Origin of the sequence: Roseovarius sp. THAF8 (genome assembly GCF_009363735.1) — a bacterium.
Taxonomy (GTDB): Bacteria; Pseudomonadota; Alphaproteobacteria; order Rhodobacterales; family Rhodobacteraceae; genus Roseovarius.
On the sequence record NZ_CP045410.1, the window covers coordinates 3,104,776 to 3,161,045 of the forward strand.

General features: G+C 64.4%; 53 protein-coding genes and 1 tRNA gene (1 of these 54 running past the window's edge). 37 read left to right on the plus strand and 17 right to left on the minus strand.

Annotated elements, in window-relative coordinates:
* Positions 1-356 precede the first annotated feature (356 nt).
* A complete protein-coding gene (locus FIU85_RS15170) occupies positions 357-2,045 on the minus strand; it encodes an acyl-CoA dehydrogenase family protein (protein WP_152497499.1) in 1,689 nt (562 codons plus the stop codon).
* Between the two features lie 198 nt (positions 2,046-2,243).
* On the opposite strand from FIU85_RS15170, the gene FIU85_RS15175 reads away from it, so the two are divergent.
* From FIU85_RS15175 to FIU85_RS15185, 3 genes are all read left to right on the plus strand, one after another.
* On the plus strand, positions 2,244-3,017 hold the full coding sequence (locus tag FIU85_RS15175; protein ID WP_152497500.1) for a sulfite exporter TauE/SafE family protein: 774 nt from the start codon (positions 2,244-2,246) through the stop codon (positions 3,015-3,017).
* Positions 3,018-3,336: 319 nt separating this feature from the next.
* Positions 3,337-5,736 (plus strand): phenylalanine--tRNA ligase subunit beta, encoded by a 2,400-nt coding sequence (pheT, locus tag FIU85_RS15180; RefSeq protein WP_152497501.1) that lies wholly within the window; start codon positions 3,337-3,339, stop codon positions 5,734-5,736.
* 138 nt (positions 5,737-5,874) lie between these two features.
* Complete coding sequence (locus FIU85_RS15185; RefSeq protein ID WP_152493617.1) at positions 5,875-6,321, plus strand: YtoQ family protein; 447 nt, start codon at positions 5,875-5,877, stop codon at positions 6,319-6,321.
* 34 nt (positions 6,322-6,355) lie between these two features.
* On the opposite strand, the gene FIU85_RS15190 is transcribed toward FIU85_RS15185, so the two are convergent.
* Positions 6,356-6,535, minus strand: coding sequence for a hypothetical protein (locus FIU85_RS15190; protein ID WP_152497502.1), 180 nt, complete (start codon positions 6,533-6,535; stop codon positions 6,356-6,358).
* A gap of 208 nt (positions 6,536-6,743) precedes the next feature.
* Between FIU85_RS15190 and FIU85_RS15195 the strand changes: the two genes are divergently transcribed.
* On the plus strand, positions 6,744-7,412 hold the full coding sequence (locus FIU85_RS15195; RefSeq protein ID WP_152493615.1) for a MarC family protein: 669 nt from the start codon (positions 6,744-6,746) through the stop codon (positions 7,410-7,412).
* 266 nt (positions 7,413-7,678) lie between these two features.
* On the opposite strand, the gene FIU85_RS15200 is transcribed toward FIU85_RS15195, so the two are convergent.
* A complete protein-coding gene (locus FIU85_RS15200; RefSeq protein WP_152497503.1) occupies positions 7,679-9,277 on the minus strand; it encodes a phosphoenolpyruvate carboxykinase in 1,599 nt (532 codons plus the stop codon).
* A gap of 398 nt (positions 9,278-9,675) precedes the next feature.
* Between FIU85_RS15200 and FIU85_RS15205 the strand changes: the two genes are divergently transcribed.
* From FIU85_RS15205 to FIU85_RS15235, 7 genes are read left to right on the plus strand one after another with little or no spacing between them, the layout of a single operon-like run.
* A complete protein-coding gene (locus FIU85_RS15205; protein WP_152493613.1) occupies positions 9,676-10,377 on the plus strand; it encodes a response regulator transcription factor in 702 nt (233 codons plus the stop codon).
* Positions 10,378-10,388: 11 nt separating this feature from the next.
* Positions 10,389-12,107 carry a sensor histidine kinase gene (locus FIU85_RS15210; RefSeq protein WP_152493612.1) on the plus strand — a complete coding sequence of 573 codons (1,719 nt, stop codon included), beginning with the start codon at positions 10,389-10,391 and terminating at the stop codon, positions 12,105-12,107.
* Between the two features lie 27 nt (positions 12,108-12,134).
* On the plus strand, positions 12,135-12,575 hold the full coding sequence (locus FIU85_RS15215; protein WP_152497504.1) for an HPr kinase/phosphorylase: 441 nt from the start codon (positions 12,135-12,137) through the stop codon (positions 12,573-12,575).
* 13 nt (positions 12,576-12,588) lie between these two features.
* Complete coding sequence (gene rapZ / locus FIU85_RS15220; protein WP_152497505.1) at positions 12,589-13,524, plus strand: RNase adapter RapZ; 936 nt, start codon at positions 12,589-12,591, stop codon at positions 13,522-13,524.
* A complete protein-coding gene (locus FIU85_RS15225) occupies positions 13,521-13,904 on the plus strand; it encodes a PTS sugar transporter subunit IIA (RefSeq protein WP_057794244.1) in 384 nt (127 codons plus the stop codon). The genes rapZ and FIU85_RS15225 overlap by 4 nt, the downstream gene beginning before the upstream one ends.
* 32 nt (positions 13,905-13,936) lie before the next feature.
* Positions 13,937-14,215 (plus strand): HPr family phosphocarrier protein, encoded by a 279-nt coding sequence (locus FIU85_RS15230; RefSeq protein WP_103762485.1) that lies wholly within the window; start codon positions 13,937-13,939, stop codon positions 14,213-14,215.
* A 34-nt stretch (positions 14,216-14,249) separates the two neighbouring features.
* On the plus strand, positions 14,250-15,131 hold the full coding sequence (locus FIU85_RS15235; RefSeq protein ID WP_152497506.1) for a lysophospholipid acyltransferase family protein: 882 nt from the start codon (positions 14,250-14,252) through the stop codon (positions 15,129-15,131).
* Positions 15,132-15,265: 134 nt separating this feature from the next.
* On the opposite strand, the gene FIU85_RS15240 is transcribed toward FIU85_RS15235, so the two are convergent.
* Positions 15,266-16,141 carry a 3-hydroxybutyryl-CoA dehydrogenase gene (locus FIU85_RS15240; protein WP_152497507.1) on the minus strand — a complete coding sequence of 292 codons (876 nt, stop codon included), beginning with the start codon at positions 16,139-16,141 and terminating at the stop codon, positions 15,266-15,268.
* A gap of 157 nt (positions 16,142-16,298) precedes the next feature.
* Here FIU85_RS15240 and FIU85_RS15245 point away from each other — a divergent pair, with 157 nt between their 5' ends.
* On the plus strand, positions 16,299-17,135 hold the full coding sequence (locus FIU85_RS15245; RefSeq protein ID WP_152497508.1) for a DUF6473 family protein: 837 nt from the start codon (positions 16,299-16,301) through the stop codon (positions 17,133-17,135).
* Positions 17,136-17,238: 103 nt separating this feature from the next.
* On the opposite strand, the gene FIU85_RS15250 is transcribed toward FIU85_RS15245, so the two are convergent.
* The 7 genes from FIU85_RS15250 to FIU85_RS15280 all read right to left on the minus strand — a co-directional run bounded on the left by FIU85_RS15250 (position 17,239) and on the right by FIU85_RS15280 (position 22,481).
* Positions 17,239-18,168, minus strand: coding sequence for an electron transfer flavoprotein subunit alpha/FixB family protein (locus tag FIU85_RS15250; RefSeq protein WP_152493607.1), 930 nt, complete (start codon positions 18,166-18,168; stop codon positions 17,239-17,241).
* The gene (locus FIU85_RS15255; protein ID WP_057794230.1) at positions 18,168-18,926 is read right to left on the minus strand and encodes an electron transfer flavoprotein subunit beta/FixA family protein; all 759 of its coding nucleotides are present in this window, start codon (positions 18,924-18,926) and stop codon (positions 18,168-18,170) included. The genes FIU85_RS15250 and FIU85_RS15255 overlap by 1 nt, the downstream gene beginning before the upstream one ends.
* A gap of 176 nt (positions 18,927-19,102) precedes the next feature.
* The gene (locus tag FIU85_RS15260) at positions 19,103-19,906 is read right to left on the minus strand and encodes a hypothetical protein (protein WP_152497509.1); all 804 of its coding nucleotides are present in this window, start codon (positions 19,904-19,906) and stop codon (positions 19,103-19,105) included.
* Positions 19,907-20,006: 100 nt separating this feature from the next.
* Entirely contained in the window at positions 20,007-20,579 is a 573-nt protein-coding gene (locus FIU85_RS15265; RefSeq protein WP_152494559.1) for a cob(I)yrinic acid a,c-diamide adenosyltransferase, read from the minus strand.
* 2 nt (positions 20,580-20,581) lie between these two features.
* Positions 20,582-20,794, minus strand: coding sequence for a twin transmembrane helix small protein (locus tag FIU85_RS15270; protein ID WP_152493605.1), 213 nt, complete (start codon positions 20,792-20,794; stop codon positions 20,582-20,584).
* Positions 20,795-20,903: 109 nt separating this feature from the next.
* Positions 20,904-21,734 carry an SDR family NAD(P)-dependent oxidoreductase gene (locus FIU85_RS15275; RefSeq protein WP_152497510.1) on the minus strand — a complete coding sequence of 277 codons (831 nt, stop codon included), beginning with the start codon at positions 21,732-21,734 and terminating at the stop codon, positions 20,904-20,906.
* 51 nt (positions 21,735-21,785) lie between these two features.
* Entirely contained in the window at positions 21,786-22,481 is a 696-nt protein-coding gene (locus FIU85_RS15280) for an SH3 domain-containing protein (RefSeq protein WP_152497511.1), read from the minus strand.
* Positions 22,482-22,626: 145 nt separating this feature from the next.
* On the opposite strand from FIU85_RS15280, the gene parC reads away from it, so the two are divergent.
* Positions 22,627-24,945 carry a DNA topoisomerase IV subunit A gene (parC, locus tag FIU85_RS15285; protein WP_152497512.1) on the plus strand — a complete coding sequence of 773 codons (2,319 nt, stop codon included), beginning with the start codon at positions 22,627-22,629 and terminating at the stop codon, positions 24,943-24,945.
* A gap of 66 nt (positions 24,946-25,011) precedes the next feature.
* Positions 25,012-25,470 carry a YHS domain-containing (seleno)protein gene (locus FIU85_RS15290; RefSeq protein ID WP_152497513.1) on the plus strand — a complete coding sequence of 153 codons (459 nt, stop codon included), beginning with the start codon at positions 25,012-25,014 and terminating at the stop codon, positions 25,468-25,470.
* A 107-nt stretch (positions 25,471-25,577) separates the two neighbouring features.
* Here FIU85_RS15290 and FIU85_RS15295 read toward each other — a convergent pair whose 3' ends face one another.
* Complete coding sequence (locus FIU85_RS15295) at positions 25,578-26,960, minus strand: cytochrome P450 (RefSeq protein WP_152497514.1); 1,383 nt, start codon at positions 26,958-26,960, stop codon at positions 25,578-25,580.
* Between the two features lie 153 nt (positions 26,961-27,113).
* Between FIU85_RS15295 and FIU85_RS15300 the strand changes: the two genes are divergently transcribed.
* From FIU85_RS15300 to rplA, 13 genes are all read left to right on the plus strand, one after another.
* Positions 27,114-27,782 carry a hypothetical protein gene (locus FIU85_RS15300; protein ID WP_152493598.1) on the plus strand — a complete coding sequence of 223 codons (669 nt, stop codon included), beginning with the start codon at positions 27,114-27,116 and terminating at the stop codon, positions 27,780-27,782.
* Positions 27,783-27,941: 159 nt separating this feature from the next.
* A complete protein-coding gene (gene tuf, locus FIU85_RS15305; RefSeq protein WP_152497515.1) occupies positions 27,942-29,117 on the plus strand; it encodes an elongation factor Tu in 1,176 nt (391 codons plus the stop codon).
* 131 nt (positions 29,118-29,248) lie between these two features.
* Positions 29,249-29,905, plus strand: a complete 657-nt coding sequence (locus FIU85_RS15310; protein ID WP_152497516.1) for a CatB-related O-acetyltransferase — start codon at positions 29,249-29,251, stop codon at positions 29,903-29,905.
* A gap of 244 nt (positions 29,906-30,149) precedes the next feature.
* Positions 30,150-31,004 (plus strand): MaoC family dehydratase N-terminal domain-containing protein, encoded by an 855-nt coding sequence (locus tag FIU85_RS15315; protein ID WP_254703063.1) that lies wholly within the window; start codon positions 30,150-30,152, stop codon positions 31,002-31,004.
* Entirely contained in the window at positions 31,001-32,239 is a 1,239-nt protein-coding gene (locus FIU85_RS15320; RefSeq protein ID WP_152497517.1) for a CoA transferase, read from the plus strand. The genes FIU85_RS15315 and FIU85_RS15320 overlap by 4 nt, the downstream gene beginning before the upstream one ends.
* Before the next feature lie 91 nt (positions 32,240-32,330).
* Positions 32,331-32,406: transfer RNA gene (locus FIU85_RS15325), tRNA-Trp, on the plus strand.
* Positions 32,407-32,584: 178 nt separating this feature from the next.
* Complete coding sequence (locus FIU85_RS15330; RefSeq protein ID WP_172978894.1) at positions 32,585-33,586, plus strand: PleD family two-component system response regulator; 1,002 nt, start codon at positions 32,585-32,587, stop codon at positions 33,584-33,586.
* A gap of 287 nt (positions 33,587-33,873) precedes the next feature.
* Positions 33,874-34,722, plus strand: coding sequence for a hypothetical protein (locus FIU85_RS15335; RefSeq protein WP_152497519.1), 849 nt, complete (start codon positions 33,874-33,876; stop codon positions 34,720-34,722).
* A 129-nt stretch (positions 34,723-34,851) separates the two neighbouring features.
* Positions 34,852-35,049: a preprotein translocase subunit SecE gene (gene secE, locus FIU85_RS15340; RefSeq protein WP_152493593.1), complete on the plus strand. Its 198-nt coding sequence runs from the start codon at positions 34,852-34,854 to the stop codon at positions 35,047-35,049.
* A gap of 191 nt (positions 35,050-35,240) precedes the next feature.
* Positions 35,241-35,774, plus strand: a complete 534-nt coding sequence (gene nusG, locus FIU85_RS15345; RefSeq protein WP_152473758.1) for a transcription termination/antitermination protein NusG — start codon at positions 35,241-35,243, stop codon at positions 35,772-35,774.
* 103 nt (positions 35,775-35,877) lie between these two features.
* Positions 35,878-37,353, plus strand: coding sequence for a tetratricopeptide repeat protein (locus FIU85_RS15350; RefSeq protein WP_152497520.1), 1,476 nt, complete (start codon positions 35,878-35,880; stop codon positions 37,351-37,353).
* Between the two features lie 187 nt (positions 37,354-37,540).
* On the plus strand, positions 37,541-37,966 hold the full coding sequence (gene rplK / locus FIU85_RS15355) for a 50S ribosomal protein L11 (RefSeq protein WP_152493591.1): 426 nt from the start codon (positions 37,541-37,543) through the stop codon (positions 37,964-37,966).
* Position 37,967: 1 nt separating this feature from the next.
* On the plus strand, positions 37,968-38,666 hold the full coding sequence (gene rplA / locus FIU85_RS15360; protein WP_152493590.1) for a 50S ribosomal protein L1: 699 nt from the start codon (positions 37,968-37,970) through the stop codon (positions 38,664-38,666).
* Positions 38,667-38,744: 78 nt separating this feature from the next.
* Here rplA and FIU85_RS15365 read toward each other — a convergent pair whose 3' ends face one another.
* Positions 38,745-39,473, minus strand: coding sequence for an NAD(P)H-dependent oxidoreductase (locus tag FIU85_RS15365; protein WP_152497521.1), 729 nt, complete (start codon positions 39,471-39,473; stop codon positions 38,745-38,747).
* Positions 39,474-39,912: 439 nt separating this feature from the next.
* On the opposite strand from FIU85_RS15365, the gene rplJ reads away from it, so the two are divergent.
* The 7 genes from rplJ (at position 39,913) to FIU85_RS22530 (ending at position 52,076) form a co-directional block, all read left to right on the plus strand.
* Positions 39,913-40,431: a 50S ribosomal protein L10 gene (rplJ, locus tag FIU85_RS15370; RefSeq protein ID WP_152473763.1), complete on the plus strand. Its 519-nt coding sequence runs from the start codon at positions 39,913-39,915 to the stop codon at positions 40,429-40,431.
* A 73-nt stretch (positions 40,432-40,504) separates the two neighbouring features.
* Complete coding sequence (rplL, locus tag FIU85_RS15375; protein WP_057796840.1) at positions 40,505-40,885, plus strand: 50S ribosomal protein L7/L12; 381 nt, start codon at positions 40,505-40,507, stop codon at positions 40,883-40,885.
* A gap of 326 nt (positions 40,886-41,211) precedes the next feature.
* A complete protein-coding gene (gene rpoB / locus FIU85_RS15380; RefSeq protein WP_152497522.1) occupies positions 41,212-45,378 on the plus strand; it encodes a DNA-directed RNA polymerase subunit beta in 4,167 nt (1,388 codons plus the stop codon).
* Positions 45,379-45,470: 92 nt separating this feature from the next.
* Entirely contained in the window at positions 45,471-49,712 is a 4,242-nt protein-coding gene (rpoC, locus tag FIU85_RS15385) for a DNA-directed RNA polymerase subunit beta' (RefSeq protein WP_152497523.1), read from the plus strand.
* A gap of 127 nt (positions 49,713-49,839) precedes the next feature.
* Entirely contained in the window at positions 49,840-51,273 is a 1,434-nt protein-coding gene (locus FIU85_RS15390) for an amidase (RefSeq protein WP_172978895.1), read from the plus strand.
* Positions 51,270-51,767, plus strand: a complete 498-nt coding sequence (locus FIU85_RS15395) for a L,D-transpeptidase (protein ID WP_152497525.1) — start codon at positions 51,270-51,272, stop codon at positions 51,765-51,767. The genes FIU85_RS15390 and FIU85_RS15395 overlap by 4 nt, the downstream gene beginning before the upstream one ends.
* 180 nt (positions 51,768-51,947) lie before the next feature.
* The gene (locus FIU85_RS22530; RefSeq protein WP_302849151.1) at positions 51,948-52,076 is read left to right on the plus strand and encodes a hypothetical protein; all 129 of its coding nucleotides are present in this window, start codon (positions 51,948-51,950) and stop codon (positions 52,074-52,076) included.
* Here the strand turns inward: FIU85_RS22530 and FIU85_RS22070 are convergent.
* The 3 genes from FIU85_RS22070 to FIU85_RS15405 form a co-directional block, all read right to left on the minus strand.
* A complete protein-coding gene (locus tag FIU85_RS22070; RefSeq protein WP_172978896.1) occupies positions 52,073-52,213 on the minus strand; it encodes a hypothetical protein in 141 nt (46 codons plus the stop codon). The two genes, FIU85_RS22530 and FIU85_RS22070, sit on opposite strands and share 4 nt — an antisense overlap.
* A gap of 50 nt (positions 52,214-52,263) precedes the next feature.
* Entirely contained in the window at positions 52,264-52,653 is a 390-nt protein-coding gene (locus tag FIU85_RS15400; RefSeq protein WP_152493584.1) for a phospholipid-binding protein, read from the minus strand.
* Between the two features lie 68 nt (positions 52,654-52,721).
* Positions 52,722-53,375, minus strand: coding sequence for a YggS family pyridoxal phosphate-dependent enzyme (locus FIU85_RS15405; protein WP_152497526.1), 654 nt, complete (start codon positions 53,373-53,375; stop codon positions 52,722-52,724).
* A 173-nt stretch (positions 53,376-53,548) separates the two neighbouring features.
* Here FIU85_RS15405 and FIU85_RS15410 point away from each other — a divergent pair, with 173 nt between their 5' ends.
* Positions 53,549-54,037 carry a DUF3576 domain-containing protein gene (locus FIU85_RS15410; protein ID WP_152497527.1) on the plus strand — a complete coding sequence of 163 codons (489 nt, stop codon included), beginning with the start codon at positions 53,549-53,551 and terminating at the stop codon, positions 54,035-54,037.
* Positions 54,038-54,060: 23 nt separating this feature from the next.
* On the opposite strand, the gene FIU85_RS15415 is transcribed toward FIU85_RS15410, so the two are convergent.
* Positions 54,061-55,308 carry a glycosyltransferase gene (locus FIU85_RS15415; RefSeq protein WP_152497528.1) on the minus strand — a complete coding sequence of 416 codons (1,248 nt, stop codon included), beginning with the start codon at positions 55,306-55,308 and terminating at the stop codon, positions 54,061-54,063.
* Between FIU85_RS15415 and FIU85_RS22075 the strand changes: the two genes are divergently transcribed.
* Both FIU85_RS22075 and leuS read left to right on the plus strand, forming a co-directional pair.
* Positions 55,261-55,425, plus strand: coding sequence for a hypothetical protein (locus FIU85_RS22075; RefSeq protein WP_172977969.1), 165 nt, complete (start codon positions 55,261-55,263; stop codon positions 55,423-55,425). The two genes, FIU85_RS15415 and FIU85_RS22075, sit on opposite strands and share 48 nt — an antisense overlap.
* An 83-nt stretch (positions 55,426-55,508) precedes the next feature.
* Positions 55,509-56,270, plus strand: partial view of a leucine--tRNA ligase gene (leuS, locus tag FIU85_RS15420; protein WP_152497529.1) — the 5' portion only. Its footprint extends 1,791 nt past the window's final position; only the first 762 of its 2,553 coding nucleotides appear in the window; the start codon lies at positions 55,509-55,511; its stop codon lies off the right edge, out of view.

The following is a 56,270-nucleotide window of genomic DNA, read 5'->3' on the forward strand; positions in this document are numbered from 1 at the left end:
TACGAAGAAAATGGGGTTGAACTGGAGACGGACGATTTGATCCCGTGAGGGGCGTGAGTTGGGGGACCGGCCTGAGCGTTGCGTCGGCGGGTGTGCCAGGCATGGCAAGGGCGTTTGGGTGAAACGGGTGGGGGGCGGCGCGGCGTGGGTTTTCACCCACCCTACGCAGGCTTGCGCGGGTGTCGGTCGAGGAGCCGTCTTGCAATCACCTGTGCCTGGATCTCGCGTGCCGGCGCGGCAGACCGTCCACTGGACGGTCTGTGACATCGTCAGCCGAGGAGCCGTCTTGCAATCACCTGTGCCTGGATCTCGCGTGCCGGCGAGGCAGACCGTCCACCGGACGGTCTGCGAAAACATCAGCCGAGCAATCTTCGTGCAATCACCTGTGCTTGAATCTCGCCGGCACCCTCGAAGATGTTGAGGATGCGGGCGTCGCAGAGCACGCGGCTGACGGGGTACTCCAGCGCGAAGCCGTTGCCGCCGTGGATCTGAAGCGCGTTGTCGGCGGCGGCCCAGGCGACGCGGGCGCCCAAGAGCTTGGCCATGCCGGCCTCGACATCGCAGCGGCGGCCCTCGTCCTTCTCAAAGGCCGAATAGTACGTCAGCTGGCGGGCGACCATGATTTCCACGGCCATCATCGCCAGCTTGTTGGCGACGCGGGGAAATTCGATCAGTTCCTTGCCGAACTGCTTGCGCTCCTGGGCGTATTGCATCCCGAGATCCAGCGCGTTCTGCGCCACGCCGATGGCGCGCGCGGCGGTCTGGATGCGGGCGGACTCGAAGGTCTCCATCAGCTGCTTGAAGCCCTTGCCTTCTTCGCCGCCCAGAAGGTTCTCGCCCTTCACCCTGAAGTCGTCGAAATTGACCGTGTATTCCTTCATGCCGCGATAGCCCAGCACCTCGATCTCGCCGCCCGAGATGCCGGGATCCTTGAACGGCTCTTCATCCGTGCCGGGGGTCTTTTCGGCGAGGAACATGCTGAGGCCCTTGTAGTCGTCGGTGCCCTGCACGCTGCGGGCCAGCACGGTCATGAAGTGGGTGCGGGCGGCGTGGGTGATCCAGGTCTTGTTGCCGTTGAGGATCCAGTCGCCGTTGTCGTCCTGTTTCGCGCGAGTCTTGAGCGATCCGAGGTCCGAGCCGGTATTGGGTTCGGTGAAGACGGCCGTGGGCAGGATCTCGCCCGAGGCGAGGCCGGGGAGCCACTTTTCCTTCTGCTCGGGCGTGCCGCCGGCGATGATCAGTTCGGCGGCGATTTCCGAGCGGGTGCCCAGCGAGCCGACGCCGATATAGCCGCGGCTGAGTTCCTCGGAGACGACGCACATCGAGGCTTTCGACAGGCCAAGGCCGCCGAAGTCCTCGGGGATGGTCAGGCCGAAGACGCCCATTTCCGCGAGTTCCTCGATGATCTCCATCGGGATCAGTTCGTCCTTGAGGTGCCATTCATGCGCCTCGGGCAGAATCTTGTCGACGGCGTAGCGGCGGAACTGCTCCCGGATCATCTCGAGCTCTTCGTCGAGGCCGGTGGCGCCGACGGTGATCTCGGCGGCGCGTTCCTGCATCAGTTCGACAAGGCGGATGCGGGCGGCCTGGGTGTTGCCGGACTGCGTGAGCGTCTGGACCTCGGGAGTCGTCAGGACGCGCATGTCGTCCTGGCTGAGGCCGATGTCCTGCAGGCGCAGAACCTCGCCCTGGTTCATCGGGATGCCGCCGCGGATCTGGTTGAGGTACTCGCCGAAGGCGATCTGGTGAATGAGTTGCTCGACCTCGCCAAATTTTCCCTCGTCCTGCAGGCGGGTCGCCCAGCCCTGCATCTGGCGCAGGGATTCGACGTAGGTGGCGAGCCAGGCGAGGCCGTGGCTGGCGGTCTGGTGTTGTTCCACGGCGCGGGAAGACACGCGGCCCTCGACCGTGACGAGGTCGCGCAGGGCGTCCCTGGCCTTGTCGAGGATCTGTTCGGCCGGGGCCACAGCCTTGCCGGTCAGCTCCAGCAGGTCCTTCAGGAGGATCTCGGTCGAAAGGTCAACGTCCTGTCCGTCATGCGCCATGGGGTAGCTCCTTCGGTTTTCGCCGCACCGGCATAGCCATTTCGCAGGTGCAGCGCAACTATTATGCTCACGCGGCGTGCAATTTGGTCGAATATTGCGCTGTCGTGTCGCGGGGTGCGGTGGGTCCGCATGGATTTCCGGCAGTCATGGCGGTGATTTAGGCCGTGCGCGCCCTGGGAAAAGTGGTACGAGAGGCGCATGGATGCGTTGCTCGGCCCTGACTGGTTGATGGTGATGGCGTTCGCCTGGGGCGTGGCCGTGCTGGGCGGACTGGTCAAGGGCGTGGTGGGATTCGCCATGCCGATGGTGGTGATCTCGGGGCTGAGCACGGTGATGCCGCCCGAGGTGGCGCTGGCCGGGCTGATCCTGCCGACATTGGCCTCGAACGGCTGGCAGGCGCTGCGGCAGGGAGTCCGTGCGGCCTGGGGGTCCCTGACGCGGTTCCGGATGTTCCTGCTGGCCGGGATGACGGTAATGCTGATTTCGGCACAGCTTGTGAGGGCGATCCCGGAGGCGGTGATGCTGCTGCTGATCGGGGTGCCGATCATCATCTACGCGGGCTTTGCGCTGGCCGGGCGGCCCTTGCGGCTGCCGCCCAACCCCGGCCGCCGCGTGGAAGCGGGGATCGGTGCGGTGGCCGGGTTCTTCGGCGGGATTTCGGGCGTGTGGGGGCCGCCGACCGTGGCGATGCTGACCGCGCTGGACACCGAGAAGACCGAGCAGATGCGCGTACAGGGCGTGATCTACGGCATGGGGGCGGTGTTGCTGACCGGAGCGCATACCGTCTCGGGCGTGCTGAACCGCGCCACGCTGCCGCTGTCGCTGTCGCTGATCGTGCCGGCGCTGATTGGCCTCGGGATCGGCTTCATGCTGCAGGACCGGATCGACCAGCGCCTGTTCCGGCGGCTGACGCTGGCGGTGCTGGTCATCGCGGGCCTGAACCTTGTGCGGCGCGGGATCATGAGCTTCTAGAAAGGTGGTGCGGCTGCGCCGCGCCGGATGTCTCGTCGCCCGCCCTCCGGGCGGCTCCTCGGGCGCGGGAGCCCCGGTGCGACGGGCTGACCCGGCGATGCACCTCCTGGCAGGTGGGGGCCTCCGGCGAAGATATCTTGCGGCCAGGGGAAGGTGTGTGCAACACTCTTCTTCCTCTGGCCGGAAATATCCCGGGGGGGCGTCGAAACCGGGGTTTCGACGTGGGGGGCTGGCCCCCCGCTGCGGTGCCCTCTTTCAAGCGCGGGACATATCCGGTAAAGCGCCCGGGACAAGTTTGAACCCGCATGGATGAGAGACGATGAAATTCACCCTGTCCTGGCTGAAAGACCATCTTGAGACCACTGCCGGCGTGGCGGAGATCGCCGAGGCGCTGACCGATCTTGGTCTCGAGGTGGAAGAGATTTCCAACCCGGCGGAGACGCTTGCGGACTTTACCATCGGCAAGGTGGTGAGCGCCGAAAAGCATCCCGATGCGGACCGTCTGCGGGTGTGCCAGGTGGACACCGACGAGGGCGTGAAACAGATCATCTGCGGGGCGCCGAATGCGCGCGAAGGCATCACCGTCGTGGTGGCCAAGCCCGGCGTCTACGTGCCCGGGATCGACACCACGATAGGGGTGGGCAAGATCCGCGGGATCGAGAGCTTCGGCATGATGGCGTCGGAGCGCGAGATGGAGCTGTCGGACGAGCATGACGGGATCATCGAGCTGCCTTCGGGCGAGGTCGGTGAGCGGTTCGTCGACTGGCTGGCCGAGAACGACCCGGCCAAGGTGGACCCGGTGATCGAGATCGCGATCACGCCCAACCGGCCCGACGCGCTGGGTGTGCGGGGGATCGCGCTGGATCTAGCGGCGCGGGGGCTGGGGACCATGAAGGAGGCGCCGCGCGCGCATGTGGAGGGGCAGTTTCCGTGCCCGATCACTGTCAGCATCGACGAGGATACCAGGACGGACGGTTGTTTCGTCTTTGCCGGGCGGCTGATCCGGGGTGTGACCAACGGGCCGAGCCCGAAGTGGTTGCAGGACCGGCTGCGGGCCATCGGGCTGCGGCCGATTTCGGCGCTGGTGGATATCACCAATTTCTTCACCTATGACCGCAATCGGCCGCTGCACGTGTTCGACGCCGACAAGGTGGCGGGAAACCTGCGGGTGCATCGCGCCAGTGGGGGCGAGACGCTGGTGGGGCTGGACGAGAAGGAATACACCTTCTCGAAAGGGCAGGTGGTGATCTCGGACGAGAACGGCATCGAGAGCGTTGGCGGCATCATGGGCGGGCTGGCGACGGGCTGTACGGCCGAGACGACGAACGTGTTCCTCGAAGCGGCTGTCTGGGACCATATCCAGATCGCGCATACGGGCCGGGGGCTGAAGATCAACTCGGACGCGCGGTATCGCAACGAGCGGGGGATCGACCCGGCGTTCAACATGGAAGCGCACGACCTGGCGACGCAGATGATCCTGGACCTGTGCGGCGGCGAGGCGTCGAACCTGGTGGTGGCGGGCGAGGTGCCCGACGTGGCGCGGGCGTACCGCCTGGATGCCGCGCGGGTGCAGTCGCTGGTGGGCATGGAGATCCCGGAATCCGAGCAGCGCCAGACGCTGACGCGGCTGGGCTTTCGCATGGAGGGCAACACCGCCCACGTGCCAAGCTGGCGGCCCGATATCATGGGCGAGGCCGATCTGGTGGAGGAAGTGGCGCGGGTGGCCTCGCTGACAAAGCTGGAAGGTCGCCCGATGCCGCGGATGCAGGCGGGCGTGCCGCAGCCGATCCTGAGCACCGCGCAGCAGCGCGAGCGGGCGGCGCGGCGGATGGCGGCGTCGCTGGGCTATAACGAGTGCGTCACCTACAGTTTCATCGACAAGGAGAGTGCGACGCTGTTCGGCGGGGGCGGCGACGCGACGATGCTGGCCAACCCGATCAGCACCGAGATGAGCCATATGCGGCCGGACCTGCTGCCCGGGTTGTTGCGGGCCGCGGCACGCAACCAGGCGCGGGGGGCGATGGACCTGGCGCTCTTTGAGCTGGGCCACGCGTTTCACGGTGGCGAACCGGGAGAGCAGCACGTGCAGGTGAGCGGTATCCTGGTGGGCCGAACCGGGCCGAAGGACGTGCACAAGGCGAGCCGTCCGGTGGATCTGTACGATGCCAAGGCGGATGCCGAGGCGGTCCTGGGGGCGCTGGACGCGCCGGCGAAAGTTCAGATTCTGCGCGGGGCGTCCGAATGGTGGCACCCGGGGCGGCACGGGATGATCTGCCTGGGGCCGAAGAAGGTGCTGGGCGTCTTTGGCGAGTTGCATCCGAAGGTCCTGCGCGAGATGGATGTGAAGGGGCCGGTCGTGGGGTTCACCCTCTACCCGCAGGAAATTCCGCAGCCGCGGAACACCGACGCGAACCGGGGCGCGATGAAGATCAGCGACCTGCAGGTGGTGGAACGCGATTTCGCCTTCGTGGTGGATGCCGATGTGGAGGCGCTGACGCTGGTCAATGCCGCGGCCGGGGCCGACAAGGCGCTGATCGAGGATGTGCGGGTCTTCGACGAGTTCATCGGCGGCAGCCTGGGCGAGGGCAAGAAGAGCCTGGCGCTGACGGTGCGGCTGCAACCGACCGAGAAGACGCTGAAGGACGCGGATATCGAGGCGGTGTCGGCGAGGATCGTCGAGAAGGTGACTAAGGCCACGGGCGGCACGCTGCGCGGGTGAGACTGGATCGCGGTACGGCGCACGCGGAAGCGCGTGGGTTGTCACCCACCCTACGAGTGGATGTTGTGCCGCGTTCGCCTTGTCATCCGCGGCGCGGCATGCAGATTGTGCGGCGACACTGAACAAGGAGGACATCAGATGCTGAGCGTATATCTTTCAGGCGAGATCCATACCGACTGGCGCGAGCAGATCATCGAAGGGGCCAGGGGCCTCGACGTGGAGTTTTCCGCGCCGGTGACGGATCACGGCGCCAGCGACGATTGCGGCGTGACGATCCTGGGAGCGGAAGAGAACAAGTACTGGCACGACCACAAGGGCGCCATGGTGAACGCGATCCGGACCCGCAAGGGGATCGAGGAAGCCGACATCGTGGTCGTGCGGTTCGGCGACAAGTACAAGCAGTGGAACGCGGCCTTTGACGCAGGCTATGCCAGCGCGATGGGCAAGTCGCTGATCATTCTGCAGCCGCCGGAGCATGACCACGCCTTGAAGGAGGTGGACGCCGCGGCGCTGGCCGTGACGCGCGAGCCGGGGCAGGTGGTGGAGATCCTGCGCTATGTCCTGGAAGGGACGTTGCCGAAGTAGCGGCGGCGCGGGGTGGCGTGGGTTTTCACCCACCCTATGGTGCCTGCCCGAGGCGGCGCATGTCCGGGACCACGCTGTCGAGGGAGCTGCGCGGATCGCCTTGCAGGGCGATGACGTCGTCGGTTGCGGCGACGACCTTGCCCGGGGCCATGTCCAGTCTGCCGATGATGGTCGGGATCCGGTCGAGAAGGAGGTTGAGGTCGCGGGCCAGCACGTCGACCCCGTTGGGGGTGAGTTGGCACGCCGTGCGCCAAAAGGGAGATCAAGAAAGCGTCAGCGAGGGGCCCGGAAGGCGCTTTGGCGGTGCTCCGGGCGTCCTGCGAGGTTCAATCCTGCTTCGGCATGGGATATGTGTGAGACGCGGAGCGATGGTCCGCCGCGCTGCATTCGCGCGTCACATTCAACCGGAAAGATCCGACACGATGGACTGGGCTGCCCTTGCAAGAGAACTGGTGACGCTGATCGTGGTGATCGACCCCGTGGGGTCGATCCCGGTGTTCCTGTTTGCGGTTCAGGGCGTGCCGCGGGCGCTGCACCGGCGCTTTGCGCTGCGGGCGGTGGCGATTGCGGCGCTGGTGCTGCTGGCGTTCCTGGTGGGCGGGCAGTTCCTGCTGGAATCGCTGGGGCTGCGGCTGGGATCGTTCCAGATCGCGGGCGGGATCATCCTGTTTTTGTTCGCGATGACGATGATCTTCGGCGAGTCGAAGCCCGCGCGTGAGATCGAGGAGGCCGAGCGCGACCATCTGGCGGGCGCGGTGTTTCCGCTGGCGATGCCGTCGATCGCGTCGCCGGGTGCGATGCTGGCCATCGTGATCCTGACGGACAACCACACAGAGTCCCTGGCCAACCAGGCGATCACGGCGGGGCTGCTTCTCTTGGTGCTGCTCATGACGCTGGGGCTGCTTTTGGCGGCGACATACGTGCACCGCGTGATCGGCAGCACGGGGGCCAGCGTGATCAGCCGGGTGATGGGGATCGTGCTGGCGACGATTGCCGTGGATGCGGTGCTGGGCGGGTTCGACGCGCTGGGCGTGATGGACGTGGCGCCGCCGCCGGTGGAGAGCCCGTTGAACAAGGCGGCGCCGAAGTAGCGTGGCGCCCGGGTGGGTCTTCACCCACCCTACGGGGGCGGGGCGCGTGGGTTCTTGCATTCCAGCCGGGGAGACGCGTGGGTTTTCACCCACCCTACGCTGGAGGATTGTGGGAGGAGGTCCCGAATTGGGTCCGGGACGGCGGGCCAGCCGTTCAGTATGAAGATCAGCCGCGACAGCGCCGGGCAGCCACGAACGCCCGGTTTGAAAAAGCCCCCGCGCCGGAGGCACGGGGGCAATGTCGGCCCGGGCGGGGCGTGTGAGCCTCAGCCGATGGCGGCGGCTTTCACGTCCTCGTCGATATAGGGCACGTACTGCTCGAAATTGTCGGCGAACATCTTGACCAGCTTGTCGGCCTGCGCGTCGTAGGCCGCGCCCTCGTCCCAGGTGCGGCGCGGGTCCAGGAGGACCTCGGGCACGCCGGGCACGCTGACCGGAACCTCGAAGCCGAAATTGGGGTCCTTGCGGAACTCGACCTCGTTCAGCGAACCGTCAAGCGCGGCTGTCAGCAGCGCACGGGTGGCCTTGATCGGCATCCGCTCGCCGGTGCCGTAGGCGCCGCCGGTCCAGCCGGTGTTGACCAGCCAGCAGGTCGCGCCGTGCTTGGCGATCTTTTCGCGCAGGAGGTTGCCGTAGACCTCGGGGCGGCGGGGCATGAAGGGTGCGCCGAAGCAGGTCGAGAAGGTAGGCTCGGCCTCGGTCAGGCCGCGCTCGGTTCCGGCGACCTTGGCGGTGAAGCCCGACAGGAAGTGGTACATCGCCTGCGCTGGCGACAGACGCGCGATGGGAGGCAGCACGCCGAACGCGTCGCAGGTCAGCATGATGATGTTCTTGGGGTGCCCGCCAAGCGCTGTTTCCGAGGCGTTGGAGATGTAGCTCATCGGGTAGGCGCAGCGCATGTTCGCGGTGAGGCTGTCATCGGCGAAGTCGAGTTCCAGCGTTTCCTCGTCATAGACCATGTTCTCGATCACGGTGCCGAATTTCTCGGTCGTGGCGTAGATTTCCGGCTCCGCCTCGGGGTCGAGGTTGATCGTCTTGGCATAGCAGCCGCCCTCGAAGTTGAAGGTGCCGCGATCGGACCAGCCGTGTTCGTCATCCCCGATGAGCGTGCGGTTGGGATCGGCGGAAAGGGTGGTCTTGCCGGTGCCGCTGAGGCCGAAGAAGATGGCGGTGTCCACGGGGTTGCCGTTGGCGTGGTTGGCCGAGCAGTGCATCGGCATGATGCCTTTTTCCGGCAGCAGGTAGTTCAGCACCGAGAAGACCGATTTCTTGTTCTCGCCGGCGTATTCGGTGTTGCCGATCAGGATCAGCTTGCGGTCGAAGTTGATGGCGATCACGGTTTCCGACACGCAGCCGTGCCGGGCCGGGTCGGCCTTGAAGGTCGGGCAGTTGATGACGGTGAAGTCGGCGGTGAAACTGTCCAGCGCCTCGCGCTCGGGGCGGCGCAGCATGTGGCGGATGAAGAGGCCGTGCCAGGCCAGTTCGGTGACCATGCGCATGTTGATCGAATGCGCCGGATCTGCGCCGCCGACGAGGTCCTGCACGAAATAGTCGCGGCCTTGCATGTGGGCGACCATGTCGGCATAGAGCTGGTCGAACGCCTCGGGCGTCATTGGCGCGTTGTTTTCCCACCAGATGCTGTCGGCGACGCTGTCGGTCTTGACGACGTGCTTGTCCTTGGGGGAGCGGCCGGTGAACTGGCCGGTCGAGACGAGGAAGGTGCCGCCCTTGCCGAGGCGCCCCTCGCCCTTGCGGAGGGCCTCTTCGATCAGGGCGGGTTCGATCAGGTTGTAATGCACTTGGCCGAGGCCCGTGATCCCCTGGTGCTCGAGGGTAAAGTTGGGATTGACCCGTCCTGCTGACATGCGTGCGCTCCTTGAGTTCCGGCCGTCCGCCATCGTGGCGGTTCTGGCCATGCAGGTCCGCCGAAATTGGCGGCGAGACTCCGGCCCGTGCCGGATGTGTCGCGGGCCTCTTAACATGACGGTTTTATGATTGAACAGGACGCAAATGCACAGTTAGCGCAATCAAATCAGGCGTTAGCGCCACCATGCCAATCGTTAGCGCCACCATCGGCGAGCCGCCGCAACGGGCCTGCAACCGCCGGCCGATAAAGTGAGTCAATTTAGCCATTCCTAAGACATTTTCGCGTCAGATGGTTGGGAAAGCGTGTCTGATTCGCAGTTTGGGATTGATTAAAAAGGCGAAAACGGATCATAGTATTGGAAAAAAGCAGGCAATCGAGCAGTACAAGGAAATCATTATGTCAAAAATCGCCCTTGTGGACGATGACAGGAATATTCTGACATCGGTGTCCATGACTCTCGAGGCGGAAGGCTTCGAGGTCGAAACATACAATGACGGTCAGCAAGCCTATGAGGCGTTCAGCAAGAAGCTGCCCGACATGGCGGTGCTGGACATCAAGATGCCGAGGATGGACGGGATGGACCTGCTGCAACGGCTGCGGCAGAAATCGGCGATGCCGGTCATTTTCCTGACCTCCAAGGATGACGAGATCGACGAGGTGCTGGGCCTGCGCATGGGCGCGGACGACTACGTCAAGAAACCCTTCAGCCAGCGCCTGCTGGTCGAGCGCATCCGCGCGCTGTTGCGCCGGCAGGACGCGGTCGACGGCAACGTGGTGGCCGACACCGAGGAAACCAAGGTGATCGAGCGTGGCGAGTTGCGCATGGACCCGCTGCGTCACGCGGTGTCGTGGAAAGGCCAGGACGTGTCGCTGACGGTGACGGAATTCCTGCTGTTGCAGGCGCTGGCGCAGCGCCCGGGTTTCGTGAAAAGCCGCGATCAGCTGATGGACGTGGCCTATGACGACCAGGTTTATGTGGACGACCGGACCATCGACAGCCATATCAAGCGTCTGCGCAAGAAACTGCGGATGGTGGACCCGGAATTTTCGGCCATCGAAACGCTTTACGGTATCGGGTATCGTTACAACGAGGAATGATGGCCTGAAACATGGCATTGGCGGAGGGCTTCCAGGTGCGCGATCACTCGCTGAATGACGATGACGGCGTCGTTCTTGGCGATGATTTCGTGGCGCCGGAGAACGTCGTCGAGGAAGAGGTCCGCAGGCGCCGCGCGCGCCGGGGCTACTTCGGCAGCGGTGGCGGGTCGCTCACGCGGAAGATCATCACGTTCAACCTGATTGCCCTGAACGTGCTGGTCGCGGGCATCCTGTACCTGAACTCGTCGCGCGACGGGCTGGCGCAGCAGCATGCCGACGGGTTGCAAAGCGACGTGGAACTGATCGCGGACGTGTTCGAGGCGCAATTGCCCGAGGGGGCGCCCGTCAGCCTTGTGGCGATGGACGGGCTTGACGTGGCGGGCACGCTGGACGGTCTGGATGTCCAGCAGGGCATCGACGTGCTGGTCTACGACCGCGCGGGTCAGCTGGTCGGACGGACCGAAGGCCGCCTGCCACGGCCGAACGCGGGCGTGCCGGAAAAGCCCACGGTGATCACCGACGCGTTGAATCACGTATGGAACTGGGTATCGGCGCCGTTCTCGGCGATCCTGAGCACCGAGACGGAAGTCAGCGTGGAGGCCCTGGCGCAAGGCATGGTCGACGACGCGCTGAACGAGGGCACGCAGGTGGGCCGGGGCGAAAGCGATGGCGCGACGGTGTTTACCGTGGCGACGCCGATCCTGCAGGGCGACCGGCCGGTGGGCGTGGTCGCGCTGGCCAGCGCATCGGGCGAGATCGACAAGCTGAGCCGGATGGAGCGCGAACGCGTGCTGCAGATGTTCCTGGTCGCGACGCTGGTCTCCGTCGGCCTGTCGCTGATCCTGGCCTCGACCATCGCGAATCCGCTGTCGGAGCTGGCTGCCGCCGCCGAAGTGGGGGGCGCGCGCAACCGCAACGGAAACAACAATGGCGGCGGACGCGTCCGCATTCCCGACCTGACCGCGCGTCCCGACGAGATCGGACGGCTTTCGGGCGCGTTGCGGGGCATGGTGACCGCCCTTTATCACCGGATCGACGGCAACGAGCAGTTCGCGGCGGATGTCGCGCACGAGATCAAGAACCCGCTGGCCAGCTTGCGCAGCGCGGTGGGCACGATGCGCGTGGCCAAGCGCGAGGACCAGCGCGAGAAGCTCTTGAACGTGATCGAGCATGACGTGCGCCGCCTTGACCGGCTGGTGAGCGACATCTCGAACGCATCGCGGCTGGACAGCGAACTGGTGCGCGAGGAGCAGGAAGCCTTCGACCTGATCCAGATGCTGGAGAACCTGGCGCATTACCTGGGCGAACAGGCGCGGCAGAAGGGCGTGGAGTTCATCACCGATTTCCCCGAGGACCCGATTGTCATCATGGGGCTGGAAGCGCGGCTGGCCCAGGTTTTCGTGAACCTGATCACCAACGCCACCTCGTTCTGCGAGGAAGGCGACGCGATCCGTCTTTGGGCGCGCAAGCGGGAAAACCGCGTGGTGGTCGTGGTCGAGGATACCGGCCCCGGCATTCCCGAACAGGCGCTGACCAAGATCTTCAACCGCTTCTACTCGCAGCGGGACGCGAACGATTTCGGCAACAATTCGGGCCTGGGCCTGTCGATCTCCAAGCAGATCGTCGAGGCGCATGAAGGCGTGATCTGGGCCGAGAACATCCGGCCCACCGATGCCGACGTCACCTCTGACCCGCTTGGCGCACGTTTCGTCGTGGGTCTGCCGGTCTGAGCCGGTGGGCGCGTTACCTGCACTGACATGTCCCGAGCCGCCGGAGTGACGGATACGCAGACACTCCACGCAACCGCCGTCGCCATCGACAGCCGTGCGGTTCTGATCCGCGGCGCGTCCGGCAGTGGCAAGTCGGGCCTTGCGCTGCAGCTTCTGGCGATGGGCGCGGGTCTGGTGGCGGACGACCGCACGGTGGTCTGGGCCGAGGGCGGCACGCTCTGGGCCGACGCGCCGGACACCATCCGCGGCCAAATCGAGGCGCGGGGCGTGGGCATCCTGCGCCCCGGCGCCGTGGGACCCGTGCCCGTTGCGCTGATCGTCGACATGGACACGGTCGAAACCGCGCGTCTTCCCGAAGACCACGCGGCGGTGATGATGGGCGTTTCGCTGCCGGTTCTTAACAAATCCGAGAGCGCCCATTTTTCTGCTGCGGTTGCAGTATATCTAAGGCAGACATGCCGGGAATGAGGAGTGGCCCGCGATGCCGGCAGGTCCGGTGACGAAAAGACTGGTTCTGGTGACCGGCCCCTCGGGAGCCGGGCGGACGACTGCGATCCGCGCGCTGGAGGATATGGGGTTCGAGGCGATTGACAACCTGCCGCTGTCGCTGTTGCCGCGGCTGATCGAGGGCGAGGGCCCGGACAAGCCGCTGGTGCTGGGCGTGGACACGCGCAACCGGGATTTTTCCACCAATGCGCTGATCGAGGTGATCGACCGGCTGAGCACCGATGCGACGGTGCATCTGCAGGTGCTGTATCTGGACAGCAGTGCCGAGGTGCTGACGCGTCGCTTTTCGGAAACGCGGCGTCGCCATCCCCTTGCCCCGGCCGAGACCCCCGATATCGGCATCGCCCGCGAGTTCGACCTGCTGGGCCCGATCCGGGCGCGGGCCGATATCCTGATCGACACGTCCGAATTGTCGCCGCACGACCTGCGGGCGGATCTGTCGCGCTGGTTCGCACCGGGCGAAGGCGGGCACATGTCGGTGTCCGTGCAGTCGTTTTCCTACAAGCGGGGCCTGCCAAGGGGCCTGGACATGGTGCTGGACTGCCGGTTCCTGCGGAACCCCTATTGGGAGGCGGGGCTGCGCGGGCTGACCGGGCAGGACGCGCGGGTGCGGGCCTATGTGGGCGACGACCCGATGTTTAAGGGCTTCGCGGACCGCGTGGGCGATCTGGTGCGGCAGCTCTTGCCGGCCTACAAGGCGGAAGGCAAGGCCTATCTGGCGATCGGGTTCGGCTGCACCGGCGGGCAGCATCGCAGCGTCACGATGGCAGAAACCTTGTCCGAAACCCTTGCAGAGGCGGGCTGGCAGGTGTCTATAAGGCATCGCGAACTGGAACGGCGCGGCTTGCTCGTGCCGTCCGGCCCCGGCACACCGGCCGAGGCAGCGAAGGAAAGGGATATCGGGGCGTGATCGGGATCGTGATCGTGGCACATGGCGGCCTGGCACAGGGCTATCTGAAGGCGATCGAGCACGTCGTCGGCAGCCAGTCCGGTATCCGCGCCATCCCGATCGAGGGCGATTTCGACCGCGGCGAGAAACAGGACGAGATCTGCCGGGTGGCCGACGAGGTGGACACCGGAGATGGCGTGCTGATCGTGGTCGATATCTTCGGCGCGTCGCCGGCCAACCTGTCGCTCAAGGCGTGCCAGCCGGAGAACCGGCGTATCCTTTACGGTGCGAACCTGCCGATGCTGCTGAAGCTGGCCAAGAGCCGCGATCTGCCGGTGCCCGAGGCCGCGCGCGCCGCGCTGGATGCGGGGCGCAAGTATATCGACAGCCACACCCCGTGATGCGGGGCAGACCCGGAAAGACCAAGACCGACATGACAGACACCGTCACCCGCGAGATCGAGATCGTCAACGAGAAGGGCCTGCACGCGCGTGCCGCGGCCAAGCTGGTGGAGGTGGTCGAGGGATTCGACGCGCAGGCCGAGGTCAGCCATGATGGGCAGACCACGGGCGCGGACAGCATCATGGGCCTTTTGATGTTGGCAGCGTCGCGCGGAACGACTATTGACGTGCGAGCCTGGGGGCCCGACGCCGAGGCGCTGGCGGATGCCGTGAGCGCGTTGGTGGCCGACCGGTTCGGCGAGGATATGTAGGCGCAGGGTGCGCGGCGGAACGGGAACAGACCACGTGGCGGACAAGGCGCAGGATCAGAGCGGTGAGGCGCAGCCCGGATCGGTCAATTTCACCAAGTATGACCGGCGCAGCCTGACCTATGCCAATTCATTCGACAGTCCGGCCACGGCCTTTACCATCCGCGCGATCGAGTGGGTCACCGGCAAGCTGACGATCATCAAGATGATCAAGGCGTTCGAGAAACGCGGCGCGCCCACGGGCCAGCCGTTCTGGCGCGCGGCGCTGGATACGATGGGCATCCCGCTGCTGACCCCGCAGGACCAGATCGACAATATCCCCGAGACCGGGCCGGTCGTGATCGTGGCGAACCATCCGCACGGGCTGGTGGACGGGATGATCCTGGCCGACCTGATCGGGCGGCGGCGGACCGATTACAAGATCCTGACGCGCGCGCTGCTGACGGGGATCGACGAGGTGGCGGCGTCCTACATGATCTCGGTGCCGTTCCCGCATGAACCCGACGCGCAGCGCAAATCGGTGGAGATGCGCGCCAAGGCGATGGCGCACCTGAAGGAAGGCGGGGCGATCAGCGTGTTCCCGTCGGGCGTGGTGGCATCGTCGGACAGCCTGTTCGGGCCGGTGAAGGAGCGGGAGTGGAACGTGTTCACCGCGCAGATGATCCGGCGATCGGGGGCGACGGTGGTGCCGATCTATTTCCCTGGCGCCAATTCACGCGCCTACCAGATGGCCAATTGCATCTCGGCCACGCTGCGCCAGAGCCTGTTGCTGCACGAGGTGGTGCGGGGGTGCAACAATCCGCAGAAGCCGGTCGTGGGCGCGCCGATCACGCCGGAGCAGATGGAATTGCTCGACAAGGATCCGCGCGGGTTTATGGCGTGGTTGCGCGAGCATACGTTGAGCTTGGGCGATACGTGAGGGCCGCGGTGGGTTTTCACCTACCCTACGCAAGGTGTCGCGCGCGGGTTTTCACCCAACCCACAGACGTGACGCGCGTGGGTTTTGACCCACCCTACGATATGGTGCCGAAGTCGCTTGGGTTTTCAGCCACGTCAGCGGGTCGGGACCGGTTCCTCGCCGCGGTAGTCGTAGAAGCCGCGGCCGGTCTTGCGGCCGAGCCAGCCGGCCTCGACATATTTGGTCAGCAGAGGGCAGGGGCGATACTTGGTGTCCGCCAGCCCGTCGTGCAGGACGTTCATGATGGCAAGGCAGGTGTCCAGCCCGATGAAATCAGCCAGTTCCAAGGGGCCCATCGGGTGGTTGGTGCCGAGCTTCATCGACGTGTCGATGGAGGTAACCGAGCCGACGCCTTCGTAGAGTGTATAGACCGCCTCGTTGATCATGGGCATGAGGATGCGGTTGACGATGAAGGCGGGGAAATCCTCGGAACTGGCGGCGGTCTTGCCGAGCTTTTCCACGACGGCGAGGCAAGCGTCATAGGTGGGTTTGTCCGTGGCGATGCCGCGAATGAGTTCGACCAGTTGCATGACCGGGACCGGATTCATGAAGTGGAAGCCCATGAATTTCTCGGGGCGGTCGGTGCGGCTGGCCAGCCGGGTGATCGAGATCGACGAGGTGTTCGACGTGAGGATCGTATCGGGGCCGAGATGCGGCACGAGATCCTCGAAGATGGCCTGTTTGACGGTCTCGCGCTCGGTGGCGGATTCCACGACGAGGTCGGTCTTGCCCAGTTCGGGAAGGTCGAGCGTGGTGGTGATGCGCGACAGGGCGGCGTCGCGGTCTTGGGCCGTCATCTTGTCGCGGCTGACCATGCGGTCCATGTTGGACTTGATCACGCCGAGGCCCTTGTCCAGCGCCTCCTGGTTGATGTCGTTGAGCAGGACGTCATAGCCCGCGACGGCCATCACATGCGCGATTCCGTTGCCCATCTGTCCGGCGCCGACGACGCCCACCTTGCGGATGTCCATGCAGGTCCCTTTCGCTTTTGCGACACCATATGCCCCGTGCCGAGGGCGCTGCAAGGGAAAGCGGACGTTAAAATTCTGGACGAATTGCGCCTTTAACGGAATCGCAAGGCCTGCGGCCCAAAGCTGGCGATTGGGTGAGTATTATGAGGTCGGCGTAATGTCCTTTCATGGCAAGGGCCGCTGGAAAGCGGCGCCGGAGGCGTGCCGGTACGGGGTGTCGAAGCTGGCGTTTCGGGGGCCGAAGCGAAGCCTGACGAATGAGTATGTGGCGTTCCTGGGTGGGACCGAGACCTATGGCAAGTTCGTCGCCCGCCCCTTTGCGCAAGGGATCGAGGCGGCGACGGGCGTGGCCTGCGTGAACCTCGGCCAGCCCAATGCGGGGATCGACGTGATGCTGGGCGACACAGGGCTGACGCGCATCGCGTCCGGGGCGGCGGCGGCGGTGGTGCAGGTGCCATGCGCGGCGAACCTGTCGAACCCGTTCTACAAGGTGCATTCGCGGCGCAACGATCGGTTCCTGCGGGCCGAGCCGCCGTTGCGGGCGCTGTTCCCGGAAGTGGATTTCAGCGAGTTCAGTTTTACGCGGCACATGCTGATGCATCTGAAGGCGGTTTCGGCGGAGCGGTTCGGCGAGGTGCGGCATGGCTTGGCGCAGTCCTGGGACGCGGGCATGCGGCGGCTGATCGCGGAAATCCGGGCGCCGGTGATCCTGTTGTGGTTTTCCGAGCGCGCGCCGGATCGGGATGAGGACGCGGTCGAGGCGCGATGCGAGCCGGTACTGGTGGGACGCGAGATGGTCGCGGGGTTGCAGCGGCACGCGGTGGCGTTCGTGGAGGCCGGCAAGGTGGCGCAGGTCGGGGCGCGCGTGGCGAGTCCGCCATCCGACGCGGCGGGGTGCGAGGCGGGCGTGCCGCGGGATCTGCCGGGGCAGGCGGCACATGACGCGGTGGCGGAGGCGTTGATCCCTGTATTGGCGGGGGTGTTGGATCCGTGAGCACTTGCAGGCGGCGGAGCGTGGGTTTTCACCCACCCTACGGGCGCAAAACGAAAAGACCCGCCACGGGGGCGGGTCAATTCAGTGCCATGTGCGGGACGGATTAGCCGAGTTTCTCGGTCAGTTCCGGCACGGCGGTGAAGAGGTCGGCCACGAGGCCGTAATCGGCGACCTGGAAGATCGGCGCCTCTTCGTCCTTGTTGATGGCGACGATGACCTTGGAGTCTTTCATGCCCGCAAGGTGCTGGATCGCGCCCGAGATGCCCACGGCGATGTAGAGGTCGGGGGCCACGACCTTGCCGGTCTGGCCGACCTGCCAGTCGTTCGGGGCATACCCTGAGTCCACCGCGGCACGGGACGCGCCGACGGCGGCGCCCAGCTTGTCGGCGAGGTTCTCGATCAGCTTGAAGTTCTCTTCCGAGCCGATGCCACGGCCGCCGGAGACGACGACGCCCGCCGAGGTCAGCTCGGGGCGGTCGGATTCGGCAACCTTGTCCTCGACCCATTCCGACAGGCCGGGGTTGTCGGCGGCGGAAATGGTCTCGACCGAGGCCGAGCCGCCGTCACCGGCGGCGTCGAAGGTGGCGGTGCGGAAGGTGACGACCTTCTTGGCATCCGAGGACTTCACCGTCTGGATCGCGTTGCCGGCGTAGATCGGACGCTCGAACGTGTTGGCGTCGACCACGCCGGAGGCGTCGGAAATGACCATGACGTCCAGAAGGGCGGCCACGCGGGGCATGACGTTCTTGGCGTCGGTGGTGGCCGGGGCGACGATGTGTTCGTAGTCGCCGGCGAGCGACACGATCAGGGCAGCGGTGGATTCCGCCAGGCGGTGGCCCAGCGAGGCGTCCTCGGCCACGAGGACCTTGGAGACACCGTCGATCTTGGCGGCGGCCTCGCCCGCGGCGGCGGCGGAGCCCCCGGCGCAGAGCACGGTCACGTCGCCCAGCTTGGACGCGGCGGTGACCGCCTTGGCGGTGGCGTCGAACGCCAGTTCGCCATCGTTGACTTCGGCAAGAAGAAGTACAGACATTACACGGCCCCCGCTTCTTTGAGTTTGGCGACAAGTTCATCGACCGATCCGACCATTTCGCCGGCCTTGCGGGCCTCGGGCTCTTCGGTCTTGACGATTTCGAGGCGCGGCGCGACGTCGACGCCGTAATCGGCGGCGGTTTTCTCGTCGAGCGGCTTTTTCTTGGCCTTCATGATGTTGGGCAGCGACGCATAGCGCGGCTCGTTCAGGCGCAGGTCGACTGTGACGATCGTGGGCATCTTGACCTTGATCGTCTGCAGACCGCCATCGACCTCGCGGGTGATGACGGCATTGTCGCCGTCGATGTCCAGCTTGGAGGCGAAGGTGCCTTGCGACCAGCCCAGCAGAGCGGACAGCATCTGGCCGGTGGCGTTCATGTCGTTGTCGATGGCTTGCTTGCCGGCGATCACGAGGCCCGGCTCTTCTTCCTTGACCACGGCGGCGAGGATCTTGGCAACCGCGAGCGGCTCGATGTCGGTGTGCACGTCGTCGGCAGCCTCGACCAGGATGGCGCGGTCGGCGCCCATGGCCAGCGCGGTGCGCAGGGTTTCCTGCGCCTGCTTGACGCCGATGGACACGGCGACGACCTCGTCGGCCTTGCCGGCCTCTTTCAGGCGGATGGCCTCTTCGACGGCGATTTCGTCGAACGGGTTCATCGACATTTTGACATTGGCAAGATCGACGCCCGATCCGTCCGCCTTGACGCGGACCTTCACGTTGTAGTCGATCACGCGTTTGACAGGCACGAGCACCTTCATCGGCATGGTCTCCCTAAAAAATTGCGCAGAGCCGCCGTGATGCGACTCCGCCCCTTGCTGTGGGGCGTTTGATACAGAACTGTTAGCCGGGGAAACAGGGTAAAATCGTCACGTTTCCGACTTGCGACGTCGCGTTTCCGGTACGGCATGGGGAATCTGTGCGCAAAGCGCCGGTGTCAGGGGGCGACGCCGTGTTTCTGCGCCAGTTCATGCAGCACCGAATCCTCGGGCGGGGTGCCGTTGAAACGGTTCCACAGCCGTTCGCGCACGCGCCGGCCATAGAAATGGATCGAGACGGTATCGTCCTGCACCTGTTTCCAGACCTTCCACGCCTCTCGGAAATAGATGCGCCGGTCCTCGAACAGGACGGGGTAAAGAACGTGCGGATCGAGCGCGTGCTTGAACTCGTCGTTCTGATGCAGGAAATGCGACAGCGCCTTGGGCCCCCACGCGCCCCAGGGCATTTCGGACACATGCATCGGATCGCCCGCCTCGGCACGGGCGCGCATTTCCTCCTTGTGGCGGGGCATCATCCAGGGCGGGATGGCATACTCGTCCTCGCAGAACTCGATCAGGCTTTGCAGCGAGGGCGACGCGGCCGGAAGGGCCATCACGCCATTGGCCACGACCTTGTCGCTTTCGCGGCCGAAGAAGAAGCCGTCCTTGGGAAGGAAAGGCTTGAGGCAGTAGGCATCGGTGTCGGACCAGATGATACCGTCGTTCTTGGCCAGCAGGTGATAGCGGAACTTGTCGGCGTGGATCGCGGGGCTGCCGGTGCGTTCGTGGCGCACGATGGTATCGGGGTCGGGCAGGATATCGGAGGCGGGGGCCTGTTCGACGCCTTTCGGGCAATCCTCGACCCCGTGGTAGGAAAACATCACCACGGGATGGCCGGCATCGACGAAGGACGTGACGCACAGCCGTTCGATGAAGCCCAGCGGCGGGCCGTCCCAGAACATGGCGATGGTGGGCAGGGTCATGGACCTCTCCTGGCTGCTCGGACCGGGCGTTGGATCGCCCGGCATTTGGCGCTCAGAATGTCACTTTTGCCAGCCCCGCGCCAGAGATTTCAGCGCAGGTTCAGCGGTTTGCGCCCGGTGTCCAGAGCACGTCGTCGCGGCCTGAATCGTTGGCCATGCGGGCGGCGACGAAGAACCAGTCGCTGAGGCGGTTGAGGTATTTCACCGCCGCCGGGTTCACGTGTTCCATCGTGGCGAGTTCCACCGCCAGGCGTTCGGCCCGCCGCGACACGGTGCGGCACAGATGCAGGTGCGCCGACAGGGCCGAACCGCCGGGCAGGATGAAGCTGCGCAGGGGTTCCAGGACCTTGTTCATGGTGTCGATCTCGGTTTCCAGGCGCGAGACCTGGCTGTCGACCATGCGCAGGGGCGCGAATTCCGCCTTGTCGTCGTTTTCCATGTCGGGGCGGCAGAGATCGGCGCCGAGATCGAAGAGATCGTTCTGGATGCGCGACAGGGCGGCGTCGGTTTCGCCGTCGGCATGAAGGCGGGCGAGGCCGACTGTGGCGTTCACCTCGTCCACGGTGCCGTAGGCGGTGACGCGCATCGAGTGCTTGGCCACGCGAGACCCGTTGCCGAGCGCGGTTTCGCCGTGATCGCCGGTCTTGGTGTAGATCTTGTTGAGAACGACCATATTCATTCACCTCCCATTTGGCGGCGGATATAGACGAAAAGCAGGATGAGGACCACTGCAATGAACTGGGCGATGATGCGCCAGCGCATGAACTTGTTCGAGCGCTTGGCGTTGTCGATGCCTTCCTTGCCGAAGTTCGAAATGCCCAGGATGAGAATGACGCCGACGACCGCGCAGGCAAGCGCGGCGATGATGAAGAGGGGGTCGTTGAGCATGTGAGACTCTTGGTTTTTCCAGTCAATGCCGGAGGTAGCCCGTCTGTGTCAAAAGGCGAATGGGGTAAGGTGACGCGGGGCCGCTTGCCTGCCCTTTCGGGCCGTCCGGTTACAGTTTCGCCTGGATCCAGTCGAGGGCGCTGGTTGGCAGGATGCGCCGCAGCGCGTCCAGCAGATAGGTCGGCGTGGTGACGAAATAGCGGGCGCGGGGGCGTGGGGATTCCAATGCATGGATCAGCTTTTTCGTGACGGAGGGGGCAGGCAGTTCGAACGTGTCCGGCCCGCTGCTGTGGTAAAGGCGCGGGATGAGGCGTTTTTCGTAGAGCGGCCGGGCGGGGGCATTTTTCCAGTCGATCCAGCGCTCGAAATGGGGGATGGAGTTGACGCGGATCTTGGACGTCACCGGCCCGGGTTCGATCAGGACGATGTGAATGGGCGTGTCGCGCATCTCGATCCGCATGGTGCTGGTCAGACCTTCTAGCGCATGCTTGGTGGCGTTGTAGGCGCCGCGCATCCGCAGCGTGGCAAAGCCCAGAACGGAGGAGTTCTGCACGATCCGCCCGTGCCCCTGGGCCCGCATAACCGGGATGACCTGACGCGTCAGCTCGTGCCAGCCGAAGAAGTTGGCCTCGAAGATGGCGCGCAGGGCGTCTGTGGGCAGATCCTCGACCATGCCGGGGCAGCCGAAGGCGCCGTTGTTGAAAAGCGCATCCAGCGTGCCGCCGGTGGCGTCGAGAACTTCGGCAAGGCCGGAGGTTATGGTGTCGGGCTGTTGATAGTCGATGAGGGGGCTGTCGAAGCCTTCGGCCCGCATCCGGGCACAGTCCTTTTCCTGCCGGCAGGAGGCGAACACGCGCCAGCCGCGCGCCAGTAGACCGTACGCCGCGTCATAGCCGATGCCGGAGGAACAGCCGGTAATAAGGAGGGATTTCCGCGTCATGGCCGGACCTTGGCGCGGGCCGGCGTCATATGCAATCGCTTTGAGTGCGAATTACCGCGCCGGGTCGCTGACGAGCCAGTCGGCCATCCAGCCGGTTTCGCCGGTCGTGACGACCTCGAGTTCCAGCCAGCCGTTGTCGGCACGTCCGAGCACGGCCACCTCGGCCCCTTCGCCAAGGCTGCCGACGCGGGCAAAGTCGGTGCCCGGTCCGCCACGCATGTTGGCAGAGCTGGCGGTGATGTAGCGAATGTCGGAATAGGCCATGTCGGCGCGTGCCGACCGCGCGGCCGCTTCGGCCTGTTCGCGCAGCTCGGCCTGCGAGGCTTGCTGCTCGAACAGCTCGATCGCGCCGGGCCAGTGACGCTTGACCTGGTCCGCGGCTGCACCGCCCTCTTCCAGGGCGGCCAGGACGGCATTGTCTTCGTTGGTCTTCGGACGGGTCAGGAACCTGGCCTTGTCCTCGACACGCTCTGTCCGGGCGGTTTGCTGGGCGGCGCCGGCCTCTGCCATCTCGCCGATGGAGGCCAGGGTGATCTGGAAGCGCTCGGGCTTGGTGGTTTCGGGCAGTTCTATGCGTTCCGGGGCGGGCGGTTCGACGGGCTGCGATTCGGCCACGGTCACCTCTGGCGCGGGGTCGTTTGCCCGGGCCTGGATCGAGTTTTCACTGGGCGCGTAATCGGCGCCGCCGCTGAGTTCCCAGAAGGCGAAACCAAGAAAAGCGAACGTTACCAAAATAAAGCGCCACATTGCGCAGGTCCCCCGGGGCAGCGAAGTCAATTTCCTACAATAGAACACAACTTACACGATTCGGTTCCCGCCGGCATGGGAAAAGGCACAGAATCTTCCCAACCTGTGCTTTACCTGCGCAAATGCGGGGGGTATCACACCATCTATGACTGATTTGGTCGACGACCCCAACATAGGCCCCGAGAAAGGAGGCAATTCCGTGGCGGAGCCGCTGCGCCGGGCCATCGGCGAGCGCTACCTGACCTATGCGCTGTCGACCATCATGCACCGGGCGCTGCCGGATGCGCGCGACGGGCTGAAGCCGGTGCACCGGCGGATCCTGTTCGCCATGCGCGAGCTGCGGCTGAGCGCCAGCGGCGGGTTCCGCAAGTCCGCCAAGATCAGCGGCGACGTGATGGGCAACTATCACCCGCATGGCGATGCCGCAATCTATGACGCGATGGCGCGGCTGGCGCAGGATTTCAACGTGCGCTATCCGCTCGTGGACGGGCAGGGAAACTTCGGCAATATCGACGGCGACAACCCCGCCGCCAGCCGCTACACCGAGGCGCGGCTGACCATCGTGGCCGAGGCCCTGCTGGAGGGGCTGAACGAGAATGCGGTCGATTACCGGGACAATTACGACGGCACGCTGACCGAGCCTGTCGTGCTGCCGGCGCAGTTTCCGAACCTGTTGGCCAACGGGTCGAGCGGGATCGCGGTGGGGATGGCGACCAACATTCCGCCGCACAACATCGCGGAACTGGTGGATGCCTGCCTGCATCTGATCAAGACGCCCGATGCGCGGGACGACACGCTGCTGAACTACGTGCCCGGCCCGGATTTCCCCACGGGGGGCATCATCGTGGAGCCGCCTGAGGCGATTGCGCAGGCCTATCGCACGGGCAAGGGCGGGTTTCGCCTGCGGTGCCGCTACGAGGTCGAGGACCTGGGGCGCGGGCAGTGGCAGATCGTGGTCACGGAAATCCCCTATCAGGTGCAGAAATCCAAGCTGATCGAGAAGCTGGCGGAGGTCATCCAGACCAAGAAGGTTCCGATCCTGGCCGATGTGCGGGACGAGAGCGCCGACGACATCCGCGTGATCCTGGAGCCACGCTCGAAGAACGTGGAGCCCGAGGTGCTGATGCAGTCGCTGTATCGCAACTCGGACTTGGAAGTGCGGTTCAGCCTGAACATGAACGTGCTGGTGGACGGGGTGACCCCCAAGGTCTGCAGCCTGAAGGAAGTGCTGCGCGCATTCCTCGATTTCCGGCGCGAGGTTTTGATCCGGCGCAGCGAGCACCGGATGGAAAAGATCGACCACCGGCTGGAGGTGCTGGAAGGGCTGATCGTGGCCTTCCTGAACCTCGATCGGGTGATCGACATCATCCGCTATGATGACGATCCCAAGGCGGCGCTGATGCGCGAGGATTGGGGGCGGGAGTTTGTGCGCGCCACGAACGAGTCGGATTACGTGTCGCCGGCCGAGGGCGGTGAGGACGGGCTGACCGAGGTGCAGGCCGAGGCGATCCTGAACATGCGCCTTCGCAGCTTGCGGCGGCTGGAAGAGATCGAGCTGGTCAAGGAGCGCGACGCGCTGATGGAAGAGCGCGCCGGGTTGGAGGACTTGCTGGAAAGCGAGGGCCTGCAGTGGGACGTGATCTCGGACCAGCTGAAAGAGGTGAAGAAGAAGTTCGGCAAGGAGTACGAGGGCGGCGCGCGCCGGACCACATTCGCCGAGGCGGGCGAGGTCGAGGACGTGCCGCTGGAGGCGATGATCGACCGCGAACCGATCACCGTCGTCTGTTCCAAGATGGGGTGGATCCGGGCGATGTCGGGGCATATCGACCTGGACCGAGAGCTGAAGTTCAAGGACGGGGACGAGGGGCGTTTCATCTTCCATGCGGAGACCACAGACCGGCTGTTGGTCTTCGGCACGAACGGGCGGTTCTACACGCTGAGTGCGGCCAACCTGCCCGGTGGGCGGGGGATGGGCGAGCCATTGCGCCTGATGGTGGACCTGCCGAACGAGTCCGACATCGTGGCGATTTTCATCCACAAACCGGGGCGGAAATTGCTGGTGGCGTCCTCGGCGGGTGACGGGTTCATCGTGCCCGAGGACGAGGTCGTGGCGCAGACACGCTCGGGCAAGCAGGTGCTGAACGTGCGTGACGGCGTGCGGGCGCAGGTGTGCCGGGCGGTCACGGGCGATCACGTGGCCTGTGTGGGCGAGAACCGCAAGGTGCTGATCTTCCCGCTGGACGAGTTGCCCGAGATGGGCCGCGGCAAGGGCGTGCGGTTGCAGAAATACAAGGATGGCGGGTTGTCCGATGCGACGACCTTTACGCTGGCCGAAGGGCTGAGTTGGCTCGATCCTGCGGGGCGGACACGCACCGAGACGGCGCTGGAGGAATGGACCGCGCGGCGTGCGGGTGCCGGGCGCATGGCGCCAAGGGGCTTTCCGCGTAACAACCGTTTCACCTGAGATTGATTTGTCGTGTGCGGGGGGTGCCGCTTAGCTTGCTTGCAGATGGATGCAAGGAGGATGGAAATGCTTTTGACACGACGGGGAATGATCGCATGTTGTGCTGCGGCACTGCTGACAAGGCCGGTGATGGCCGATGAGCCGCGCTGGTACCAGAACCGGGCCTATGCGGCGGATGGCGCGGACGTGGTGGCCTATTTCGGGCTGGAACCGGGCGCGAACGGCGTGGCCGGATCTGATGAATTCGTGACCGAGTGGAATGGCGCGAAGTGGCGGTTCGCCACGGCCGCGAACCAGGCGGCGTTCGAGGCGAACCCGCAGAAATACGCGCCGCAGTTCGGAGGGTATTGTTCCTGGGCGGTGTCGCAGGGATACACAGCGCATGGCGACAAGGATGCTTGGACGGTGCATGGCGGCAAGCTCTACCTCAATTACAACAAGTCCATTCGCCGGAAATGGTCGGGGGACATTCCGGGCAACGTGTCGAAAGGCGAGGCGAATTGGCCGAGGGTGTTGGGCGGGTAGCGGTGGGGGCGCGTGGGTTTTCACCCACCCAACAGGTTGAGTTTTGTCCAAGACAGGAGGTCCCGGGGCAAGCCCGGGACGGGGTGAGGTATAAGCCGGCGGACGCGTCAGGCGACAGAGGCCGGTTGGGGCGTCGAGACCGGCTCGGCCTCTAGCCAGACGCCGCCTTCGGGGCGCAGGGTCAGGATCATCACCGGATCGGGGTCGCGGCCTGCGACCGGGGTGAAGCGAAAGCGGTTCAGGAGCGTGCCGAGGATGATCACCGCCTCCTGCAGGGCGAAGCTGGCGCCGATGCAGATGCGGGGACCGTCGCCGAAGGGCAGGTAGGCATAGCGTTCCACCGCCTTGCGGTCGGCAAAGCGGTCGGGGCGGAAGGCGTCGGGGTCGTCCCACAGCATGTGATGTCGGTGCAGCGCGTAGATGGGCAGGATCACCGTATCGCCCTTGCGGATCTCGCGCCCGCAGAGCGTGTCGTTGGCCATGGCGGTGCGCGAGACCATTCCGGCGGGTGGGTAGAGGCGCAGGGCCTCGTCGATGATCTGGCGCAGGTAGGGCAGCTTTTCGACATGCTCACCCGTCACCGGGCCGTCGCCGCAGACCGCGCGCAGCTCGGCGCGGGCGCGGTCCTGTACGTCCTGGTCGAAGGCGCAGAGGTAGAGCGACCAGCCCAGCGTGAGCGCCGTGGTCTCGTGACCCGCGACGATGAAGGTCAGAAGGTTGTCGCGCAGCTCGGCCGTGTTCATCTGGCGCTTGGTCTTGGGATCCTCGCCTTCCATCAGCAGGTCGAGCAGGTCCGGCACGCCCTCGGGGCCGCGCTGGCGGCGGGCTTCGATCGCCTCGTCGGCGATGCGGCGCATGTCGCCTACCGCGTTGCGCGAAAATATCAGGCGGCCGGGGCGCGGCACCCAGTCGGGCGCGCCCAGTACGTCCAGGAGGGAAATCTTGCCCGCCTCGGAGATATAGGCGTCGATGCCGCGATGCACCGCGTCGGCGTCGAACATGCCGTCGCCGGAGAAAGTCACGTCGGCGATGACGTCGAAGGTGGTGCGCACCATGTCGGCGGCCATGTCGATGGCGCGGGGGCCGGCCTCGGCCACGCGGTCGGCGCTGCGCTGGGCGGCGGCGGTCATGATCGGTGCGAGGTTCATCACGTTGCGGTGCGAGAACACCGGCGCCGCGGTGCGCCTTTGCCAGCGCCAGTGGGCGCCTTCGGCGATGAAGAGCGATTCACCGATGGCGGGTTTGAGCAGGTTCTTGGTGACCAGAGACTTGGGGTAGGTGTCGACCCGTTCCAGCAGGATTTCGCGGATCGCGCCGGGATCCATCACCATGTGCCAGCGCTTGCCGGTGCGTCCCGACACCATGGGCTGCCGGGTGGCCAGCTCGGGGATGATGCTGAGCACGTTGCGCCGTGCCGCGCCGAGGCTGCCGAGGATGCCCATCGGCTCGGTGACGAGGGCGACTTTGACGGGGGTGTCGGCGTGGGACATGGGGCCTCCGGTGCTGGCTCTCTCTAACATAGGCACGCGTCGGGCAGGCGGCAAATCGGCGGCGGACATCTGCGGCAATATGGGCAGGGCGGGAATTGCCAGCGCCGGGCGGCCTTGGTATCGCTGAAACGGGACAGTTGCGGGGGTACGGAAATGCTGAGACTTCTGGCTTGGGGGCTGGTGGTCGCCTGGGTGTCGGCCTGCACGCAGGTGGACGACCTTGACGAGGCGCCGGTCTATCTCGGCAATTTCCATCTTGGGCATAACGTCGTCGCAGCGCCCAACCTGCAGAAGGGTCCGCTGTCGCGCGAGGCCAGCAAGGCCGACTGGATCGCGGCGATGACGCAGGCGGTGAACGAACGGTTCTCGCGGCAGGAGGGCACGCGGCTCTATCACCTGGGCATCACGCTGGAAGCCTACGTTCTGGCGAAGGCGGGCATCCCGGTGGTGGCCGCGCCGAAATCGGCACTGGTGCTGAAGGTCACGGCCTGGGACGACGCAAAAAAGGCGCGGCTGAACGAGACGCCGGAGCTGATCACCGTGATCGAGGGCCTGTCGGGGGACACCGTCGTGGGGTCCGGTCTGACGCGGACGGCTGAAGAGCAGATGCAAGTGTTGACCCGGAAGGGGGCCAAGCTCATCGAGAACTGGCTGGTGCGGCAGAACAACGCCGAAGGCTGGTTCGAGGATGACGGCCGGCCCGCACGTACCAAGGCCAGGGCCCGCGCGGCAGAGGCGCGCGCGGCGGCATCGGAGGAAGAGCGGATGCAGGCCGCCGCGAAGGAAGCGCTGGAAAAGGCGCAGACGCAGACCGCGGAATAGCGCCACCGCCGGCCAACGCCGCCGGTGCGTCGCGGTTCGCGCAACCTTGCCACCACGCGGGCATGAAGCGCTTGATTTTCCCGGTTGAACCCAATAAATGCCCGGCCAGTAGCAATTCGGGCCGCGACAGGCCCCCAATAGGATAAGGCGCCCCACGAGATGGCAAAGGAAAAGTTTGACCGTTCGAAACCGCACGTGAACATCGGGACCGTTGGTCACGTTGACCACGGCAAGACGACGCTGACGGCGGCGATCACGAAGTATTTCGGTGACTTCCGCGCGTATGACCAGATCGACGGCGCACCGGAAGAGAAAGCGCGCGGGATCACGATCTCGACCGCGCACGTGGAATACGAGACCGAGAACCGTCACTACGCCCACGTCGACTGCCCCGGCCACGCCGACTACGTGAAGAACATGATCACGGGTGCGGCGCAGATGGACGGCGCGATCCTGGTGGTGAACGCGGCCGACGGCCCGATGCCGCAGACCCGCGAGCACATCCTGCTGGCGCGCCAGGTGGGCGTGCCCGCGCTGGTGGTGTTCCTCAACAAGGTCGATCAGGTCGACGACGAGGAACTGCTGGAACTGGTGGAGATGGAAGTGCGCGAGCTGCTGTCGTCCTACGAGTTCCCCGGCGACGACATTCCGATCATCGCGGGCTCGGCGCTGGCGGCGATGGAAGGGCGTGACCCGGAGATCGGCGAGAACAAGATCCGCGAGCTGATGGCGGCGGTGGACGACTACATCCCGACGCCGGAGCGCGCCGTGGACCAGCCGTTCCTGATGCCGGTCGAGGACGTGTTCTCGATCTCGGGCCGCGGCACGGTTGCCACCGGCCGGATCGAGCGTGGCCTGATCAAGGTCGGCGAAGAGATGGAGATCGTGGGCCTGAACAAGAACAAGAAGACGACCTGCACGGGCGTCGAGATGTTCCGCAAGCTTCTGGATCAGGGCGAGGCCGGCGACAACGTGGGTCTGCTGCTGCGCGGGATCGAGCGTGACGGTGTGGAGCGCGGCCAGGTGCTGTGCAAGCCGGGGTCTGTGAACCCGCACACCAAGTTCGAGGCCGAGGCGTATATCCTGACCAAGGAAGAGGGTGGCCGTCACACGCCGTTCTTCGCCAACTACCGTCCGCAGTTCTACTTCCGCACGACGGACGTGACGGGCACGGTGACGCTTCCCTCGGGCACCGAGATGGTGATGCCGGGCGACAACCTGAAGTTCGAGGTCGAGCTGATCGCGCCGATCGCGATGGAAGACGGCCTGCGTTTCGCCATCCGCGAAGGCGGCCGCACCGTCGGCGCCGGCGTTGTGTCCAAAATCCTCGAGTGATCTGACGCGGCGCGTCATCCCGGACTTGATCCGGGATCTCCGTGAATATTGGAAAGGGCGTCCGCCACGGGCGCCCTTTCCATTTTCGTGCGCGGCCTTCCCATTTTCCGCGCGGGGTGAGATGAAGATATATGGCACATCCCTTTCCCGCCCCTGACACGCGCAATCCGCTGATCCTGCCCGATGGAACCGCCCATGCCGGCACCGTCTTTTTGAAAGCGGTGATCGACCATCCACGGTTCATCGTGGGCGATTACAGCTATACCAGTGCGACCTATCCGCCCGAGGACTGGGCGACGCACCTGGCGCCGTATCTGTTTCCCGTGTCGGACGAAAAGCTGGTGATCGGCAAGTTCTGCCAGATCGCCGACGGGGTAGTGTTCATCACCGCCTCGGCCAATCACCGGCGCGACGGGTTCTCCACCTTTCCGTTTGCCGTCTTCGATCACGCCACGGCGGCGGGCCGGCCCAGCCTGCCGGAGTGGTCCGGGCCGGACACGGTGCTGGGGCATGACGTGTGGCTGGGCAAGGACGTGCGGGTGCTGCCGGGGGCGCGGCTGGGCAATGGCGTGATCGTCAGTGCCGGGGCCGTGGTGCGGGGCGGGATCCCCGATTATGCGGTGGTCGCGGGCAACCCGGCGCGGGTGGTCGGGATGCGGTTCGACCCCGAGACCATCGCGCGTTTGAACGACATCGCCTGGTGGGATTGGCCCATCGAGCGCATCCTGCAACACGAGGCGGCGATCTGCGGCGCGGACATGGAGGCGCTGGAGCGGGCCGCGCCCTAGGACGGGCTGAGGCAATCTGCCGCAAACCGGGACACGCGCTGCCAGGGCCGGTCCTGGCCGGGTCGCAGGGGCGAAGCCGGGTCGGTGCGGGGCGGAAAGCGTCGTGAAATCAACAGCCAGCGCGTGTTTCTGCAGCTGCAGCATGGGCATGGCATACCGTTGTATCCCGTTAAATTATTGAAATATTGACATTTTTTGCCCTCCGTTCACATTTGTAACCGTGGAGGAGCGTGCCTTGGATCAAGTGAACTTGTCAGCATGGGAAGGCCGGACGGACGTGCGTGAGGGCGTGATTGCCCCGGCGCAGGCGGCGCAGATCCATGCCACCATCGGCGACCCGGCGCAGGACGCTCCGGAGATGGGCGCCGACATGCCACCGCTCTGGCACTGGTGCGCCTTTCCGCCCGTCTGCCCGCTGGAGGAACTGGCAAGCGACGGACATCCCAAGCTGGGCGGCTTCCTGCCTCCGGTGCCCTTGGGACGGCGGATGTGGGCCGGAGGCACGCTGCGCTTCGGGGCGCCGCTGCGCGTGGGAGTGCCATTTACGAGCCGCTCTGTCATCGCGCGCGTGACCGAGAAATCGGGCAGGACCGGACGCATGGTTTTCGTTTCGGTGGATCACGAACTCAGAGCCGAAGGGGCAGTGGTGATCACGGAACGGCAGGATATCGTCTATCTGGAACTGCCGACCGAGTTTCGCCCGCCGGCGAAACAGCCGATGCCGGAGGAGGCACTGGCGACCTGGACGCAGACGGTCAACGAAGCGCTGTTGTTCCGGTTCTCGGCCATCACTTTCAATGCGCATCGGATTCATTACGATCTGCCTTATGCCAGCGAGGTCGAGCATTATCCGGGCCTCGTGGTGCATGGGCCGATGCAGGCGGCATGGCTGATGCGCCGGGCGACGGAACTGCGGGGGCGCAGGCCCGACAGCTTTGCGTTCCGGGGCGTGCATCCGATGATGCTGATCCCCGGGGACCGCAACGAGATGACGATCGCGGCCTGTGCGCAGGAGGAGACGCAGGGGCTGACACTTCATACCGGACAGGCCGGGCATCAATGCATGCAGGCCACCGCCACATGGGAGGAAACCACATGAACAAGATCCTGAAAGGCATGAGGGTGGTCGAAGGGTCGGCCTTTGTCGCGGTGCCGCTGGCGGGGATGACGCTGGCGCAGATGGGGGCCGAGGTGATCCGATTCGACCGGCTGGAAGGCGGGCTGGATTACGGGCGCTGGCCGCTGGCGCCGGACGGGCAGAGCTTGTTCTGGGCGGGGTTGAACAAGGGCAAGAAATCGGTCGCGGTGAACATGCGGTCGCGCGAGGGGCGCGAGTTGATCAGCCGGATCATCACCGCGCCGGGGCGCGATGCGGGGCTGTTCCTGACCAACCTGCGGGTGCGCGGATGGATGGATTATCCGACGCTGAGCAAGATGCGCCGCGACCTGGTGATGGTCAGCCTGCTGGGCGACCGCGAGGGGCGGCCGCAGGTGGATTACACGGTGAACCCGGCCATCGGCGTGCCGCACATGACCGGACCCGAGGGCCACGAGGACCCGGTGGCGAGCGCGCTGCCCGCGTGGGACCTGATTGCCGGAAACCTGGCCGTATCGAGTCTGCTGGCTGCCGAGCGGCATCGGTTGCGCCATCGCGAGGGGCAGGAGGTCGTCCTGACCCTGAAGGACGTCGCGGCGGCGACAATGGCCCATCTGGGGCTTGTTGGCGACGTGCATGTGAACGGTCAAGGGCGGGAGAAGTCGGGCAACGCGCTGTACGGGGCTTACGGACAGGATTTCGTCTGCGCCTGCGGTGGGCGCGTGATGGTGATCGGACTGACCCAGCGACAGTGGGAAGGACTGGTCAAGGCGACGGGTACGGCCGACCAGATGAAACTGCTGGCCAGGCGCCACAAGGTGGACCTGGGCGACGAAGGCGCGCGCTGGCGGTTGCGGCATGAGATCACCGGCATCCTGGCGCCGTGGTTCGCCGAGCGTCGGATCGAGAACTTCGCGAATGACTTCAACGCGATGGGCCTGACGTGGTCGGTGTTTCGCAGCACGCAAGAGGCGGTGCGCGAGGATCCGGATTTCGGCGAGGCGAATCCGATGTTCTCGATGACCGAGCAGCCCGGCATGGGCCGGTTCCCGGTGCCCGGGCATCCGGCGGAATTCGGCAGTCATGGCCGCGTGCGCCCCGCGCCTGCGCCCGCATTGGGGGCGCATACGGAGGAAGTGCTGGGCGATGTCGCGCGGCTGAGCGACACGGAGATTTCCAGGCTTTTCGACGACGGGATCGTTGCGAGCCCCGAGTATCGCAAGAAATCGGCGGCCTGAACGCAGGAGAAAAATGTCGAAAAATCCGCGCGCGCGGCGGCAAGGGGACTTGATTCCGCCCCACATGTGCCGTACCTGAGGCGTCGGCCTTAGGGGTATAGCTCAGCTGGTAGAGCGACGGTCTCCAAAACCGTAGGTCGCGGGTTCGAGCCCTGCTGCCCCTGCCAAAACCTCCTGATTTCAAACGCATTTGCCGCGGCGCACCACCGTCCCGGCGCGCCTGCGGTTCGATGTGGCGGATTTTTGCCTTTCACGAAATTAACCTTGGGCCGTCGCAATGTTACCGCATTCTCCCTCTAATTGTATTCTGACAGGCGAACGAATGCGAATGAAGGGATGTTACCCATGAGAATCATGGTCGTGGACGATGAAGAAATCATCGTGGCGCTGCTTCTTGAACACCTCGGCGAGATGGGGTTCAACGACGTCACGACGGCGACGTCTGGAGAAGAGGCGATGGAGATCATCGCGGCACAGGATCACCCGTTCGATTGTTTCCTTCTGGACATCAAGATGGAAGGCATGGACGGGATCCAGCTGTGCTCGAAGATCCGCGAAATGCCGCAATACCGGATCGCGCCGATCATCATGATCACGTCGGCGGCGGCCAAGCTTCACATGAACGAGGCGTTCGAGGCGGGTGCCACCGACTATATGCCCAAGCCGATCGAGCAAATCGACCTGCGCGTGCGTATCCAGGTCGCGATGCTGCTGGTCGAGACCGTCAAGAGCGACGCGGAAAGCCGGCTTGCGCTGAAGACGCTGCTGACAAGCGCCCCGGAAACACGAGGGTTCGATCCTTCGATGCGGATCACCTATTCCGACGTGCCCAACATGCGCGACTATTTCCAGCTGGAGAACCGGTTGCTGCGCCTCAACGAAGGCACCTATGCCCTGACCCTGCTGTCGGTGGAGATCGAAGGTGTCGACGCTCTGGATGGACGCCTGGATCAGGGGGAATTCCTGGAAGTCATCGAGGCCGTGGCGCACATCATCGGAAAGACCTTGCCGGCGAGCGGCGCGACGATGTCCTATGTCGGCTATGGCAAGTTCATCTGCCTGGTGGTTGTACGGAACCATATCGTGCCGAACCTGCTGCAGGCGCGCGTGCGCGACGCGTTCCGCGCGTATCTGGCCGGGCACCGGATTCTGGCGCCGGGAGACCTTGAACTGAAGGTTTCGGCCCTGTCGCAGAAGCGGATGCTGTCTTCGGACATCGCGATCAGCCTGATCCGGCGGTTCGTCGGGAATCTGGGAGGAAATACCGACACGCTCCTGCCGCCGATCGCGTCGGTGCAGGACAGGATTTTCAGGAACAGCAGGCCGTCCAAGGCGAAATCGGAGTGAAGCCCCGGCAAGGATGAAGGTCGTCGCAGGTGCGCGCGCTGCGCGCCGGGACGGCCGAGTATTGGCCGCCGGGCTGCGCGCCCTGGTCGGGGCACGCTCGGCGCGCGCAAGCCAGTCCGCTGCCCGGTATCGAGATCGGCAAGGGCAGGGACATGCCCTTGCCCGAGCACTGCCATGATTTGGCCACATTCCAGCCTTAGCATCACCATGAATCGCGCTTGGCGCCCTGCAAGGGGACGCCAGGCCGATCACCGCGTGGGGGCGTGGAACCGTGAATGAGTGCTGCCATGACCATGACAGATATGCGCCGTCCGGCGCTTCGGAACGATCTCTACATCCGTAGCGAAGAACTGACCGGGACGCCTGCCGACCAGATGACCGAAGGCCAGACCGTCGAAAGCGATGCCGACGAACTTGTCCGGCAACTTCTGCTGGAGGAAAAGCGCCGGACCATCCCAGAGCGCCTGCCGCAGATCGCGCCGCAGGAAGAGGTGCTGACCTACGACCCGGTATCGCCGGAGGACCGCAAGCAGAGTGCCCAGCAATCCATTGCACAGATCCTGAAGGCGGAACGGGCGCCGACGGCCCGGCCGACCGGGGCCGGTCGGGCGAGGCCGCGCCTTCCCGCGCTGAGCCTGCCGCAGCTGCGGATGCCGCAGATGCGTCGCATGACGGCGCGATCCGCCAAGAACACGGGCGTTGCCCCCACGGCTTCGGGTGCCATACACCGAAGGCTGCGCTTGCCCCGGTGGCTGCGTTCGTATCGCCCGACGCGCAAGCATGTCGCCTGGGCCGTTGTGGCGGGGCTGGTGCTCTATCGTCCTCTGATGGTGCCGCTGGTGGCGTTGCTGCTGGTCTGGCTGGTGCTGATTGCCTATCTGACATTGGGGCCCGATCGGTGGGGCGAGATCTTGGGCGGGGCATGGCAGCGCCTGCACGCCCGCAAACCGGAACTGGCCGAGAGGATCCGCCAACGCGCCGATCGGTTCGCCGAACGGTTCGATCGGGTGCTGGACCGCTTGCCGGAGGCGTGGGCCGACCGGCTGGCGTTGCCGGATTTTTCGGCCAGCGCGACCACCGACGCGGAAAAGCCCGATCCGTTCGACCGGCTGGCCGCCGAGGCGCGCGAGACCTGACGCGCCGCGTGAGGAACCCGCGCCACATGAGGCCGACCGAAATCGCCCGTGGCTGCCTCGGCCCTTGAATTCCTTTATTTCGCGGCGTATGTGCCGCGGACAGGTTCAAACCACGAGAGTGTCGCACCCATGGCTGTTACAAACCCGCTTCAGTTCATTCAGCAGGTCCGCGCGGAAATTGCCAAGGTTGTCTGGCCGACCCGGCGTGAGGTTCTGTTGACCACGGTCATGGTGTTCATCATGGCGGCACTGACGGCGGTGTTCTTTGCGCTGGTCGACCTTGCGATCCGCAGCGGCCTGGAAGGCTTGCTTGGCCTCTTCGGCTAAGGGTTGCAAATTTTGCCCCTTGAGCCTTGAAATCAAGGGCAAAGGGCGGTAGGTGACCCGACACTTCCAGCAGCGCGCGGCGATTCGAGCCCGCGCGCTGATTTGTTTCTGGAAGGTGGTTTGGGCTGCAAAAGCCCTGCGGAACATGAATTTCACGGGCAGGGCCCGGGCAAAGAGGGATGGTGCTCAGCATGGCGAAACGGTGGTATTCGGTCAGCGTTCTTTCCAATTTCGAGAAGAAGATCGCAGAGCAGATCCGGCAATCCGTGGCCGAACAGGGCCTTGAAGAAGATATCGACGAGGTTCTGGTGCCGACCGAAGAGGTCATCGAGGTGCGCCGGGGCAAGAAGGTGACCGCCGAGCGGCGTTTCATGCCCGGTTACGTGCTGGTGCACATGGAAATGTCGGACCAGGGCTATCACCTGATCAACTCGATCAACCGCGTCACCGGGTTCCTGGGGCCGCAGGGGCGTCCGATGCCGATGCGCGACGCCGAGGTGAACCAGATCCTGAACCGCGTGCAGGAGGGCGAGGACGCGCCGAAACTGCTTGTCAGCTTCGAGGTGGGCGAGAAGGTCAAGGTCAACGACGGCCCGTTCGAGGATTTCGATGGCATGGTCGAGGAAGTGGACGACGACAACCAGCGCCTGAAGGTGACGGTGTCGATCTTCGGCCGCGAGACGCCGGTGGAGCTGGAATTCACCCAGGTGACCAAGCAGGGCTGATGCGGGCCCTGACCGGACAGACGATTTTGCGGCCGTGCATATTGCGCGGCCGTTTTCGTTGGGGGAGACTGGACGCGGTTCTGACCTGCCCGGAGACACCTGCATGACACCGCTTCGACTGTGGTCGATACCCATCGCGGCCCTGCTTTGGAGCCCGGACGCGGCAGAGGCGCGGATGAGCGCGACGGAGCGGCAACTGGCGGTCTTCGACTGCCAGTCGGGCGACGAGGCGGCCTGTGCCGCGCTGGTGGCCAGCTATCCGCATTACAATGATGCCGGCATGGTGTCCGGGACATACGAGCGCCACTACGCCGCCGCGCTGGCGGAGGCCTCCGCGGGATGCGACGCGGGCGGGCAGGAGGCGTGCACCGACTATGCGTCGCTGGTGCATGTGCGGGAGGGCACGGATGCGCCCGAAGTTTACGCGCTGTGGGCGGAAGGATGCGACGCGGGCGACGGGTTTGCCTGCGCCTTGCTGTCGGACCTGAACTTTTCCCTGATTGGGTTTGCCGGGACGTCCTACGAGGCGTTTTACGCCGAGCAGGCGGAGGCGTGCGCGACAGGCAACGTGACGGCCTGCATATCGCAGTCGCGCTTGAATGTGCTGGTGCCGCAGGCGGTGCCGGACCGGGCGATCTGGTTCGACCAGCTGCGCCGGCTGTGCGATGAGGAAGACGCGGCGCGGGCCTGTGCGCTGATGTCCTACATCCAGAGCCACGCCGGCGCCGAGGAGTATGCCGTGTTCGACCCCGGCTTTCTGGACGAGGTGGAAAACAAGCAGCGCTATGCGCTTTGGGATGCCGAGAAAGCCTGTGGGCTTGGTAACCCGGTGGGGTGTTACAATGCCGGGTTGGCCCATGACGAGGGGCAGGCCGTCAATGAGAACTGGAAGCGCGCCCAAGAGTATTACGTGCGGGCCTGTCGCGGCGGGTTCCGCTACGGGTGCGACGAGATCAACCGCGAGACCTACTGGCGGCCGACGGATAACCTGCTGGCCATGAAGAAGGCCTGCGAGGCGGGGGATTTCAGCGCGTGTCATTATTACGCCGTACACGCGTTTGCGCCGATCACGACCGCACCGCGCACCGAAGAGGACAAGGCGCGGATGGCGGCCTTTGCGCAAGACCTCGAACGCATCTGCAAGGACGGATGGGTGCGGGCCTGCGCCGACCTTGGGACGCTGTCACGGGCGATGGGTGATCTGGTGAAAGCCGAGCGCTTTGCCACCGCCGCCTGCGCCCTGTCGGAAGGGATGGGATGCCTCGTGGTGGGCAACCTGCTGAAGCTTGATCGCGGCACGGAGGCGGCGCTGAAGCAGGCGGTCGGCTATCATCGGATGGGGTGCGAGTTACGGGTCTGGACGGCCTGCAACAATCTTGGCGACTCGTACCAGCATGGGCGCGGTGTCGCAGCGGATCCGGGTCAGGCGGCGCGGTACTTCGTGATCGCGTGCAGCAACGAGGTCGCGCTTGGCTGCCGCAACATGGCGCAGTTGAAGAAGGCCACGGCGCCGGAAGAGGCGGCCGACTATCGTGAACAGTCTTGCGCTCTGGACGCGCAGTATTGCCGCCAAGAATAGGCCCGCAGGCCAGGCGGGGGCTTGCCAAACGCCAATGGAGGGTGTACGCGGCGCCCTCGTACCTTTGCCCGGACCGGGCCGGGGTGCGTTCCATGTGGGAGGCGCGGCGGTCGCGACCGCTCAGACCTGACCACATCAACATAGGCCGAGGGACGCGTCCCGAGGCTGTTTGAAAAGGAGAAGGCCAATGGCCAAGAAACTTGCCGGCACCATGAAGCTTCAGGTGCCCGCCGGACAAGCGAACCCGTCCCCGCCGGTTGGTCCGGCCCTGGGTCAGCGCGGCATCAACATCATGGAATTCTGCAAGGCGTTCAACGCCAAGACGCAGGAGATGGAGCCCGGTGCACCGTGCCCGACCGTGATCACCTACTATCAGGACAAGTCCTTTGAAATGGACATCAAGACGCCGCCGGCGTCCTATTACCTGAAAAAGGCTGCCAAGCTGAAATCGGGTTCCAAGACCCCGGGCCGCGAAAGCGTCGCCACGGTGAGCCCCAAGCAGCTGCGCGAGATCGCGGAAGCCAAGTGGAAAGACCTGAACGCAACCGACGTCGAAGCCGCGATGAAGATCATCGCCGGTTCCGCGCGGTCCATGGGCATCGAGGTGAAATAAGATGGCGAAACTTGGAAAACGTACCCGCGCCGCCCGCGAAGCATTCGCCGACAAGCACAACGTGACCGTCGAAGAGGCTGTCGCAATGGTCAAGAACCACGCCAGCGCGAAATTCGACGAGACCGTCGAGATTGCCGTGAACCTGGGCGTGAACCCGCGTCACGCCGACCAGATGGTCCGTGGCGTCGTCGGCCTGCCCAACGGCACCGGCAAGGACGTGCGCGTTGCCGTCTTCGCCCGTGGCGCGAAGGCGGACGAGGCACAGGAAGCCGGGGCCGATATCGTTGGTGCCGAAGACCTGATGGAAACCATCCAGGGCGGCGAGATCAATTTCGACCGCTGCATCGCGACCCCGGACATGATGCCCATCGTGGGCCGTCTGGGCAAGGTGCTGGGCCCGCGCAACCTGATGCCGAACCCCAAGGTCGGCACGGTGACGATGGACGTGGCCGACGCCGTCAAGGCCGCCAAGGGCGGTGAAGTGCAGTTCAAGGTCGAAAAGGCCGGCGTGGTGCACGCAGGCATCGGCAAGGCGTCCTTCGACGAAGGCAAGCTGGTAGAGAACGTCCGCGCCTTCATCGACGCCGTTCAAAAGGCGAAGCCCGCCGGGGCGAAAGGCACCTACATGAAGAAGGTGGCGCTGAGCTCGACCATGGGCCCGGGCGTCAGCATCGCGATCGAAAGCGCTGTGACCGAGTAAGCCGGTTCCGCATCGAGATTGAAAAGGCCCCCGGCATGATCGGGGGCCTTTTTCGTTGTGCCGGTTGCGTGGCGCGTGTCACGCGCGGGCTGCGGCACCGCCCTCGTCCCAGTCGTCCCAGCCGGGAAAGTGCAGCGGTGTGTCGCTGTCGAGGTTCGACAGGCGCTTGCCCCAGGCGTCGAGATTGTCCCGGAGCCGTGCTTCCAGGCTGTCGCGACCCTCGTAGCTGTAGCCATGCCCTTGCACCCCGTAGGAAATGAAGGGCGGCAGAACGGTAAAGCCCATGTAGTGCAGCGAGTATTGCACCGGCCACAGCATCACGTCGAAATCGCCGCCCCGGCTGTCGGGGCCGAAAGCCTGTTCGGGCGCGCCGGTGGTGACCGAGACCATCGCGCGCTTGTCCCGGAAATAGCCGGCGTCGTAGCGCATCCGGCTGGTGTAAAGCCCGCCGCTCATGAAGACGCGGTCCATCCAGCCTTTCAGGACGGCCGGGGGACCATGCCACCACAGCGGAAATTGAAGGATGAGAAGGTCGGCGCTCTCGAGCCGGCCGATTTCGGTGGCGACGTCGCCGGGCACGGTGCCGGTCTTCCAGGCGTTGCGCTGCTCGTTGAGCGCGGCGAAGGCGTCGGCATCCGCGCGGTCGGTATAGTGCGCCGCGCGCTCGACCGGGTCGAAGCCTTCCGCACAGAGGTCACTGATCGACACGGTGCCGCCCGAACGCGCCAGTGCCTGCTGTGCCGTGTCGGTCAGCGCACCGTTGTAGGAGGTCGGCTCGGGGTGGGCGTGGACGATATGGGTGTGCATCGGAAGGTCTCCAGTTCGGGGAATGCTCCTGGGTCAGAGCTAGGCACGGGGCGCGCGCAGGTCCAGACTTGCGGAAAGACCGGCGTCGTGGCAGACTGCGCAGTATCACGCGTCGGGCCGGTCGTCGGCCCGCGCGTTATCGCTTGTTGTGGCAGGCGATGAAATTCCCCCTTGGCATTTGCCGCCATGCGGCATACACCCGGCGTTGCGCGTATGGCTCGATTCGTCGGGCCATTTGTGTTTCGTCCGAGACGGTGGGTGGCCGGGATATGCCGGTCATAAATCCTGCCCGAGACGGGAAAGACCAGAATTCTCGAGGTTCTCCTTGGTATCAAGGCGTGCCCCGACTGGCTCAGCCCCGTTAGCGGACCCTTTGCCGGGTCGTTCAGTGGCCCGGTGGTACTGAGCCGGGGGACACCCCCAAATTTGGAGTGAAACTGTGGATAGAGCCCAGAAAGAGAAAGTGGTCGACGAACTCGGCCAGATCTTCGAAAGCTCTGGCGTCGTTGTGGTTGCCCACTACGAAGGCCTTACAGTTGCGGAGATGCAAGACCTGCGCGCCCGTGCGCGCGAGGCCGAAGCATCCGTTCGCGTTGCCAAGAACAGGCTCGCAAAGATCGCCCTTGAGGGCAAGCCATGCGCAAGCATTGCGGATTACCTCTCGGGCATGACCGTGCTCACCTTTTCCGAAGACCCCGTGGCAGCAGCCAAGGTCGCGGAAGGTTTCGCCAAGGACAACAAGAAGTTTGAAATCCTTGGTGGTGCAATGGGTGAGACGGCCCTGGACCGGGCCGGTGTCGAAGCCACGTCGAAACTGCCGTCGCGCGAGGAGCTTATCTCCACCATCGCCGGCATGATTGGCGCACCCGCTTCGAACATCGCCGGTGCGATCGGCGCACCTGCAAGCAACATCGCGAGCATCCTTTCGACCATCGAAGAGAAGGCGGAAGCAGCGTAAGCAACTGCAAGTCCTGCGTATCGGGTTGCAATACCGACGTTGGAACACATCTTAGAACGGAAAGAGCTGAAAAATGGCTGATCTGAAAAAACTTGCTGAAGAGATCGTTGGTCTGACGCTTCTCGAAGCACAAGAACTGAAAACCATCCTGAAAGACGAGTACGGCATCGAGCCCGCAGCCGGCGGCGCGGTCATGATGGCGGGCCCTGCTGGCGGCGACGCTGGCGAGGCGGCTGAAGAGCAAACCGAATTCGACGTCATCCTGAAGTCGGCCGGTGCCTCCAAGATCAACGTGATCAAGGAAGTCCGCGCGATCACCGGCCTGGGCCTGAAAGAAGCCAAGGACCTGGTCGAAGCCGGTGGCAAAGCCGTCAAGGAGCAGGTCTCCAAGGACGAAGCCGACGAGATCAAGGGCAAGCTGGAAGCAGCTGGCGCCGAAGTCGAACTCAAGTGATCCCGGCGTCGGCGGGATCATCCCGGACGTGATCCGGGATCTCTCGCCGATGTGACGATGTCCCGGATCGAATCCGGGGCGGGATCGTATGAAAACAGGCTGGACCGGGCAAAATCCCGGTCCAGCCGAACCTGTCTCAGAGAGGGCCTTGCGCCGCGTGGCGGTTTTTGCGGGCCGAGACCCTCTCTCAGGCGAGGTTCAACGATCGGGTGGTCCCTTGTGGGATTGGGACCAAGAATGGATCGTTCCCCGCCTCTCTCGGGTGGCTCTGCCGCTGTGGCCCGACAGCGTGCAGGACCGGTGAGAAATGAAAGGTGACTTGTCACATGGCGCAAAGCTTTCTTGGCCAGAAACGTCTTCGTAAATATTACGGCAAAATCCGCGAAGTCCTGGAGATGCCGAACCTGATCGAGGTGCAGAAATCCTCGTATGATCTTTTCCTGAAATCCGGCGACCAGCCCGAGCCCATGGACGGCGAGGGCATCAAAGGTGTCTTCCAGTCGGTGTTCCCGATCAAGGATTTCAACGAGACCGCCGTTCTCGAATTCGTCGATTACGAGCTGGAGAAGCCGAAATACGACGTCGAGGAATGTATGCAGCGCGACATGACGTACAGCGCACCGCTGAAGGTGACGCTGCGGCTGATCGTGTTCGACGTGGACGAAGACACCGGCGCCAAGTCCGTGAAGGACATCAAGGAGCAGGACGTATTCATGGGCGACATGCCCCTGATGACGCCCAACGGCACCTTCGTGGTGAACGGCACCGAGCGCGTGATCGTGTCCCAGATGCACCGGTCGCCCGGCGTGTTCTTCGACCATGACAAGGGCAAGACGCACTCGTCCGGCAAACTGCTGTTCGCCTGCCGCATCATTCCCTATCGCGGCAGCTGGCTGGACTTCGAGTTCGACGCCAAGGACATCGTTTTCGCCCGGATCGACCGCCGCCGCAAACTGCCTGTGACCACGCTCCTCTATGCGCTGGGTCTGGACCAGGAAGACATCATGACGGCCTATTACGATACGGTCGACTACAAGCTGAAGAAGAAAAAGGGCTGGGCCACCAAGTTCTTCCCCGAGCGCGTGCGCGGCACGCGCCCGACCTATGACCTTGTCGACGCCAAGTCCGGCGAGGTGATTGCCGAGGCGGGCAAGAAGGTCACGCCGCGCGCGGTCAAGAAGCTGATCGACGAGGGCGAAGTCACCGAACTGCTGCTGCCCTACGAGCAGATCGCGGGCAAGTTCGTGGCGCGCGACATCATCAACGAGGAAACCGGCGCGATCTATGTCGAGGCCGGCGACGAGCTGACAATCGAGCGCGACAAGGATGGCGAGATCATCGGCGGCACCGTGCAGGAGCTGATCGAGGCCGGGATCACCGATATCCCGGTGCTGGACATCGACAACATCAATGTCGGTCCGTACATGCGCAACACCATGGCGAACGACAAGAACATGAACCGCGAAACCGCGCTCATGGATATCTACCGCGTCATGCGCCCGGGCGAGCCGCCCACCGAGGAGGCCGCGAGTGCTCTCTTCGACACGTTGTTCTTTGACTCCGAGCGCTATGACCTGAGCGCCGTGGGCCGGGTGAAGATGAACATGCGTCTGAACCTCGACAAGCCGGACACGCAGCGCACGCTGGATCGCGAGGATATCGTGGCCTGCGTCAAGGCGCTGGTGGAACTGCGCGACGGCAAGGGCGATATCGACGATATCGACCACCTCGGGAACCGCCGGGTCCGCTCGGTCGGTGAACTGATGGAAAACCAGTACCGCGTCGGCCTGCTGCGGATGGAGCGCGCGATCAAGGAACGCATGTCGTCGGTCGAGATCGACACGGTGATGCCGCAGGACCTGATCAATGCGAAACCGGCTGCCGCCGCCGTGCGCGAGTTCTTCGGTTCGTCGCAGCTGAGCCAGTTCATGGACCAGACCAACCCGCTGTCGGAAGTGACGCACAAACGCCGCCTGTCGGCGCTTGGACCGGGCGGTCTAACGCGCGAGCGCGCGGGCTTTGAGGTGCGCGACGTTCACCCGACCCACTATGGTCGGATGTGCCCGATCGAGACGCCGGAAGGCCCGAACATCGGTCTGATCAACAGCCTTGCCACGTTTGCGCGGGTCAACAAGTACGGCTTCATCGAAACCCCCTACCGCAAGGTCGAGGGCGGGCAGGTGACCGATGACGTGACCTATATGTCGGCGACCGAGGAAATGCGCCACACCGTGGCGCAGGCCAACGCGACACTGGATGACAGCGGCAAGTTCGTCAATGAGATGGTCAACACACGGCAATCCGGCGAATACATGCTGGCCCCGGTGGATCATGTGGACCTGATCGACGTCAGCCCCAAACAGCTGGTGTCGGTTGCGGCGTCGCTGATCCCGTTCCTGGAAAACGACGACGCCAACCGTGCGCTGATGGGCTCGAACATGCAACGGCAGGCGGTTCCGACGCTGCGCTCCGAGGCGCCGCTGGTCGGCACCGGGATCGAGGGCGTCGTGGCCCGCGACTCGGGCGCGTCTGTTCTGGCGCGCCGGGCCGGTGTCATCGACCAGGTCGACGCCAGCCGGATCGTGATCCGGGCGACAGAAGATCTGGAGATCGGCGACCCGGGCGTGGACATCTACCGGATGCGCAAGTTCCAGCGCTCGAACCAGAACACCTGTATCAACCAGCAGCCGCTGGTGAAGGTGGGCGACACGGTGCAGAAAGGCGAGGTTATCGCCGACGGCCCGTCGACCGATCTGGGCGAACTGGCTCTGGGCAAGAACGTGCTGGTCGCGTTCATGCCGTGGAACGGCTACAACTTCGAGGACTCGATCCTGATCTCCGAGCGGATCGCACGGGATGACGTGTTCACTTCGATCCATATCGAGGAATTCGAGGTTGCTGCCCGCGACACCAAGCTGGGACCGGAAGAGATCACCCGCGATATCCCGAACGTCGGCGAGGAAGCCCTGCGCAACCTCGACGAGGCGGGCATCGTCTATATTGGCGCCGACGTGGAGCCGGGCGATATCCTCGTGGGTAAGATCACGCCGAAGGGCGAAAGCCCGATGACGCCGGAGGAAAAACTGCTTCGCGCCATCTTTGGTGAGAAAGCGTCGGACGTGCGCGACACCTCGCTGCGCGTGAAGCCGGGCGACTACGGCACGGTCGTGGAAGTGCGCGTGTTCAACCGTCACGGTGTCGAAAAAGACGAGCGTGCGCTGCAGATCGAGCGGGAAGAGGTCGAGCGCTTGGCGCGCGACCGCGACGACGAGCTGGCGATCCTGGATCGCAACATCTACGCCCGTCTGAAATCGCTGATCCTCGGCAAGACCGCCGTGAAAGGCCCCAAAGGCGTCAAGGCGAACTCGGAAATCACCGAGGAACTGCTGGAAACGCTGAGCCGTGGCCAATGGTGGCAGCTTGCGCTCAAGGACGAAAAGGACGCGCAGATCGTCGAAGCCCTGAACGAGCAGTACGAGGCGCAGAAACGCACCTTGGATGCCCGTTTTGAGGACAAGGTCGAGAAGGTGCGCCGTGGCGACGACCTGCCGCCGGGTGTGATGAAGATGGTCAAAGTCTTTATTGCCGTGAAGCGCAAGCTTCAGCCGGGCGATAAGATGGCCGGGCGTCACGGCAACAAAGGTGTGATTTCCAAGGTTGTGCCGATGGAAGACATGCCGTTCCTGTCGGACGGCACGCCGGTCGACTTCTGCCTCAACCCGCTGGGCGTGCCCAGCCGGATGAACGTCGGTCAGATCCTTGAAACCCACATGGGCTGGGCCGCGCGCGGCCTTGGCATCAAAATCGACGAGGCGCTTCAGGATTATCGCCGCACCGGCGACCTGACCCCTGTGCGCGAGGCGATGCACCACGCCTATGGCGACGATGTCTACGACGAGGGCATCGCCAACATGGACGAGGCGGCGCTGATCGAGGCGGCGGGCAACGTGACGCGCGGTGTTCCGATCGCGACGCCGGTCTTTGACGGCGCGAAGGAGCCTGACGTCAACGACGCGCTGAAGCGGGCCGGGTTCGACGAAAGTGGCCAGTCGGTCCTGTTCGACGGGCGTACGGGCGAGCAGTTTGCGCGTCCTGTAACGGTGGGCGTCAAGTACCTGCTGAAGCTGCACCACCTGGTGGACGACAAGATCCACGCGCGCTCGACCGGGCCGTACAGCCTTGTGACCCAGCAACCGCTGGGCGGCAAGGCGCAGTTCGGTGGCCAGCGCTTCGGGGAAATGGAGGTCTGGGCGCTGGAAGCGTACGGCGCCGCCTACACCCTGCAGGAGATGCTGACCGTCAAGTCGGACGACGTTGCAGGCCGGACCAAGGTCTATGAGTCGATCGTCAAGGGCGAGGACAACTTCGAGGCCGGTGTGCCGGAGAGTTTCAACGTGCTCGTGAAGGAAGTCCGTGGCCTGGGCCTGAATATGGAGCTGTTGGACGCGGAGGATGACGAGGAAGACCCGTCTTCCGACATCGCGGCGGAATAACGTGGGTTGTCACCCACCCTACGGGACAATCGTAGGGTGGGTGGAACCCACGCGCCGCCCCCTCCTACGCTCCTCTTTTTTAGGAATTCGAAATGAACCAAGAACTGACAAACAACCCGTTCAACCCCGCCGCACCGGCGAAGGTGTTCGACGAAATCAAGGTGTCGCTGGCCAGCCCGGAGCGCATCCTGTCTTGGTCGTATGGCGAGATCAAGAAGCCGGAAACCATCAACTACCGCACGTTCAAGCCCGAGCGTGACGGCCTGTTCTGCGCGCGTATCTTCGGCCCGATCAAAGATTACGAATGCCTGTGCGGCAAGTACAAGCGCATGAAGTATCGTGGCGTCGTCTGCGAGAAATGCGGTGTGGAAGTCACGCTGCAAAAGGTCCGCCGCGAGCGGATGGGCCATATCGAACTGGCGGCGCCTTGCGCGCATATCTGGTTCCTGAAGTCGCTGCCCAGCCGCATCGGCCTGATGCTGGACATGACGCTGCGCGATCTGGAACGCGTGCTCTACTTCGAGAACTACGTGGTAATCGAGCCGGGCCTGACGGACCTGACCTATGGCCAGATGCTGACGGAAGAGGAATTCATGGATGCGCAGGACGCGTATGGCATGGATGCCTTCACCGCCAATATCGGCGCCGAGGCGATCCGCGACATGCTGGCGAATATCGACCTTGAATCCGAGGCCGAGAACCTGCGCGCCGACCTGGCCGAGGCCACCGGCGAGCTGAAGCCGAAGAAGATCATCAAGCGTCTGAAAGTGGTCGAGTCCTTTATCGAATCCGGCAACCGCCCGGAATGGATGGTGATGACGGTCATTCCGGTCATTCCTCCGGAACTGCGTCCGCTGGTGCCGCTGGATGGTGGCCGGTTCGCGACGTCGGACCTGAACGATCTTTACCGTCGCGTGATCAACCGGAACAACCGTCTGAAACGCCTGATCGAGCTGCGTGCGCCGGACATCATCGTCCGCAACGAAAAGCGGATGCTGCAAGAATCCGTCGACGCTCTGTTCGACAACGGCCGTCGTGGCCGCGTCATCACCGGCGCCAACAAACGCCCGCTGAAATCGCTCAGTGACATGCTGAAAGGCAAGCAGGGTCGTTTCCGTCAGAACCTTTTGGGCAAGCGCGTCGACTTTTCGGGCCGGTCGGTCATCGTGACCGGGCCGGAGCTGAAGCTGCACCAGTGCGGTCTGCCCAAGAAGATGGCGCTGGAGCTCTTCAAGCCGTTCATCTATTCACGGCTGGAGGCCAAGGGGCTGTCCAGCACCGTGAAGCAGGCCAAAAAGCTGGTCGAGAAGGAGCGCCCCGAAGTCTGGGACATCCTGGACGAGGTTATCCGCGAGCACCCGGTCATGCTGAACCGTGCGCCGACGCTGCACCGTCTGGGCATCCAGGCATTCGAGCCCACGCTGATCGAAGGCAAGGCGATCCAGCTTCACCCGCTGGTCTGTTCGGCCTTCAACGCCGACTTCGACGGTGACCAGATGGCCGTGCACGTGCCGCTGAGCCTTGAGGCACAGCTGGAAGCGCGGGTTCTGATGATGTCGACGAACAACGTTTTGTCGCCCGCCAACGGCGCACCGATCATCGTGCCGTCGCAGGACATGGTCCTGGGTCTCTACTATACCTCGATCATGCGCGAAGGCATGAAGGGCGAAGGCATGAGCTTTGCCTCGGTCGACGAGGTGCAGCACGCGCTGGATTCCGGCGAGGTGCACCTGCACGCCAAGATCACCGCACGCCTGCCGCAGATCGACGAGACCGGGCAGGAGGTGATCCAGCGCTTCGAGACCACGCCGGGCCGGGTGCGTATCGGGGGCTTGCTGCCGATGAACGCCAAGGCGCCGTTCGAACTGGTCAACAAACTGCTGCGCAAGAAGGAAGTGCAGCAGGTCATCGACACCGTCTATCGCTATTGCGGTCAGAAAGAGTCGGTCATCTTCTGTGACCAGATCATGAGCATGGGCTTCAAGGAAGCGTTCCGCGCCGGCATCTCGTTCGGCAAGGATGACATGGTGATCCCTGACAGCAAGTGGGGCATCGTCGAAGAAACCCGTGAGCAGGTCAAAGGTTTCGAGCAGCAGTACATGGACGGCCTGATCACCCAGGGCGAGAAGTACAACAAGGTGGTCGACGCCTGGTCGAAATGCAACGACCAGGTCACGGAGGCGATGATGGGCTCCATCTCGGCCGAGGTGAAGGACGAGAACGGAGCGGTCGCGGAACCCAACAGCGTCTACATGATGGCGCACTCGGGTGCGCGTGGCTCGGTCACGCAGATGAAACAGCTGGGCGGGATGCGCGGCCTGATGGCCAAGCCGAACGGCGACATCATCGAGACGCCGATCATCTCGAACTTCAAGGAAGGCCTGACCGTTCTTGAATACTTCAACTCGACCCACGGCGCCCGGAAGGGTCTGTCGGACACCGCGTTGAAGACGGCGAACTCGGGTTACCTGACCCGCCGTCTGGTGGACGTGGCGCAGGACTGCATCGTGCGCGAGCATGATTGCGGCACCGACCGTGCGATCACTGCGGAACCGGCCGTCAATGACGGCGAGGTCGTGGCGTCGCTGGCCGAGCGTGTGCTGGGCCGTGTCGCCGCCGAGGACATCGTGAACCCGGTGACGGGCGAGGTCATCGTGGCCGAAGGCCAGCTGATCGACGAACGCACCTCGGACGCGATCGATCAGGCCGCGGTGCAGACCGCACGCATCCGCAGCCCGCTGACCTGCGAAGCCGAGGACGGCGTTTGCGCGATGTGCTATGGTCGTGACCTTGCACGCGGCACGATGGTGAACACCGGCGAGGCCGTGGGCATCATCGCGGCGCAGTCGATCGGTGAGCCGGGCACGCAGCTGACGATGCGGACCTTCCACATCGGCGGCGTGGCACAGGGTGGCCAGCAGTCCTTCCTGGAGGCCAGCCAAGGCGGCAAGATCGAGTTCGAGAACGCCCAGACGCTGGAGAACTCCAGCGGCGAGACGCTTGTCATGGGCCGCAACATGAAAGTGTTGATCAAGGGCGAGAAGGATGTCGAGCTGGCCAGCCACAAGGTGGGCTACGGGACCAAGCTGTTCGTCAAGGAAGGCGACAGCGTGGCGCGCGGCGACAAGCTGTTCGAGTGGGATCCGTACACCCTGCCGATCCTGGCCGAGAAGAGCGGTACGGCGAAATTCGTCGATCTGACCGTGGGCGTGTCGGTGCGTGACGTGACCGACGATGCCACCGGCATGACGCAGAAGATCGTGTCCGACTGGCGCGCGGCCCCCAAGGGCAACGAGCTGAAGCCGGAGATCCTGATCGCCGACAAGGATGGCGAGCCGGTCCGCAATGACGCGGGCAACCCGGTGACCTATCCGATGTCCGTGGACGCGATCCTGTCCATCGAGGAAGGGCAGGAAGTGCATGCGGGTGACGTGGTTGCGCGTATTCCGCGTGAAGGCGCCAAGACCAAGGACATCACCGGGGGTCTTCCGCGTGTGGCCGAACTCTTCGAGGCGCGTCGTCCGAAGGATCACGCCATCATCGCCGAGATCGACGGGTACGTTCGTTACGGTCGCGACTACAAGAACAAGCGTCGCATCAGCATCGAGCCCGCCGACGAGTCGATGGAGCCGGTCGAGTACATGGTGCCCAAGGGCAAGCACATTCCGGTTCAGGAAGGTGACTATGTCCAGAAGGGCGACTACATCATGGACGGCAACCCGGCGCCGCATGACATCCTGTCGATCATGGGTGTCGAGGCGCTTGCCGATTACATGATCGACGAGGTCCAGGACGTCTATCGCCTGCAGGGCGTGAAGATCAACGACAAGCACATCGAGGTTGTCGTGCGCCAGATGCTGCAGAAGTGGGAGATCCAGGATTCCGGTGAAACCACGCTTCTGAAGGGCGAGCATGTCGACAAGGCAGAGTTCGACGCGGCCAACGAGAAGGCGATTGCCCGTGGCAAGCGCCCGGCGCAGGGCGAGCCGATCCTTCTGGGGATCACCAAGGCGTCGCTGCAGACCCGCAGCTTCATCTCGGCGGCCTCGTTCCAGGAGACGACGCGGGTCCTGACCGAAGCCTCGGTTCAGGGCAAGCGCGACAAGCTCGTGGGCCTGAAGGAGAACGTCATCGTGGGTCGTCTGATCCCGGCCGGCACCGGCGGTGCCACGCTGAACATGCGCCAGATCGCGCAGCAGCGTGACAACGTGGTGATCGAGGCCCGCCGCGAGGAGGCCGAAGCGGCTGCCGCGCTGGCTGCTCCGGTCGACGACGTGATCGGCGGCGACGAGTTCGACACGCTGGTCGAGACGCCGGAGAGCCGCGAGGACTGATCCCGCGCAAAGGACTTAAGAAAGGCCCCGTCACCGGCGGGGCCTTTTTCATTTGGAGGATGTCTATTGCTTGGTCGGGCTTTCAACCCTCATCGGTTTTCGACATGTTGACCGCATGAGAGTCACCATGTCCGATAATGATCTTTGCTATCTTTCCGCGAGCGATGTCCTGGCCCGGTTCAAGGCGGGTGACCTGTCGCCGGTGGCGTATCTGGAGGCACTGATTGCCCGGACCGAGGCGGTGAACCCGGGCCTGAACGCCTATACGGAAGCCTTTTTCGACGACGCGCTGGACGCGGCGCGCGGAGCCGAAGCCGCTTATGAAAACGGCACGGCCCGGGTGCTTGAGGGTCTGCCGGTGGCGGTGAAGGACGCGCAGCGGGTCGCGGGGCAACGCACCACGCAAGGGTCCTGGTCGATGGGGTACGAGGTCGAAACGCGGTCCGACCCGATGGTCGAGCGTCTGCTGGCGGCCGGCGCAATCATACCGGCGCGCACCACCACGCCGGAGTTCTGCCTTTCCGGCGTCTGCCGGTCGGAGCGGTTCGGGGTGACGCGCAATCCGTTCAATCGCGATTACAGCCCAGGCGGTTCGTCGGGCGGGTCGGCGGCGGCGCTGGCGGCGGGGATGGTGCCGCTGGCCACGGGCACCGATATCGGCGGGTCGATCCGTATTCCGGCCAGTGCCTGCGGGCTGGTGGGCTACAAGCCGCCGCACGGGCGCAACCCGGACGGGCCGCCGGCGAATTTCGACCGCTACAATCATTGCGGTTTCCTGAGCCGGAGCGTGGCGGATTGCGCGCTGGGACAGAACATCGTGTCGGGGCCGCATCAGCGCGACCACGACAGTCTGCGCGAGCGTGTCGTGTTGCCGATGGGTGGCACGGGACGGCCACTGAAGATCGCGTTCTCGATGGACCTTGGATATGTGCCGATCGACGAGGATGTGCAGCGTAACACGTTGGCAGCGCTGGATGTTTTTCGAGGCGCGGGGTGCGAGGTCGTGCCGGTGGACGTCGGATGGGATGTGCGCGTGGACGAGGCGGCGATGCGCTGGTATCTGGCGATGCATTTCGGACGGGCCCCGCTGTGGGCGCTGGAAAAGTACCGCGAGCGGATGACGGACTATGCCATCGCCACGGCGGAGGCGGCGGCAAGGCTGGGCCCGGACGATGTGGCACAAAGCTGGGAGGTGCAGCACGAGATGTATCAGCGGCTGGGCGCGATCCTGGAGGAAGTGGACGTTTTCATATGCCCGACCCTGTCGATGGGCAGCGTGCGGGCGGATCACGACCCGGTCGGGCCGGGATTCACCGTGGCGGGGCGCGAGGTGGACCCTGAATATGGCTGGGTTCTGACACACCAGTTCAACATGCTGCACAATTGTCCCGTGATGTCCGTACCCACGGGGCGCGACCGGCACGGGGTGCCCACGGGGATGCAGATCGTAGGGCCGACATTCGCGGATGAAAGGGTATTCGAGGCGGCTTTTCTCTATGAAAATCAAGCGCCTGAGATGTTCCTTCCCAATGCGGCCATGCCGGAGGGACTTGCGGGATGAGGCCTGGGGATTTGGTGCTGACGCCGATGGGGGTGCGGTTTCGGGGGCGGCGCTTTCCGTGCACGGTCGGGCGTGGCGGGCTGTCGCGGGACAAGCACGAGGGCGATGGCGCGACGCCGGTGGGCACGCATGAAATCGTCGGAATGCTGTACCGGCCTGACCGCATGGCACGGCCCGCGGACTGGGCGGTGCCGATCCGGCCGGGCGACCTGTGGTCGGACGACCTGGGCCACGAGGATTATAACCTCATGGTTTCAAAGCCCTACCCGCACTCGCACGAGGTCCTGCGGCGGGCCGATCCGCTCTATGACCTGGTGATCATTACCGACTGGAACTGGCCGAGGGCAGAGCGCGGCAAGGGGTCTTGCATCTTTCTGCACCGCTGGCGTCGTCCGGGCTATCCCACGGCGGGCTGCGTGGCGTTCCGGCCGGATCACCTGCGCTGGATCGCTGGGAGGATCACCTTGGGGACGCGGCTGATCGTGCCGGGGTGAACGCGTCCAAACGCATATCGGTATCGCGTCGGTATCCGGGTGGCAGCGCGTCGGTGCCGCTGGCGCGGGAATTTCCTTTGAAAGGAAATTGCCAAAAGTCTTAAGACTTTTGGGCGATTGTATATTCGACAAACCCGGCCTTTGAGCTGTAGCGTCCAGCCCACAGCACTGGAGTATCTGATGGGCTTTTGGAAAACCGTTCTCGCCGTCTTCGTCGGCATTCTTCTTTACAATGTCGTCGACAACTTGGTGATCGAGTTTTTCACGGCGAACCCGGACCTTCAGAATGCGATCAGGGGGGGCAGTTAGTCGTCGCAGTCCTTTTCGTCCGGCTTCTGCTTCACAAGCTTCTTTAGTTTCTTCTCAAACCGTTCGTCGTCGTCGTCCGTCTCTAGCTGACGAGCAGCTTCCTTGAACTTGTCGAGTTGTGATTTCTTATCAATCACGAAGTGCGGTCCTCAGGTGCCCACAACGAATTCGACTTTTGGTCCCGGCCTCATTCCGGGTATTTGCGGCGGGCCTTGGCGGTGGCCAGTGTGCTGTTGCCCGACCTGGCCGTCGCGGTCCATTCGTAGGTATGGGTGCCGCCGGGCGGGCAGGGGCTTTTGTATTTGAAGACGCCGAATGGCAGTTTTCCGTCGCGTCCCACCTTTACCGTGCCGCCGCCGTGATTGTAGCTTGGCACGTTCAGGTCCTTCAGCCGGAACTGGATCGTGGTCGTGCCCGCCGGAACCCCGCGCAGGACGAAGGCCGGGCTGCCGACCGTGTTGGGGCGTCCGGAGGTGCAGCGGGGAATGTCGCCCCAGTCGAAGCCGAGGGTGAACTCGGCCGCGGCAACGCCGGCGGACAAGACGAGCGCGACAAGTGCGGTGGATATGAGACGCATTCTGATTCTCCCGGTGCTGTGCTGCAGTCACGGCAAGGTTAGGTCAGCGCCAAGGTTTCACCTAGCGTTTAATCGTGTTCGCGCTCGCCGAAGATGGCGCTGCCGACGCGGACATGGGTGGCGCCAAGCGCGATGGCGCGTTCGAAATCGCCGCTCATGCCCATCGACAGGCCGGACAGGCCGTTGCGCTCTGCGATCTTGGCCAGGAGAGAGAAATGCAGGCTGGCTTCCTCGTACACCGGCGGGATGCACATGAGCCCCTCGATCGTGAGGTCGAGATCACGGCAGTCGGCGACGAAGGCGTCCGCCTCGGAGGGCAGGATGCCGGCTTTCTGGTCTTCCTCGCCGGTGTTGACCTGGATGAAGAGGCCCGGGCAGTGACCTTCTTCCTGCGCGATGCGGGCGATGGTCCTGGCCAGCTTGGGACGGTCGACCGAATGGATCGTATCGAAGAGCTCGAACGCCTGGCGTGTCTTGTTGGTCTGAAGCGGGCCGATGAGATGCAACTCGACGCCGTCATAGCTCTCGCGGAAGCCGGGCCATTTGCCGGCGGCTTCCTGTACGCGGTTCTCGCCGAAGACGCGGTGGCCTTCGTCCAGGACCGCGGTCACGCGCGCGTCCGGCTGAACCTTGGACACGGCAATGAGGCTGACCGATCCGGCGGGACGGCCCGCGTCCTGTTCGGCGGCCGCGATGCGGGTTTTGATGTCGTGCAAACTCATCGTGTCGATCCGATCCTTGATACCTGCAAAGGTAGTGCCACAGGCGCGGCGGGTGCGCAAATCCCGACGCGGTGCGACCACAGTTCGCCCGCATTCGGGTAAGGGTGGGGGAAACAACCTTGCCGAGGTTCTTTTCGTTGGATAATGAGGGGAAAACTGGAACGGGTGGTGGAATGTTCAAATCCCCTTTGAAAAGCGCGGTGGTGCTGTTGGCGAGCATAGGTTTGCTGGCGTCTTGCAGCACGTTCAGAAACGGCAAGCTGAACCCTGATGCGTATAAGGTGGAAGGCGGTCCGAACCAGACACCGACGGCCGCGACCGGGGGCACGAGCCTGTTCGACGCGTTCAAGAACGACGGCTCGGCGGGGATCCGGGTGAACCGCTTTCTCTGGACCGCTTCGCTGGAGGTGCTTGATTTTCTTCCGGTGCAAAGCGCGGACCCGTTCACCGGCGTGATTTCGACCGGCTACGGCAGGCCGCCGGGCGGCGGGCGCGCCTATCGCGCGACCGTCCTGATCAGCGATCCGGCGCTGGATGCGCGGGCGCTGAACGTGGCGCTGCAATCGCAAAGCGGCCCGGTTGCGGCGGGCACGCAACGCGCCATCGAGGACGCGATCCTGAGCCGCGCGCGTCAGCTGCGCACGCAGGCGGAACGGTTCTGACCGGGCCTGCCGCCTGACCGGCGTCAGACCTTCGCACCGTCCATCACGCTGGAAATCCAGTCGAGTTGCCGTGGCAGGCAGATCGTTTGCAGATCGTATTTCTCGCGCATGAGGTCGCGCGCCGCGGCGCCGAGCCTGCGCCGGGCAGGCTCGTCTTCCAAGAGGGCGCAAACTTCGTCGACCAATGCTTCGCCGTCGAAGAAATCGACCAGCCGGCCGGTTTCGTCGTGGCGAATCACCTCGCGCACGGGCGTGGTGTCGCTGGCGACGATCGCCGCGCCGCAGGACATCGATTCCATCAGCGACCAGCTGAGCACGAAGGGGTAGGTCAGGTAGACATGCACGCGGCTGACCTGCAAGAGACGCAGGAACTGGTCGTAGGGGATGCGGCCCAGGAAATGTACCCGGGCCATATCGGCATCCGGGATCTGGTCGCGCACCTCGTCGAGGAAAATCTGTTTCCAGGTCTGCCCCTTGGGCGGGGCGGCGCCATAGCTGACCTCGTCGCCGCCGACGATCAGGATGCGGGCGTTGGGCCGCTCGCGCAGAAGGCGCGGCAGGGCGCGCATGAAGATGTGGTAGCCGCGATAGGGTTCGAGGTTCCTGTTGACGAACGTGATGACCTCGTCGTCCCGGGTGACGTCGACCTGGCCTTTGATCGTCAGCCGGACATCGGGCTTGGGACAGGCGGTGAGCGTGTCGATGCCGTCATGCGAGACGGTGATCTTGTCGCGGAAGTCGGCAGGGAAGGTATCGGCCTGGAACCGCGTGGGGCTTATCCCGGCGTCGGCAAAGGGAAAATGCAGGTGATTGTTGATGTTCTTCATCCGGATGCGCAGCGCCTGAAGTCCACGGTCCGACTTGGCGAATTCGGGGTCGAAGTCGAGGTGCTGGTCATCGGCAAGGTGGTAGAGTTCGCAGTAGATGGCAAGCCGCGCATCGGGCCAGACATCGCGCAGGAACATCGATTCGCCCCAGCCGTGATGCGCCAGGATGAGGTCGGGCGCGTAGCCGTTTTTCTTCATCGTGCGGGCGGCGCGGTAGCAGGCGTCGCCGCGGGTGACCTTGGTGTCGAGATCGACGAGCCACGGGTGCAGGTTCTGTGCCGCGCGTTTGGGCAGAGTGTAGGGGACAACCTGCACGCCGTTCCAGTTGATCGGCTTGTCGACCTTGATCGTCAGGGCCACGCAGTGGTGTCCGCGCGAGGCCAGCAAGGGTGCCAGATGTTTGTATTGGCCGGGAAAATTCTGATGTATGAAGAGGATTTTCATGCAATTGCCTGTGCGTTTTTTCCGGCTTATAGCGGCGGGGCGGAATTTTGCAAAATTCCGCGTCGGAAAATTCGGATTTTCCGGCCCGATTTCTTGCAAGAAATCGGTTACGCCTGATTTTTGCCCGCTGCGCACTGGACCCTGCGGGCGCGGGGCCCTATCACCCTTTGGAGTTTGAGAAACAAGGGACCGATCGGGTCATGTCGCGTTATTCTGCCGCCGATATCGAAGCGAAATGGCAAAGCGCCTGGGACGAGGCCGGGATCTTCCGGGCCGAACGGTCGCGGGACAAGCCGAAATACTATGTGCTGGAGATGTTTCCCTATCCGTCGGGGCGCATCCACATGGGGCATGTGCGCAACTACACGATGGGCGACGTGATCGCGCGATACCGCCTGGCCACCGGCCACAGCGTGCTGCATCCGATGGGCTGGGACGCGTTCGGGATGCCCGCGGAAAATGCCGCGATGGCGTCGGGGGGGCATCCCAAGGACTGGACCTATGGCAACATCGCCGACATGCGCGGACAGATGAAGCCCTTGGGCCTGTCGATCGACTGGAGCCGGGAATTCGCCACCTGTGATCCCGAGTACTATGGCCAGCAGCAGGCGCTGTTCCTCGATTTCCTGGAAAAGGGGCTGGTCTATCGCAAGAACGCGGTGGTGAACTGGGACCCGGTGGACATGACCGTGCTGGCCAACGAGCAGGTGATCGACGGCAAGGGCTGGCGGTCCGGCGCCGAGGTGGAAAAGCGCGAGCTGACGCAGTGGTTCTTCAAGATCTCCGATTTCTCGGAAGAGCTGTTGGAGGCGCTGGACGGGCTGGAGAACTGGCCCGCCAAGGTGCGGCTGATGCAGGAGAACTGGATCGGCAAGTCGCGCGGCATCGAGATTCCGTTCGAGCGGACGGATGCGGGTGCGCCTCTTGTCTGTTACTCGACCCGCCCCGACACGATGCGCGGG

Excerpts from the sequence above, each read along its gene's own strand:
- FIU85_RS15185 (WP_152493617.1), top strand. The coding sequence starts at position 5,875 with ATGCTGAGCGTATATCTTTCAGGCGAGATCCATACCGACTGGCGCGAG.
- FIU85_RS15200 (WP_152497503.1), bottom strand. The coding sequence starts at position 9,277 with ATGTCAGCAGGACGGGTCAATCCCAACTTTACCCTCGAGCACCAGGGG.
- FIU85_RS15210 (WP_152493612.1), top strand. The coding sequence starts at position 10,389 with ATGGCATTGGCGGAGGGCTTCCAGGTGCGCGATCACTCGCTGAATGAC.
- FIU85_RS15290 (WP_152497513.1), top strand. The coding sequence starts at position 25,012 with ATGCTTTTGACACGACGGGGAATGATCGCATGTTGTGCTGCGGCACTG.
- FIU85_RS15230 (WP_103762485.1), top strand. The coding sequence starts at position 13,937 with ATGACAGACACCGTCACCCGCGAGATCGAGATCGTCAACGAGAAGGGC.
- rpoB (WP_152497522.1), top strand. The coding sequence starts at position 41,212 with ATGGCGCAAAGCTTTCTTGGCCAGAAACGTCTTCGTAAATATTACGGC.
- nusG (WP_152473758.1), top strand. The coding sequence starts at position 35,241 with ATGGCGAAACGGTGGTATTCGGTCAGCGTTCTTTCCAATTTCGAGAAG.
- FIU85_RS15170 (WP_152497499.1), bottom strand. The coding sequence starts at position 2,045 with ATGGCGCATGACGGACAGGACGTTGACCTTTCGACCGAGATCCTCCTG.
- rapZ (WP_152497505.1), top strand. The coding sequence starts at position 12,589 with ATGCCGGCAGGTCCGGTGACGAAAAGACTGGTTCTGGTGACCGGCCCC.
- FIU85_RS15300 (WP_152493598.1), top strand. The coding sequence starts at position 27,114 with ATGCTGAGACTTCTGGCTTGGGGGCTGGTGGTCGCCTGGGTGTCGGCC.
- FIU85_RS15240 (WP_152497507.1), bottom strand. The coding sequence starts at position 16,141 with ATGGACATCCGCAAGGTGGGCGTCGTCGGCGCCGGACAGATGGGCAAC.
- FIU85_RS15215 (WP_152497504.1), top strand. The coding sequence starts at position 12,135 with ATGTCCCGAGCCGCCGGAGTGACGGATACGCAGACACTCCACGCAACC.
- FIU85_RS15265 (WP_152494559.1), bottom strand. The coding sequence starts at position 20,579 with ATGGTCGTTCTCAACAAGATCTACACCAAGACCGGCGATCACGGCGAA.
- FIU85_RS15415 (WP_152497528.1), bottom strand. The coding sequence starts at position 55,308 with ATGAAAATCCTCTTCATACATCAGAATTTTCCCGGCCAATACAAACAT.
- FIU85_RS15255 (WP_057794230.1), bottom strand. The coding sequence starts at position 18,926 with ATGAAGGTGCTCGTGCCTGTCAAACGCGTGATCGACTACAACGTGAAG.
- FIU85_RS15270 (WP_152493605.1), bottom strand. The coding sequence starts at position 20,794 with ATGCTCAACGACCCCCTCTTCATCATCGCCGCGCTTGCCTGCGCGGTC.
- parC (WP_152497512.1), top strand. The coding sequence starts at position 22,627 with ATGACTGATTTGGTCGACGACCCCAACATAGGCCCCGAGAAAGGAGGC.
- FIU85_RS15405 (WP_152497526.1), bottom strand. The coding sequence starts at position 53,375 with ATGAGTTTGCACGACATCAAAACCCGCATCGCGGCCGCCGAACAGGAC.
- FIU85_RS15250 (WP_152493607.1), bottom strand. The coding sequence starts at position 18,168 with ATGTCTGTACTTCTTCTTGCCGAAGTCAACGATGGCGAACTGGCGTTC.
- FIU85_RS15275 (WP_152497510.1), bottom strand. The coding sequence starts at position 21,734 with ATGACGCGGAAATCCCTCCTTATTACCGGCTGTTCCTCCGGCATCGGC.
- FIU85_RS15365 (WP_152497521.1), bottom strand. The coding sequence starts at position 39,473 with ATGCACACCCATATCGTCCACGCCCACCCCGAGCCGACCTCCTACAAC.
- rplA (WP_152493590.1), top strand. The coding sequence starts at position 37,968 with ATGGCGAAACTTGGAAAACGTACCCGCGCCGCCCGCGAAGCATTCGCC.
- FIU85_RS15400 (WP_152493584.1), bottom strand. The coding sequence starts at position 52,653 with ATGCGTCTCATATCCACCGCACTTGTCGCGCTCGTCTTGTCCGCCGGC.
- FIU85_RS15260 (WP_152497509.1), bottom strand. The coding sequence starts at position 19,906 with ATGACCCTGCCCACCATCGCCATGTTCTGGGACGGCCCGCCGCTGGGC.
- FIU85_RS15335 (WP_152497519.1), top strand. The coding sequence starts at position 33,874 with ATGACCATGACAGATATGCGCCGTCCGGCGCTTCGGAACGATCTCTAC.
- rplK (WP_152493591.1), top strand. The coding sequence starts at position 37,541 with ATGGCCAAGAAACTTGCCGGCACCATGAAGCTTCAGGTGCCCGCCGGA.
- secE (WP_152493593.1), top strand. The coding sequence starts at position 34,852 with ATGGCTGTTACAAACCCGCTTCAGTTCATTCAGCAGGTCCGCGCGGAA.
- pheT (WP_152497501.1), top strand. The coding sequence starts at position 3,337 with ATGAAATTCACCCTGTCCTGGCTGAAAGACCATCTTGAGACCACTGCC.
- FIU85_RS15330 (WP_172978894.1), top strand. The coding sequence starts at position 32,585 with ATGAGAATCATGGTCGTGGACGATGAAGAAATCATCGTGGCGCTGCTT.
- FIU85_RS15245 (WP_152497508.1), top strand. The coding sequence starts at position 16,299 with ATGTCCTTTCATGGCAAGGGCCGCTGGAAAGCGGCGCCGGAGGCGTGC.
- FIU85_RS15410 (WP_152497527.1), top strand. The coding sequence starts at position 53,549 with ATGTTCAAATCCCCTTTGAAAAGCGCGGTGGTGCTGTTGGCGAGCATA.
- FIU85_RS15390 (WP_172978895.1), top strand. The coding sequence starts at position 49,840 with ATGTCCGATAATGATCTTTGCTATCTTTCCGCGAGCGATGTCCTGGCC.
- rplL (WP_057796840.1), top strand. The coding sequence starts at position 40,505 with ATGGCTGATCTGAAAAAACTTGCTGAAGAGATCGTTGGTCTGACGCTT.
- tuf (WP_152497515.1), top strand. The coding sequence starts at position 27,942 with ATGGCAAAGGAAAAGTTTGACCGTTCGAAACCGCACGTGAACATCGGG.
- FIU85_RS15280 (WP_152497511.1), bottom strand. The coding sequence starts at position 22,481 with ATGTGGCGCTTTATTTTGGTAACGTTCGCTTTTCTTGGTTTCGCCTTC.
- FIU85_RS15295 (WP_152497514.1), bottom strand. The coding sequence starts at position 26,960 with ATGTCCCACGCCGACACCCCCGTCAAAGTCGCCCTCGTCACCGAGCCG.
- FIU85_RS15175 (WP_152497500.1), top strand. The coding sequence starts at position 2,244 with ATGGATGCGTTGCTCGGCCCTGACTGGTTGATGGTGATGGCGTTCGCC.
- FIU85_RS15395 (WP_152497525.1), top strand. The coding sequence starts at position 51,270 with ATGAGGCCTGGGGATTTGGTGCTGACGCCGATGGGGGTGCGGTTTCGG.
- FIU85_RS15195 (WP_152493615.1), top strand. The coding sequence starts at position 6,744 with ATGGACTGGGCTGCCCTTGCAAGAGAACTGGTGACGCTGATCGTGGTG.
- rpoC (WP_152497523.1), top strand. The coding sequence starts at position 45,471 with ATGAACCAAGAACTGACAAACAACCCGTTCAACCCCGCCGCACCGGCG.
- FIU85_RS15205 (WP_152493613.1), top strand. The coding sequence starts at position 9,676 with ATGTCAAAAATCGCCCTTGTGGACGATGACAGGAATATTCTGACATCG.
- FIU85_RS22530 (WP_302849151.1), top strand. The coding sequence starts at position 51,948 with ATGGGCTTTTGGAAAACCGTTCTCGCCGTCTTCGTCGGCATTCTTCTT.
- FIU85_RS15310 (WP_152497516.1), top strand. The coding sequence starts at position 29,249 with ATGGCACATCCCTTTCCCGCCCCTGACACGCGCAATCCGCTGATCCTG.
- FIU85_RS15350 (WP_152497520.1), top strand. The coding sequence starts at position 35,878 with ATGACACCGCTTCGACTGTGGTCGATACCCATCGCGGCCCTGCTTTGG.
- FIU85_RS22075 (WP_172977969.1), top strand. The coding sequence starts at position 55,261 with ATGTTTGTATTGGCCGGGAAAATTCTGATGTATGAAGAGGATTTTCAT.
- FIU85_RS15320 (WP_152497517.1), top strand. The coding sequence starts at position 31,001 with ATGAACAAGATCCTGAAAGGCATGAGGGTGGTCGAAGGGTCGGCCTTT.